Source organism: Plantactinospora sp. DSM 117369 (assembly GCF_053764795.1).
On the sequence record NZ_CM132446.1, the window covers coordinates 1,640,343 to 1,698,013 of the forward strand.

A 57,671-nucleotide genomic window follows, 5' to 3' on the forward strand; every position below is an offset into this window, starting at 1 on the left:
CTACGCCCGCCAGCGTGGCAGCGCCGCCGCCCTTGTCACGGCCGTGGCGGTGGCCATGCTGGTCGCTGCGGTGTTTCTGGGCGCGTCCATCGCGGTCTACCGGTGGGTCATCCCGCTGAATGGTACGGCCGGATGGTCGAGTGTGCTGGTCAGTGGCGCCGGGTTGGCGACCTGCGGTGCGGCGGTCGGCCACCTGGTCGGGCCCAAGCTCGTGCGCCGTCGGCTGCCGGATCCGCACGGCTACCTCGTCGGCGGGATCGTCGCCGTGCTGGGCATCCTGCTCGCGCCGATGACCGTACGGCTGGGCGCCGAGGGCAGCACCGTGCGGTACGACGTCAACGGCTACGGGGGAGTGGGGCCGTACTCGGCATCAGCCGGTGAGCCAGGAGAACTGACGTTGCCGGCGGCAGGCCGGTACGGGATCTATGCGGTGGGCTTCGCACCGCGGGATCCGGCCTGCCGGGTCACCGGCGCCGGCCTGCCTGCTCGATCGGCGGAGTTGCTCACGATCCCGCCCGGTGACTACGGCGGCGACGCTGCCTCCTACACCTGGGTCGCCGTCTTCGACGTTCCCGGACCCGGTGCCTACTCGCTGACCTGCCGCAGCTCGGACGAGCAGGCGTCATACACGGTCGGGTACGTCCCGCGGATCCGCGGGGCGGTGGCTGCGCTGATCCATTGGCCGGTGGTCGCGATCTGGTTCCTCGGCGCCGTTCCCGGGCTACTGATCGTCGCGGGCGCCGTCACCCGACGCGCCAGGCGGCCCTCCGGACCCGTGCTCGCCCGGCCACGCTGAGACCCGAGGAACACGCTGAGACCCGAGGAACACGCTGAGACCCGAGGAGCACGCTGAGACCCGAGGATCTCGACCCGAGCCCCGCGCGCCTGCCTCACCCTGGCCGCTGTCCGGAAATCCGCCGGACAGCGGCCGCCCGGTCGACGATGACGCCCATCGACATCCGCTGCGCGGGATCTCCCGCCGGTCGAAGGGAAGTCATGGTGAGAAGAAGATGGACGGCCGTCGCCGTTGCCGTCGCCGTTGCCGGCTCGGTGGTCGCCGGGAGCAACCCGGCTGCGGCCACGCCCGCGTCGTCGCCTGCGGACACCGGTGCCACGGCCGCCGGCGCCAACGTCAACGGGGTCTTCCAGCCCGACGAGCGCACCCCGGTCACCGACACCACCAGTTTCCCGGGCAGCGCGACCGTGCTGCTCACCTTCACCGGTGGGCAGTGCACCGGTTTCATGATCAGTGAGCGTACGGTGGCGACCGCCGGACATTGCGTGCACACCGGCGCCGGCGGCCAGTGGCGCAGCAACCTGATGGCCTATCCGGGCTACGACGGTGACCGGGCGCCGTACGGGTCGTGCCGGGCGCGCGCCGCCTTCGCCGCCAGCGGCTGGACCAGGAGTTCCGATCCGGGTCATGACTACGGTGCCGTACAGCTCGACTGCGCGATCGGGAACGCCACCGGCTGGTACCCGCTCGGCTGGACGAACGAGTCCGTGACCGGTGCCTGCACACGCAGCCAGGGATATCCGGCCGACCGGGGGTCGACCCAGTGGCGCAGCCAGGACCATATCCGCGCGGAGACGGCCAGCGTCCTGTACCACCAGCACGACACCAGCTCCGGGCAGGACGGTAGCCCGCTCTACACCGTCGACCCGGACGAATGGTGCCCGACCCGGCCGAAGCCGATTCCGCTGCCGGACCCGGACCCGGATCCGTGGACGGTGTTCGGGATCCACACCTCCGGCCCGTACGGTGGTGGGCCCGGCGCGGTCAACAACCTCGCCACCCGGATCACCCAGGCCGCGTACCGGGACCTGATGTCCTGGCGGTGACCCTGACCTCGCGCTGGTGGGCGGCACCGGGTGTGCTCAGGGCGGTGGCCCGTCCGGAGCGCACCCGGCGTCCGCCCGGATCTGGGCTTCGACCTCGGTACGCAGCCTGCTGCGGAGCTGTTCGGCGTCCGGGTGGCCGAGCCGGTCGAGGATGTCGAGGGCTTGCCGCCAGGCTGTCCGGGCCGGTTCGGCGGCGCCGGTGGCGTGCTGGGTGTCGCCGAGGTGGGTCAGGGTGGTGGCCTCGTGGTAGCGCTCGCCGGCCTCCCGCCAGAGCGCGAGCGCGTGCTCGTAGCAGTCGACGGCCTGCCGGTGGTCCCCGAGGTGGTGGTGCGCGGTGCCGAGGCTGTCCCAGGTGTGCGCCTGCCAGTACCGGTTGCCGACCCGCTGCTGTTCGACGAGGGCCTGCTGGCAGTAGCCGAGCGCCCGCCGGTGGTCGCCGAGCTGGATGTGGTACCAGCCGATGTTGTTGAGCGCGTTGGCCCGGCCGGCCGCATGGTCGACGGCGTCGAACAGGTCGAAGGCCCGCCGCGCGTGGTGCAGGGCCTGCGCGTAACACCCCTGGCGCTCGGCCAGGATGCCGAGATTGAGCTGGGTACGGGCGCTGCCGACCCGGTCGCCGAGCGCACCGTAGAGGTCCAGGGACTGCCTCAGGTGGTGGTGGGCCTCGTCGAACTCGCCCAGCCGCAGGCACGCTATCGCCCGGTTGCGGTGGGCGCGGGCCTGGCCGTTCCGGTCGCCCACCCGGGTGGCGGCGAGCAGCGCCAGGTGCTGTGCGGCGGACTGGTCCTGCCAGGCTCCCAGCCGGTCCAGGTAGGTGTTCATGGTCCAGGCGAGCTGCCACGCGTGCACGTCGAAGCCGGTGGCGACGGCCTGGGCGACCGCGGCGAGCAGCACCCGGTGCTCGACGGTGAGCCAGGTCCACGCCTCGGTGCCGTCGGCCAGGTCCGGCAGCACCGCACCGGGCTGTGCCGGTGGCAGGCTGATGTCGTCCCGGTGGCGGTGCACCAGCAGGTCCGCGGCGTGTGCGGTGTGCAGGTAGTGGTCGAAGAGCCGGCCCAGCGCGGCGCGGCGCTCCGGGTCGGAGTCGTCCGTGCCGGCCTGCTCGGCGGCGTAGGCCCGGAGCAGGTCGTGCAGGGCGTACCGGCCGGGGGTGTGCTCGGTGACCAGGTTCGCCCGGGCCAGCGTCGCCAGCGACCGCCGGACCTCCGGCACGGCCAGGCCGGCGAGGCTCGCCGCCGCCACCACCGACAGGTCCGGTCCGGGGTGCAGGCCGAGCAGCCGGAACAGGCGCGCGCTGGCCGGATCCAGGTTCCGCAGGGACCAGGAGAAGACCGTCCGGATGTCGGTGCCGGTCTCGGCCCCGGCGAACCCGTCCAGGCTGGCCCGGGTGTCGCCCAGTTCGTCGGCGAGCCGGGCCAGCCGGAAGTCCGGGTGGGTGGCCGCGCGGGCGGCGACGATGGCCAGCGCCAGCGGCAGCCCGGCCGCGGCGGCGACGATCCGATCGGTCGCCTCCGGCTCCCGGGCCACCCGATCCGGACCGAGCCGCCGGCCGAGCAACTCGCGCGCCTCCGGCCCGGGCAACGGGTCCAGGACCAGCGGGTACGCGCCCATCTCGGCCACGAGTGCCGGCATCTGGTTGCGACTGGTCACCACAACCAGGCAGCCCGGCGACCCGGGCAGCAGCGGGCGTACCTGGTCGGCGTCGTGGGCGTTGTCCAGCAGCACCAGCACCCGCTTGCCGGCGAGCAGGCTGCGGTAGAGCCCGGCCCGGGCGGCCAGCCCCACCGGGATCCGCTCCGCCGGTACGGCAAGGGCTTCCAGGAAGTCGCGCAACGCCTGTTCCGGGCCGGTCGCCGGCCCGGTGGGGTCGAAGCCGCGCAGATCGACGTAGAGCTGCCCGTCGGGAAACCGGTCGGCCACCTGGTGCGCCCAGCACACCGCGAGGGCGGTCTTGCCGATCCCGGCCGTCCCGCCGATGGCCGAGATCAACACCGCACCCGGCGGGCCGGCCGACTCGGCGAGCAGCTTGGTCAGCGCGGCGACCTCCGCCGCCCGCCCCGCGAAGTGCCGCAGCGCGGCCGGCAACTGCCGGGGCACCACCGGCAGGTCGGTGGTCAGCGGCTCCGTCCCGACCGGCCCCGCCGGCCGGTCGGGCGCCGCCGGTCCGGACGGAGCCGGTCGCGCCGACTGGTCGACGCGGGCGGCGTGGCGGCCGATCTCGGTGTACGCCGCGGCGCTGAGCCGGTCGGCCACCCGGGCGGTGTCCACGGCTCGCAGCAGCCGCCAGTGCGCGGCATCCCACCGGCGGAGGTCGGCCAGCTCCGCCGGGACCCGGGCACCGACCTGCTCGGCGTAGCCCAGACAGGCGTGCACGTACGCGAGGACGAACTCCCAGTCCGGCAGCGACTTGGCGTTCAGCTTGTCGCTGAGTGTGGTCCGGGCGAGCGGCTTTTCCAACCGGGCGGCGACCGCGACCAGGTTGTTCAACGACGGCGCACCGGCGAGTTGCCGGAGCCGTTTGAGTTCGGCGACGAACCGGAGCAGCGCCCCCCGACCGGTCTCCCGCATCCCGCACCTTCTCCCGGCGTACGGCACCTTCGCTCGGCGTACCGGCACCCCGACCGGGCGTCGCGGAAGGTGCACCCAGGATAGTCCGGGCCGCCAATCGCATCGATCATCGTCGTACCAGGCCGGTCCGGTAGGCGATGACGACGAGTTGGGTACGGTCCCGGGCGTGCAGCTTGGTCATGGCGCGCTGGATGTGGGTACGCACGGTCAGCGGGCTGACCACGAGCCGCTCGGCGATCTCGGCGTTCGAGCTGCCCTCGGCGGCCAGCACCAGCACCTCGCGCTCCCGGGGCGTGAGCGTCGCCAGCCGCGCGACGGATCCGGCGGGCGGGTCCGGCTCGGCGGTGCTGAGGAAGCGGCTGATCAGGGCCCGGGTCGCCGCGGCCGACAGCAGCGCCTCGCCGGCCGCGACCGTGCGGATCCCGTCGAGCAGCCCGTCGGCGGAGACGTCCTTGCCGAGGAAGCCGCTGGCGCCCGCGCGCAGGGCCCGGGCGACGTACTCCTCGGTCTCGAAGGTGGTGAGCACGAGCACCCGGGTGGCGGTGAGGGTCGGGTCGGCGCAGATGGCGGCGGTGGCGTCGAGGCCGTTGACCCGGGGCATCCGGATGTCCATCAGGACGAGGGTGGGGTGATGGGCCCGGGCCAGCGCCACCGCCTCCGCGCCGTCGGCGGCCTCGCCCACCACCGCCATGTCGGGGTTGGCCTCGATCAGCAACCGGAAGGTCGCCCGGAGCAGCGCCTGGTCGTCGGCGAGCAGGACCCGGATGGTCCCGGGTCGGTCCTCGACGGCGGTCACGACCGGATCGGCAGTTCGGCGGTGACGGTGAACCCGCCGGCGGAGCGCGGTCCGGCCCGGAACCGGCCGCCCGCCGAGTGGGCGCGCTCGCGCATGCCCACGATGCCGAAGCCCTCGCCCGGCGGCCCGGCGGCGGACCCGGTGGGTGCGGAGTCGTTGTTGACGGTGATGGTCAGCCGGTCCGAGCCGTAGGCCAGCCGTACCGAGGCGGTGCTGGTGGCGGCGTGTCTGGTCACGTTGGTGAGGGCCTCCTGCACGATCCGGTACGCGGTCAGGTCGACGCCCGGGGAGAGTTGCCGCGCTTCGCCCTCGACGGTCACCTCGACGTCGAGCCCGGCGGAGGCGAACGCGGCGGTGAGTTCCGGGAGCCGCCCGAGCCCGGGAGCGGGTTCCAGCGGGGAGTTCGGGTCGTCGGGCTGCCGCAGCAGGCCGACCGTGGCCTTCAGCTCGCGCAGCGCGGCGGAGGTGGTGCCGGTCAGCTCGGTGAGGATCCGGGGTACCTGCTCGGACCGGTCGCGCGCCAGGTAGGCGGCCGTGCCGGCCTGGGCGTTGGCCAGGGTCAGGTGGTGGGCGACGACGTCGTGCAGCTCGCGGGCGATGCGTACCCGCTCCTCGGCGACCCGGTGCCGGGCCTCCTCCTCGCGGCTCCGCTCGGCGTACTCCGCGCGGGCGGTGACGGCGGCCAGGTAGGCGTGCCGGAGCCGGGTGGCCTCGGCCAGCGCGACCGGCAGCAGCAGGAAGAGCAGCGGGTTGAGGACGGTCAGCAGCCAGGAGTAGCCGTAGTCGTCGCCGAGGAGTGCCGACACCACCACCGAGGCGGTGGCCGCGAGGTAGTAGCGCCGGGGGGTCCGGCCGGGGACCCGCACGGCCAGCTCGTGCAGCGCGACCATCAGCGGGGCGAGCAGCAACGGCGTGACCAGATAGCCGAACCCGCCGGCGGCGCTGGCACAGAGCGCCGTGACCAGCACCACGGCACGCGGGTGGCTGCGCCGCCAGAGCAGCGCCAGCGCGCCGGCCAGGACCAGCGGGACGGCGGAGCGCCAGCTCAGGTTGTCGGTGCCGGAGAGGTCGCTGTTCAGCGAGGTGGGACCGGCGGCCGCGCAGACCATCAGGGCGACCAGGGCGGCGTCGACGAGCCGGGGGTGCTCCCTGGCGTACTGGCTGATCGTCATGACAGGCTCCGGCCGGCGTGGTCTGGAGTTCCATGGTCGATGATGCCCGCACCGCGAGCCGACCCGGGTTGCCGCAGCTCAGCCCGGCGATGACTGCCGGCCGGCCACCGGTACCGGGTCGACGGTCGGGGTGCCGTCGGTGGTGTGCCGGTGGCGGCGCAGGGCCTCGCCTTCCAGGTCGAGGCGCGGCAGCAGCCGGTCCAGCCAGCGCGGCAGCGCCCAGGCCCGCTCGCCGAGCAGCGCGAGCAGCGCGGGCACCAGGGCCATCCGGACGACGAAGGCGTCGAAGAGTACGGCGGCGGCCAGGCTGAACCCGATCATCTTGATCATGGCCAGGTCGGCGCCGACGAACCCGGCGAAGACGGCGATCATGATCAGCGCGGCGGCCACCACCACCCGGGCGCTGTGCCGGAAGCCGGTGACCACCGCCTGGCGGGCGGGTTCCCCATGGCTGTGCGCCTCCCGCATCCGCGAGACCAGGAACACCTCGTAGTCCATGGCCAGGCCGAAGACGATCCCCACCAGCGTGATCGGCATCAGGCTGATGATCGGCCCGGTCTGTTCGAGGCCGATCAGGTCGGCACCCCAGCCCCACTGGAAGACCGCGACGACCGCGCCGATCGCGGCGAGGAGCGAGAGCAGGAACCCGAAGACGGCCTTCAGCGGTACCAGCAGCGAGCGGAAGATCACCACCAGCAGCAGGAAGGCCAGGCCGAGCACGATCGCCAGGTACGGGGCGAGCGCCCCCGGCACCTTCCGCGCGACGTCGATCTCCACCGCCGTGCTGCCGGTGACCAGGAACGTCGCGCCGGTGCCGGCCACGGTGCCCGGCCGCGCGGCGCGGATGCGTCCGAGCAGGTCCGCGGTCTGCTCGCTGGTCGGTGAGCTGGACGGAACGGCGGTGAACAGCGCGGTGTCGCCGGCCGGGTTGAACTGTGCCGGGGAGACCGACACCACGCCGGGGGTCGCGGCGATCGTCGCCCCGATGGTCCGCGCCGCCGCCTGCGGATCGGCCGCGTTCCGGGCGTCCACCACGATGACCAGCGGGCCGTTGACGCCCGGCCCGAAGCCGGCGGCCAGCGCGTCGTACGCCCGGCGTTCGGTGGTCGCGGTCGACCGGCTCTCGTCGCCGGGCATGCCCAGCCGCAGGTCCAGCGCCGGAACGGCGAGCAGTACGAGGCCGGCGACCGAGCCGAGCAGTACGGCCACGGGCCGGCGCAGCACGAACCGCGCCCACCGGGTGCCGAGATTGTCGGCCGGACCCGCCGAACCGGTGGCCCGACCCCGGCGGACCCGCCGGGCGAGTACGGCGTCCGGGCAGAAAGCCAGCAGCGCGGGGACCAGGGTCACCGCGATCAGCACCGCGACGATCACCGCTCCGGCGGCGCTCAGGCCCATCCTGGCCGCCGTCGGAATGCCGACCGCCGCGAGCCCGGCCAGCGCGATGACCACGGTCAGCCCGGCGACCACCACCGCCGAGCCGGCGGTGCCGACGGCCAGCCCGGCGGCCTCCGGTGGCGGGTGCCCCTCGGCGCGTTCCTCCCGATAGCGGGAGACCACGAAGAGGGCGTAGTCGATCCCGACCGCGAGCCCGAGCATGGCGGCCAGGGTGGTGCTGGCGGTGGAGAGCCCGAAGGACGCGCCGACGGCGAAGATCGCCAGCAGGCTGACGCCCACCCCGAGCACGGCGGTGAGCAGCGGCAGCCCCGCCGCCATCAGCGAGCCGAACGTGACCAGCAGGACCAGCGCGGCGAGCCCGATCCCCACCACCTCGCTCACCCCGCCGACCTCGGGCTCGCTGGCCAGCACCGGCCCGCCGACCTCCACCGTCAACCCGGCCGCCCGTGCCCGGTCCACCGCCTCCCGCAACTGCTGCCGGCTGGCGTCGGTCAGGCCGTCGGCCGGCGCCGAGTACGTGACGGTCGCGTACCCGGTGGATCCGTCCGCGCTCACCGCGCGGGCCCGGAACGGGTCGATGGCGGCGACGACCTGGCTGCCCCGGGACGCCTCGGCGACGAGCCGGTCGACGATCGCCCGGTTGCCGGCGTCGGTCAGCCGCTCCCCGGCCGGGGCGACCAAGACGACCCGGGCGCTCGCCTGCTCGGCGTTGCCGGGGAAGCGCTGCCGCATCAGCTCGAACGCGTCGCTCGCCTCGATCCCCGGCATCGTCCCGGAGTCCTCCGGCAGTTCCGCCGCCGTGCTGGACGCGAGCCCGACGCCGCCCAGTACCGCCACCCAGACCAGCAGGACGTACCAGCGACGGCGGAAGGCCAGCCGGCCGAGTCGGTAGAGAAAGGTAGCCACGGGACAGGGGCCTCCGGGATCGGGATCGGTTGCCCCTCAGAGTCGGCCCCGGGAACCGTCCCGTCGTCGTGCGGCTGCTGACACCTCGGCTACTGAAATCGCAGTACGCCGCGCCGGGGTGCCGGGGACGGTGGTCAGGCGGGGACGCCGAGCCCGGCCAACTCGCGGCGCAGGTTGTCCCGGGCCGGCCGTTCACCCCGGCGGGCCAGCTCCGGCGTGTGATAGAGCGCCGGAAGGGCGAGCAGGTTTCGCAGCACCGCCGCGCGGCCGGCCCGGAACGACGGGTCGGGGACGTGCGCGTACTCGGCCCGGATCGCGGCGGCGTAGCGGTCGTACTCGGCGGCGGGGGAGGCCAGGATCGCCAGGTCGGCGTCGCAGAGCAGGGCGCCGTCCCGGTCCTCCGGCGCGGCCCGGTGCCCGGCGGTGAGCAGCACCAGCCGGACCACCTCGGCCACCGCCTCCGCCGGTATGCCGAGCCCGGTCAGCAGGCCGGCGGCGAGTTCCGCGCTCGCCCGCTCGTTGGCGTCGCCGCCCGCCCGGGGGTCGTAGACCGCGTCGTGGCACCAGGCCGCCAGCCGGACCAGGTCGGGCCGGGCGGCCTGGCCGGCCGCCTCGTCCACCACCGCGAGGACGGCCGCCAGGTGCCGCACGTCGTGGTAGCGCCGGTGCGGCTCGCGCCAGCGCTGGAGCAATTCGGCACCGGCGGCGGTGGTGGTCGCCTCGTCCCGGGTCGCTCCGGCCGCCACGGCCGCCGTACGCCACCGGGTCAGCAGTCCGGTCACCCGCCGAGTCTGGCAAGCTGTACCCGGCGGCGGCAAGCACCCGCTGCCCACGGCGCCACCGCTACCGGGCGGCCAGGACTGGGTACGGATGCTCAGGTACGCGCGGCCGGGCCGGCCGACACTGCTGTGATGACCGAGACGTTGCGTCGGTACCCCGCTCCGTCCACACTCACGTCACCAGGTCTGACCCTCCGCGAACGCTGGCGCCGGGCACGCCTGTCGCTCGCCGGGCGGCTCCGGACAGCCGTGTTCCGGCTCGCCCTCCGGCACCCGGTCGGCTGGCGGTGGCTGGCCGGCCGGCACCACCCGGTCTTCGACCGGATCGCGGCGGCGAACGCGCGGGCGGTCTGCGCGCTCGCCGCGCTGGACGTCCCGGCGTACCGGGCCTTCCTGCGGGCCCGGCCGGACGGGGCACGGGTCCGCCGCCGGCTCGACGAGTTTCCGGAGACCGACAAGGAGAACTACGTCGTGCCGCACGACGCCGCCCGGCGCTGCTGGGGTGGCCGGCTGCCGGCCCGGGGCGTGGTGGTGGACGAGTCGGCCGGCTCGTCGGGCCGGCCGTTCAACTGGCCGCGCGGCGAGCGGGAACTGCGCGCGGTGCACCACGACATCGCCGGCTACACCAGCCTGGTCTTTCCGATGCGCCGGCCGTTCGTCATCAACGCCTACTCGATGGGCGCCTGGGCGACCGGGACCACCACCGGCGCCGCGATGTCCCGGATCGCGGTGGTGAAGAACACCGGCCCCGACCTCGGCAAGATCATCGATACGCTCCACGAGTTCGGGCCGGACTTCGACTACCTGGTGACCGCGTACCCGCCGTTCCTGAAGCACCTGCGGGACCGGCTCGACGCCGACGGCTTCCCCTGGTCGAGCTACCGCATTTCCGCCAGTTGCGGCGGCGAGGGGATGACCGAGGCGTTGCGGAGCTATCTGGAGGAGCGGTTCGCCCGGGTGCGGTCCGCGTACGGCGCCTCGGACCTGACCATCGGGATCGGCGCGGAGACCGCGTTCACGGTCTGGCTGCGGCGCCGGATGTGGACCGACTCCGGGTTCCGGGCGGCGGTGCTCGGCGGCGACGAGCAGCGGCTGCCGATGGTGTTCCAGTACAACCCGCTGGCCACCTATCTGGAGACCAACGAGCGGCGCGAACTGCTCTGCACGGTGACCAGCCTGGACGTGCTCCAGCCACGGCTGCGCTACAACGTCGGCGACGAGGCGGTGCTGCTGCCGTACCGGAGGATCCTCGACCTGGTCCGGGACGATCCGCAGTGCCGGGCCGAGTGCCGGGCGGCGGTGGCCGGCGAGCGGATGACCCTGCCGGTGCTGCTGCTCTTCGGCCGGCGCGACTCGACGGTCTCCTACCTCGGCGCCAACCTCTATCCGCAGGATGTCGAGTACGGCCTCTACGCGGGCAACCCGTACGCGGCCGAGATCAGCCGGTTCCGGCTGGCGCTGGCCGAGGACGCGGGGCTGGAGACCCGGCCGGTGGTGCACCTGGAGTTGCGCCGCCCGCTGGCCGGACCGGTCCGCGACGCCCTCGCCGGGGCGTGCCGGGACGGGGTGCGCCGGCACCTCGCCGCCGTCTCCCGGGACTTCGCCCAGTCGTTGACCGAGGACCCGACCGCCGGTGAGCTGCGGGTGGAACTGCACGAGCCGGGTACCGGCCCGTTCGCCGGAGAGCAGAAGATCAAGAACGTCTACCTGCTGGGAGGTTGAGGCATGCGTACCCGGGATTTCTCCCAGGCCCCGGCGCAGGCTCGGGCCGGCGCGATGTTCATCGGCGCGACCCGCTACCGGAGCCCGCTGGCGATCCTGCGGCTCTGGCCGGTCTGGCTCCGGATGGTCCGCGACCTCCGGCGGATGTCCGGATACCGCTGGCACACCGTCTACTGGGAGTTTCCGTTCACCCTCGGCACCATCGCGTTCTTCGCCGACCGGGACGCGATGCTGCGGTTCGCGCGGTCCCGGCACCACCGGAGGCTGATGATGTGGGTCACCGACGGCACCCGGAACGCGACCGCCGGCTACATCCGGCTCTACACCGCCGAGCCGGACGGCTACTCCAACGGCGCGTGGCGGGCCGAGTCCACCGAGATGGCGCACATCCCGACCTTCACCCCGCTCGGCACCGAGACGACCGGACCGGCGGTGCGGCGGTGACCAGCGCCGCGACGACCACGTTGGAACGCGTCGTCGACCGGCGCGGGCTGCGGGACTTCCTCGCGGTCTCCGACCGGGTGTACGCGGACGAGCCGCGCTTCGTGCCCCCGATCCGTGCCCAGGTCCGGCGCTGGTGGCGCGAGGGCGTGCCGATGTACCTGCTCCGGGACGCCGACACCGGTGCGGCGGTGGGCCGGACCACGTTGCACACCGACGCCGGCCTCGACGCCAAGCTCGGCCGGCGGTGCCAGCTCTTCGGGCTGACCGAGTTCACCGAGTCGGCGGCGGAGCCGCTCTTCGCGGCGATCACCGCGGCCGGCCGGGCCACCGGCGACCGGGAGGTGCTGTTCGGGCCGGTGGCGTTGCTGCCCAACGAGGCCGGCGGAGTCATCACCTCCGGGTACGCCGACCGCGGCTTCGTCGACAGCGCCTACAACCCGCCGAGGTACGTGACCGCCTACGAGTCGTACGGCTTCGCCCGGCGGTTCGAGTCGGACACCTGGATCTGCCCGGTGACCCCGACCCCGGCCGGCTCCGATCCGGTCGTCGACGATCCGGAACTGCGGGTGCACCGGGGCGACCTGCGGCGGCTGGACGAGCAGCTCGATCTGCTGCGCGAGCTGCTGAACGCCTCCTTCGCCCAGCTCGGCTACTACACCGAGATCTCGGCCGAGCAGTTGCGCCGGCAGACCGACGGGCTGGCGTACCTGCTGGACGAGTCGTTGCTGCTCTATCTGACCCGGGCCGACCGGCCGGTGGCCTTCGTGCTCTGCATCCCGGACATCAGCGAGTTCGTGATCCGGGTCCGGGGCAACCTCAACCTGGTCAACCAGCTCCGGCTGCTGGCGACCCGGCGGCGGTACCGGCGGGAGGCGGTACTGATCGTCAAGGGCGTGCTGCCGGAATACCAGGGGCGCGGCTACCAGCGGATGCTCTCCGCGCAACTGCACCGGAACCTGCACGCCGGGGGCTACACCACGCTGCGCAGCACGTACGTCGGGCGGGACAACCCGGCCTCGGCCGCGCAGTTCCGGGGGATGGGCGGCCGGCCACTGCACGGGTACACCTTCTACGAGAAGGCGTTGTAGGTGGACGTCGCGGCGTTCCGGGCGCTGGAGCCGCTCTGCTGGCGGGCGCCGAGTGCGCACAACACCCAGCCGTGGCGGCTCGACTACCGGGCCGCGGAGATCCGGGTGGGCTGGGATCCGGCGGACGCGCTGCCGGCGGCCGATCCGTCCGGCCGGGACCTGTGGCTGTCGCTCGGCGCGTTCGTCGAGACCTGCCTGGTCGTGGCGGCCGACGCCGGGCGGCGGGTCGGGTTCGTGCCGGACCACTGCGCCGGGGAGCGTCGGGTGGGCTGGCTGCGGGCGTCCGGGAGCCGTTACGACACCCCGTTCGGGGCGGCGGAGGTGCGCGGGCGGCGTACCCACCGGGGGCGCTTCTCGGCGGGTCCACCGGCCGAGGCGGTCGCGGCCGCCGACGCGGTGGCGCGGGCGGCCGGCGGAGCGGTCCGGATGGTGCCGGACGCCGACCTGCTGGCCCGACTGCTCCGGGTCGCCGACCGGCACCTGTACGCGGATCCGGCGGTCGTCGCCGAGCTGCGGTCCTGGCTGCGGCTCACCCCGGGACACCCGGGCTACCGCGCCGACGGGCTTTCCGACCGCTGCCTGGGGCTGTCCCGGGGCGAGGCGACCGGACTGCGGGCGGCCCTGGCGGCGTACCCGGTGCTGCGCCGGCTCGGGTTGCCCCGGCTGCTCGCCGCGGCCGCCGGCAACCCGCTCGCGCTCGGCGGCGCGGTGCTGGTCCTCGTCGGACCGTCCGGAGCGGACGACGCGGGCCTGGTCGGGTTCGGGCGGGTGCTGATGCGGGTCTGGCTGACCCTGCACGCCGCCGGCCTGGCGGCGCATCCGTTGAGCCAGCTCATCGACGCGCCCGCGACCCGCGACGCGCTGGGTTCGGTGCTGGACGCGCCACCGGATCGGCTGCTGCACGTCGCCCGGGTCGGCCGACCGGCCGGTACGGCGCCGCGCTCCGCCCGCCGGACCGGCGGTGCCGGGCACGCCGGCGACTGACCGGCCGGCTGTCGATACAGTGGTGAGCCATGGACGGGGCGTGGCCTGCCGGGCTGGCCGTCGTGCTGGCAGTCGTGGCGGTGCTCGGCATCGTGCTGCTCCGCAGGCGGTTCGTGGTGGTGACCGTGCGCGGCCCCAGCATGGAGCCGGCGCTGCGGGAGGGTGACCGGGTCCTGGTCCGCCGCCGCCGCGCCGCGCAGCTCCGCACCGGCGACCTGGTCGTCTTCGCCGAGGCGCCGGAGCCGCCGGTCCGGCGGGCGGGAACACCCGGGTCGACTCCGCCCCCGGACCCGAGGCGGGCGTCGGCCCCGAGCCGGCCACCGGGCCAGGTGCGCCCGTCCGACGGATGGCTGATCAAGCGGGCCGTCGCGGTCGCGGGCGACCCCGTGCCGCACGGTGCCGGGCCGGCGCTGGCCACCCTGGACGACGAGGTCGTTCCCCCGGACCGGCTGGTCGCGATCGGCGACAACGCGGCGTCGAGCTACGACTCCCGGCACTACGGCTACGTCACCGCCGACCGGCTGCTCGGCGTCGTGCTCCGCCGGATCTGAGCCGGCCTCCCCGCCTGGTCGGATCCGAGTCGCCGCCAGCCTGGTCGGATCCGAGTCGCCGCCGCCAGCCCCAGCCGCACTATGCGGAAGCTGTATGGCCGGTGTACCGCCGGTGCCTAGCGTGGGGCCCGACCGTTCCGGAAGGGAGTGCAGGATGAAGAGGTTCGTCCGCCGGGTCGCCGACAGGATGGTGACGATGGCCGTGCCGAAGGTCGAGGCACAGGCCCAACCCTGCTGGTGGAGCAGCTACTGCTACTGCCGCTCCAGCTATCTCTACTACGAGCGGTGCTGCGCACAGGGCACCGGCTACACCTGTAGCTGCCAGGCGCGTACCGGACCCACCGGCTGTCCGTAGCCCACACCTCGGCGGTGCCGGCCCCGTACCGGCACCGCCGAGCCGGTACCGGACCGAGGGAGGTGGCAGGCGGTGGCGTACCTGGGAATCGGCTGCGGGGTGCTGCTGGCTGTGGTCTTCGGCTGGTCGGCGGCGAGCAGGCTGCGTTCCCGGCACGCGTTCCGCGAGTTCGCAGGCTCCCTCGCCCCGCTGGTACGCCGTACCGGGGCGGTGGCGGTGCTGCTCACCGTCGTCGAGGCACTGGTGCCGCCGTTGCTGCTGGTGGCACCGGCCTGGGGCTTCGGGCTGGCCGCCGGGCTGCTCGCCGTACTGGCCGCAGGGGTGCTGCTGGCCGTCCGGCGCCGGCTGGACGTACGCTGCCGCTGCTTCGGCAACGGCACGGCGCGGCTCGGCGTGCGGCACGTCGTACGCAATCTGTTGCTGTTCCTGGTCGCCGGGACGGGCCTGTTAGCGGCGCTGTCGGCCGGTGCGGCCCCGCCCGTCGGCGGACCCGGCGTGCTGCTCTCGGTGGGCGCCGCCGCCATCGTGGCGACCTTCGTCGTCCACCTCGACGACCTCGTCGAGCTGTGGGCGTGACCGACACAGGGGGAGATCCGTCGTGCCCTACCTCGTCGTGGCGATCGTCCTGATCGGACTCGTCGCTGGAGCGAACCTGATTTTCACCTACGGCGTCATCCGGCGGCTGCGCGAGCACACCGCCCGGCTGGACGCGATGGGCGCCGGGCGCCCCGAGTACGACCTCATCCTGGCGGCGGGTGCCGAACCGGGGCCGTTCGCGCCGGTGCGGACCACCACGGGTGAGGCGCTCGGCCCGGACGACCTGGCCGGCGGCACCCTGGTCGGGTTCTTCTCGCCGGACTGTGCCCCCTGCCGCGAGCAGGCGCCCCGGTTCGCCGAGCGCGCGGCGGCGGGCGGCCGGGAGCGGGTCCTCGCCGTCGCCGTCGGCACACCCGAGGCCACCGGGGAACTGGTGGCCCTGCTCGAACCGGTCGCCCGGGTGGTGGTCGAGGTCGAGGAGGGTCCGCTGCACCGGGCGTTCGCGGTCCAGGGCTATCCGGCGATGTGCGTGCTGGACGGCGACGGCCGGGTCAAGGCCGCTGGCTCCGCGGTCGACCGGCTGCCCGAACTGCCGGCGGTATGACCCGGACCGCCGACCCGGAGGCGTGGCAGGCGGCACCCACGGCGACGCGCCTCGGCGCGGGTACCGCCGGGCGGTATCTGGTCGACGCCCTCGGGCTGGCCTGGCGGGCGGCGCCGGCCGCGACGGTGGCCAAACTGCTGCTCGCGCTCCTGGCCGGCGGCGGGCCGGTGGCGCTGGCCTGGCTCACCAAGCTGGTGGTGGACCGGCTGGCGGCCGGCCAGCCCGGCCGGCAGCTCGGCGACGTGCTGGCGCTGGCCGCCGCGCTGGGGGTGGTCGGCGCGGCGGTGGCGGCCCAGCCACACCTGGCCGGGTACGTCGACGGCGTCAGTGGGCGGGCGCTCCGGCTGCTGGTGACCGGTCGCCTCTACACGGCGGTGAACGGGTTCGCCGGGCTGGCCCGGTTGGAGAATCCCCGCTTCCGGGACCGGCTGCAACTGGCCGAGGGCGCCGGGCGGCTCGGGCCGGCCCAGTGCGTCAGCGGCGGGCTCGGCGTCGCGCAGGGCGTCCTGACCCTGCTCGGCTTCGTCGGCTCCCTGCTGGCCGTCGCCCCGGCGATGGTGCTGGTGGTCGTGGTGGCGGCCGCGCCGACCACCTGGGTGGAGATCCGGCTCAGCCGGCAGCGCGCCGCGCTCGCCTGGCGGCTCGGGCACGCGCAGCGGCGCGAGCTGTTCTACGCCCGGCTGCTGACCAGCCTCGAAGCGGCCAAGGAAATCCGGCTCTTCGGACTCGGTGACTTCTTCAACACCCGCTTGCTGCGGGAACTGCGGCACGTCAACCGCGAACAGGACACGATGGACCGCCGCGAGATGCTCGGCCAGGCGGGGCTGGCGCTGCTGGCGGCGGCGGTGGCGGCCGGGGGACTGGCCTGGGCGGTCGCGCTCGCGGCCGGCGGCCGGCTCGGCGTCGGCGACGTCACCCTCTTCGTGGCCGCGGTGGCCGGGGTGCAGGCGGCGCTCGGCGGCATGGTGGCGCAGGGCGCGGCGACGCACCATGCGCTGCTGCTCTTCGACCACTACCGGGCGGTGGTGGCCGCGCCGCCCGACCTGCCGGAGCCGGCCCGGCCGGGAGTGGGTCCGGGGCCGCTGGAACGCGACGTCGAGCTGCGCGACGTCTGGTTCCGGTACGCCGACGGCCAGCCGTGGGTGCTGCGCGGAGTGGACCTGGTCATCCCGGCCGGCTGCGCGGTGGGACTGGTCGGGCTCAACGGGGCCGGCAAGAGCACACTGGTCAAGCTGCTGTGCCGGTTCTACGACCCGGTCCGGGGCAGCGTCCGCTGGGACGGCACCGACCTGCGCGAGTACGACGTGCGTGGGCTGCGCGAACGGCTCGGCGTGGTGTTCCAGGACTTCATGGGGTACGACCTCTCGGCGGCGGAGAACATCGGCGTCGGCGACCTGGGCCGGCTCGACGACCGGGCGGCGGTGATGGGTGCGGCCCGGCTCGCCGGCTGCCACGAGACCCTCGCCGCGCTGCCTGCCGGATACGACACCCTGCTGTCCCGGATCTTCCTCGACGAGGCGGACTCGGCGGACCCACGGGCCGGTGTCGCGCTCTCCGGCGGGCAGTGGCAGCGGGTGGCGGTCGCCCGTTCCCTGCTGCGGGACCAGCGGGACCTGCTGATCCTGGACGAGCCGACGGCCGGGCTGGACGCCGAGGCCGAGCACGAGGTGCACCGGCGACTGCGCACGCTCCGGCGGGGGCGTACCAGCCTGCTGATCTCGCACCGGCTCTCCGCCGTCCGGGACGCGGACCTCATCGTGGTGCTGGAGGACGGTCGGATCGTCGAACAGGGCTCGCACGAGTCACTGATCTCCCGCGACGGCCGGTACGCCCGGCTCTTCCGGCTCCAGGCCAGCGGCTACCAGGTACCGGTGTCGACCGTGGACGAGCCGGTGCCCGGGGTGCGTGGTGGCGGAGCCGGCTGAGCGGTCAACCGACGGCGAGGTCGACGGCCGCGGCCGGGGTGTCGGCGCCCTGGATGCCGGGTACGGGTCGACCGGCCGAGTCCACCACCGTCCAGCCGCCGAGCGCGACGACCGGAACGCCGCCGCGTACCGCCGCCGCGGCCTCGCACAGGGTGCCCCAGGAGCCGCCGACCACGATCACCGCGTCGGCCGACCAGCCCAGCAACCCGGTGCGGGACTGCCCGAACTCCATCGGGACCACCACGCCGTGCTCGGCCCGGGCACCGGCGGCAACCGCCTCCACCAGCCCGTCCTCCCCGCCGCAGAGCACCGCCGCACCGCGCCGGGCCAACAGCCGCCCCAACTGTCCGGCCTGGGCGAGTTCGGCGTCGGTGCGCGGGCCGGGGCCGCAGACCGCCACCTGCACCGGTCGACCGGTGCCGTCGCCGTTGCCCCGGCCGGGTCGACGGGCCGGCGGGGCCTGGGGACGGAGTAGGCCGGCCCGGAGCAGGCCGGGATCCCGGCGCAGGATCGCCGCGTGCAACCGGGCGAGTTCGCGGTCCGGGTCGAGGCCGAGCGACTCCCGCAACTCCGCGCAGGCGCCGGAGTACGAGGCGAGGGCTCCGGCGACGTCGCCGAGCCGGTAGAGCGCGAGCATGAGCTGCCGGCGCGGATGCTCCCGCAACGGAAAGGCCGCGATGTGCTGGCGCAGGTCGGCGACGAGCCCCGGCCCACCACCGTGTCCGGCCCGGAGCAGGTCCAGCCGTACCTCGAAGTAGTCCTCCGCGACCCCGGTGCGGCGCTCCTCCAGCACCGTGGCCGCGGCAGCCAGCACCGGGCCGGTACGCAGACCGGCCAGCGGCGGGCCGCGCCACAGCCGCAGCGCCTCCGCGTACGCGGACTCGGCCAGCAGGAGTTCACCCTCCGCGTGCCGGCGGCGCGCCTGCGCGCAGAGCTGGTCGAACTCCACGAGGTCGACCACCTCGCATCCGAGGTGCAGCCGGTAACCACCCGGCTCGGTCGCGAGCTGCTGTCCGTTCCGGAACACCGACCGGCGCAGTTCGGTCGCGTAGGTGCGCAGGTTGGGGATGGCCGAGCGGGGCGGCCTGCCGTCCCACAGCTCGTCGAGCATCCGGTGCCACGGCACGAGCTGCCCGGCGTGCAGCACCAGCATGGCCAGCAGCGCCCGGGGTTTGTGGGCCGTGAGCGGGACCGGACGCAGACCGTCGAGAAGCTCGAACGAACCCAGAAGCCGGAACTCGAATGCCATGCTCGCCCCCGTGACGATCTGCACTCCCTTGCCGGACAGCGTCGATGCTGTTGCGGTCAAGTTACCGAAAAACTTCCGGAAATATCAAGGGCAGCCGATCTATCCGGGGCCGATCTCCACCACCCGGGCCCAGCCCGGCGGCGCATCCGGGACGTAGTCGGGATCGTTCTCCCGCCAGGACCGGGCCGCGCTCGGCCGGGGAAACAGCCCCACCACCGTCCGGCACGCCGGCCGGGTGGCCGGCCACGGGGTCTGGCCGTCGGTGAGTACCACCACGACGTCCGGAGCGGGCCGGGTCCGCAGCGCCGCCGTGAATCCGGTCCGCAGGTCCGTCCCGCCGCCGCCGAGCAGCGGAATCCCCTCGGCCCGGCACAGCCGGTGCACGGTCCCGGCCGCCGCGTCACACGGCAGCACGCTGACCAGGTCACGCCGGCCGCCCACGGCGCGACCGATCGCGGCGACCTCCAGGAGCGCACTGCCCAGTTCGGCGTCGCTGACCGAGCCGGAGGTGTCGATCACCACGGAGACCCGGGGCGGTCTGCGGCGCAGGCTCGGCAGGATCACCCCGGGCAGGCTGGCGGAGCGCCGCGCCGGCCGGCCGTACGTGTAGTCGTCGCCCGCGCCGGGGCCGTTGGCCGCCGAGCGGATGGCCGCGCCGAGCAGGTCCCGCCACGGCTGCGGCGGATGGAACGCCTCCTCCGCCCACCGCCGCCAGCCCTTCGGTGCCGTACCCGGCCGGGCGGCGATGCCCTGCGCGACCCGGAACCGGACGGCGTCCCGCTCCTCGGCGGTGAGCCCGTGCGCGCCGCCGGGTCCCAGGTCCCACTCCCGGTCCAGCCCGTCGGCACCACTGCCGCAGTCCAGCCAGACGAAGTCCTGGGTGTGCGGGCCGAGCCGGAACTGCCGCAGGTAGTCCTCCATCAACTCGCCCGGGGAAAGGCCGAGCAGCCCCGGATCGACGGCGCCGTCGGGTCGGGCCAGCCCGTCCCCGTACACGTCGTCGTTGATCTCGCAGTCCGCCGCGATGTTCATCCGCAGCCGTTCTCCCGGCCCGACCAGCCCGCGCCGCACGGCGACCCGGTCGCCGCGGCCGTGGTGGTCGCGCAGCAGGTGGGAGACCTCGTGCACCCACACCCCGGCCAGTTCCTCCACCGGGGTCCGGTCCACGAACGCGGGCGAGACGTAACACCGCCAGTGCCGGTCCACGGCCATCGTCGGCACCCGCCGCGACTCCACGGCGTGCAGCGCGAAGAGCGCCGTCGCCAGGTAGGGCCGGACCCGGGCCGCGTGCAGCCGGGCGGTGAAGAGCTTCTCGGTGTCGAGGGCACCGGTCGGGCGGGTCATCGGCCGGCCCCGGCGGTGGCGGCGATCCGGGTCGCCGCCTGGTCCGCCCGCCGGGCCAACGAGACCACCCCGGCGAGCCGGTCGATCGATTCCGGCAGGTCCCAGTCGGGCTGGCGGAGCGCGGCGAGCGTGGTCGCGGGTACCACCACCAGGTCCGGGGCGCCGGTCTCCAGTGCCCGGACCAGCAGTTTCCAGGCCGCGTCCCAGCGGGACCGGTCGGGGAGCTTCCGGACCGCCTCGACCACCCCGTCGAGTACGGCCTGCCGCAGGTCGCCCCGCTCCGGCAGGTCCGCCCGGGCCGGGTCGGCCAGCAGCGACTCGGGGTCCGGCAGGTCCAGCCGGTCCAGGCTGGCCAGCAACTCCAGCCCCGGGCCGTCGCCGACGGTGCCCCGGACCAGCATGGAGAGCACCTCCCGGGAGGTGTCGGCCGCGGTGGCGAAGGCGACCAGCCGCAGCGTCATGTCCCAACTGCGCGGTGACGGCCAGGGGCCACCCCGGCGGGCCTCGTTGTCCGGCAGCCGGTGCACGAGCCCGGGGCGGGCGGTCAGGAACCCGCACACCGCGCGCCGGGCGAACGCCACCGCCTCGGGCAGCCGCTCCGGGGCGAGTCGGGGCAGCACGGCCGTGGACCAGGTCCCGCCCAGCCCCCGGACCACGACCTGGTGGTCGTACGTCCACTGGAGATGTACGAAGCGGTTGGCCAGCGGCGGGCTCAGCTCCCAGCCGTCGGCCGCCGAGGAGCGTGGGTTGGCGGCGGCCACGATCCGCACTCCGGGCGGCAGCCGCAGCGCCCCGACCCGCCGTTCCAGCACCACCCGGAGCAGCGCGGCCTGCACGGCCGGCGGTGCGGTGGAGAGCTCGTCCAGGAAGAGCAGACCCCGGCCGGCCCGTACCAGGCGGACGGCCCAGTCCGGCGGGGCCATCGGCACACCCTGTACCGCCGGATCGTCACCGATCACCGGCAGCCCGGCGAAGTCCGACGGCTCGTGCACGCTGGCGATCACCGTGGTCAGTGGCAGGTCGAGAGCGGAGGCGAGCTGGTTCAGTACGGCCGTCTTGCCGATTCCCGGCTCTCCCCAGAGCAGCACCGGCAGGTCGGCGGCCACGGCCAGGGTCAGCGCCTCCAGTTGCGGGTCGGGCCGCGGCTCGGTCGCGGTGTCGCCCAGCAGGGCGAGCAGTTCGGCGGCGACGTCGAGCTGGCCCACCCGGGACGATTCGGCCGGGACACCGGGAGCGGCAGCCGGAGCGGGGGGTGGGGACGCGGAGCGGGCGGGGGAGGCGGGCGCGACGACAGAGGAGGGGGCGGACGGCACGGAGATACGCATGTGAGATCACCTTGAGGTCGAGTCGGGCCGGCAGGGGCCGGTCGGCACCTGGGCCGGGAAGGGAGGGGACGGGGCGCGCGGGTCAGCGGGCGGTCGCGTGCCGCGGATGTGCCCGGGAGGAGGTACGCGGAAGTCGGGCGGCCCGCCGGGACAGGTCACGGGGGCGCCCGCCGAGCCCGCTGGCCGGGTGCGGGGCGGATCCGCCCAGCCCGGCCCGGTACAGCCCGTGCGAGACCCGGCGGAGCGCCGCCGCCTCCAGCTCGTCCCGCAGCGCGCCGGCGCGGAGCAGCGCGTCCGGTCCGAGCAGCCGCTCGACGGCGGCCACGGCTCCGTCGGTATCACCGTGGTCCAGCCGGGCCCGGATGTCGCCGAGGTTCTCCGGCTGGCGGTGTGCCCCGTCGATGGCCTGCAGACAGGGCAGCGGCGTGCCGGTCAGCGCGGCCAGCAACTCCTCGCGGCGGATCTCGGCGGGATCGTGGTCCAGCGCGACGAGTGTGCCGCCGACCAGGCCGATGCGATGCCGGGCGCCGCGGCACTCGACGTACCGGGGGGCGGAGTCGCCGAGCAGGGCCGCCGGGGTCTCGGCGACCGGACGGTCCGGGCTGAGCGCCGAGGCGACCAGCGGGTGTAGTTGGTCGGGCCGGATCAGCCCGGCCCGGAGCAGCGCCAGGTCGGGCAGTACCCAGGTCGCGGCGTCCGGCAGCACCGGCAACCCGGCGGGGTGACTCCGGGCCGGCACCGTCCGGATCCGTAATCCGGTGGGTCCGCCGCCCGGATCCGGCAGCAGGTCCAGCAGCAGCCGGTGCCGGGAGCCGAGCCGGACGGTGACGGTGCCGCCGCTGCTGCCCTCCGCGCGGAGCAGCAGCTCCGCCTCGGCGGCCCAGCACGGCACCGCGCAGTCGAAGCCGTCCGGCAGGTCCCGTTCCGCGTCGAGCCGGCCGGTGCCGGGTTGCCACTCTGCACCGGACCGGGCCCGCAGCTCTCCGGCCCGGCGTACGTCCCAGAGGTGGCGGTGCAGGTCGAGCCGGAACCGCCGGTCCGGGCGGGGATGCGGATGTGGCCCGTCCCGTTCGGCCGGCCGTGCCGGGTCCCACAGCGCGAGGCTGATCCGCTGCCCGGCGTCCGCCCAGGCCGGCGCGGTCCGGGCCACCAGGTGCGGGCTGCCGGCGTCGGTCCCGGGGTACCGGGCCAGCGCAATGGTCAGGCCCGGTCGCAGCAACCCGTCCGGAGCCACCCGGGGCAGATGCCAGCGCAGCAGGTCAGGGGCGAGATGGCAGAGGTCGGCCCGGAGCTGGGCCGCCAGTTCGCGGCCGTAGCTGCGTGCCACCGAACGCAGTCGCAGGTCCACGTCGACGCGTGCGGCGGCGCAGGCTCCGGCCCAGTCGCCGAGAGCACGGCGGGCGGTAGCCAACTCGATCATGGAGGGCGGCACGGCGAACTCGCGCACGCGCTGCCAGAAGGAAAGCCGGGAGTCTCTGTCCACAGTCGATGGGTGCATCAGCACTCACCTTGCGTGGACTGGACCCCCAATCTGCGGAGAGAGGTGTTCATCGCCGAGCAGAATACCGCCTCCGGCAGCGGCGGGCCAGACAGGCGGCCGGTTCGGTGCTCGGCCGGATGGAGGCGGCGGGTCAGGGGCGGTCGTCGTTGAGGACACTGCTGCACCGCCGGAACGCGGACTGCTCCAGCGCTCGGTCGCGTTCCCCACCGGACACCATGCCGACCTCGACCTGCCGATTCCGCCGGAGGCCGTGCCGACGCTCGTCGCGCTCTACGGCGGCGCGCTCTTTAACAGGGGACATCGACCCGCTTGACGTCGCACCCTCGCCGGTCGACGATCGGAGTCCGGGCAACAACGTGCAACTATCGGCGAGAGGCAGAGGGATGCGGCTAACGTTCTTGGGCAAGGAGTCGACAGGCGGACAGTCCCCGACGCTGTATGCGACCGACCGCGACAGCTACGTGGTCCAGGGGTGGCGGGTGGCGGATGCCGAACTCCTCCCATGTGAAGAAACGCAAGACACGACCGTCGTTGAAGTGCCGCCGACCCTGATGGGGCACCTCGCAAAGAACGGTCTCGACGGGAGAGTGACCCACGTGGTGGCACCGATCGTGCGCGTCACCGCGAGTGGCAACTACATCATCCAGGGCACTCGGGTCGTCGACAGCGCGGCACTCGCCCAGATGGACATTCCTGCGCACGAAACCTGTGTCGAGGTGTCCGCCCCGAAGATGCGGAGCCTGGTGACGGAATGAGGTCGATCACCGGGGCCGAGTTCGAGTCGCTGTTCCAGCTCGCCACGCGCGCCTGGCACCTGGAACTGCGCGACACCTATCGCGTCGTCGAGGAGGACGAGCCCTTCACGAAGTGGCTCCAGGGCATTCCCGACGACTACGCGTGGCGGGAGGGCTGGTTGTCCTTCGTGCACGGAGTCACGGACAACGGCACGCAGATCCAACGACTGAGGATCGTGACAGAGCCGCTGTCCGACTACATGCGCTGGGCACTGGAGATGGACCCGGCGAACATCACCGCCGGGGAGGAGATCCGGTACCTCCCTCGGCAGGCTGCAACCGGGACAAGCCTGCCCGCCGAGGACTGCTGGCTGTTCGACGACGACAAACTCCTGCTCAGCCTCTTCCAGCCTGACGGGCGGGGCGCCGGCTACGCGGAAGCTGACGATCCGGAACTGCTGACGACCTACCGTGCTGTACGCGACCAGCTTTGGCCACAGGCGACCCCGTACGCCCAGTACCGCCTCGTTTCGCGGTGAGCACGCTCGCCCGTCAGGCCCGCGAGGCACTGGGTGTCAAGCTCAGGGACATCCGGGCCGACGCTGGCCTGACGGGCAGAGCGCTTGCCGCCGCTGCCGGATGGCACTACACAAAGGTTTCCAAGCTGGAGCATGGGGTCATCAACGCTTCCGAAGCCGACGTGACCACTTGGTGCCGGCTCTGCGACGCCCCCGACCAGTTACCCGACCTGGTAGCCGCTGTCCGCTCCATCGATACGCTGATCGTCGAGTGGCGTCGCCAACTCCGATCCGGCACCAAGCGTCGTCAGAAGGAGAGCGTTCGCTTCGAGGCCGAGACGACGCACTTTCGTGTCTTCGAGCCGATGTTCGTCCCCGGCCTTCTACAGACTGCGGAGTACGCCGCAGCCGTACTTTCCAGCTTCGTCGAATTCCACGGACTCCCTCCCGACGTCGACGCCGGCGTTGAGGCGCGGCTAGAGCGACAACAGATTCTCTACCGAGGCGACCGCCGCTTTCACATGGTCATCTGCGAGTCGGCGCTGACGCTGGGGGTCGCCCCGACAGAGGTCTTGGTCGGTCAACTCGACCGCCTGCTCGCCGCGTCGACGCTGCCGCGCGTTCACCTGGGCATCATTCCGACGCGCGCTACCCACCTGTTCCTGCCAATAAACAACTTCTGGATCCTCGACAACAGCGCTGTGCTGGTCGAGACCATATCGGCAGAAATCAAGCTCACTCAGCCACGCGAAATCGCGGTCTACGCGAAGGCATTCGAGAGATTCGCGTCGTCTGCGGTCTACGGACGCGACGCCCGCAGCTTGATCACGACGGCGCTCCGGGAGTTCGACGCCACGAGTTGAAGCAACATCGTGCAACATCCTCCCCTCCAACCCGGCTCGCCTTCTACTGTCGCCGGTGTGCATCAGCGCGGTGATCGTCCTATCACCGTCCGTGCCGCACATGACCTCATCCGAGAATCGCACCTCTAGGGGCATCTCATGGTCGACGTAGGAAACGAGCCTGGGGCAGCCCAAAGGCGCCGATCGGCGCTCAGGCTCGTCAGCCCCGATCCGAGGCCGTTGCCCGCAGGACCCGGCGACGTCGAGTTCCCGCCACCGCCCGGCGACGCGGTGCCCGGCTTCGGGTGCATCAAGCTGCAACCCTCCGAGCGCGGCGTGATTGCGGACTACTTGCTCGCGATTCACCGAGCCGACAGCACCCGATTCACGTTGCGGCTGGCATGGCTTCCCCTGGCCCGAAGTCCATACGGGCACTGCGCCTGGTGCCGCAACCCGTGGCCGTGCGCCGCCGTCCAGTGGGCTCGTGCTGCCACTACCCAGGCGCTAACCGCGCAACGGAGCAACCCGCTCGGCGGCCCGCCGCCTACTCCCAACTGGGCCGGGCCGACCGTCATCGATTGGAGCGCCGCCGCCGAGCTGGTCAGCCGGGGGCAGCGGCGCCGCATGAACGGAGGCGACGAGTGACCCGCCCACGCCCAGGCGCGCTCCTGACCCTTGCAGGATCCGTCATGTTCGCCCACTGCGTCCAGGTCTACCTGCGACACGTGCCCGGCCCGGCCGGAATGTGCGGGTGTGGCTGGCCAGGCTGCCAATCTCGCGCCAACGCCATCGCCGTCATCCGGGCCGCCGGAGTTGACCCGATGACAGTGACTCCCGCAGATACCGTGCCGCGACTGCGGCCCGAGCCGCAGGTCCAGACCGCGCAGGATCGGGCTGGGACGACCTCGACCGCGCGAAGAGGGCAGAGGCCACCCATGACAGCAGACATTGACACGATGCCCGCTGCGGCCTCGATGTCCGGAGAAGGCCGGTGGGATGCGACCAGGGGTCAGGCACTCCACCCGCCGACACCAGCGAACAGCGGACCCGGCCGGTGACCGGCGACCCGCCCCGGCCGCCGTCGGGCATGGTGGCCAGCAGTGATCCCTACCTGCTCCGCGAACTACTCTGGTGCGGACCCTGCAACGTGTGGATGACAGCGACCCGGGCGGCCGGCGACCGGAGACGACGCACCTACAAATGCGCGATGGGCTGCCGCACCGCCGCGCTGCTCGCGGAAGACGTCGAGTTGAAGGTGTGGGAAGCCTGCCGACAGCGCGCCGCCACTAACGCCATCCAACCCGCCTACCAGAAGTCGGTGCTCGAAATGCTGCTCACCAGGGTTATCGTCGGAGCCAACACCGACGACCTGACCTTTATCTGGCGCAACTGACCCCCGTCGGCGAGCGTTCCTCGCCGCGACGGCGGGCGGACCCAGACCCGCGCGTCCGGAGGTTCCCCCCGGTGATCCCCGGGCGCGCGGCCAGCGGCGGCCGTCACGACCGAGCGCCTCGTCGTGACGGCCACCCACGGCGGGCGCGTCATCTTCCCTCAGGTCCTTCGCGACGCGCCAGGCGAGATCACCCCCGAGCTGACCCGGGAGCTGGCCGGCGCGATCGTCCGGGCCGCGCTGGGCGACGGCTGAACCCGCCGACGAACGGCCAGGTCAGCCGGCAGCCGGGGCAGGACCCGGCTCGGCCGATCCGGGTGGCCGGTTGGCGGCCAGGAACTCGGCCAGTACCTGGGTGTGGGTGGCGAAGGCCAGCTCCGCCGGCTCGGTGAGCACCAGCCACTCGGTGGACTCCTCGGTCGGGGCGGAGGCGGGCAGCGACTCGGCCGGCCGCGCCGGCAGTACACCGAAGATCAGGATCGTGCCACCCGCCGGCACGCTGTGCACCGCGTACAGTCTCGCGGTCTCGGCGTCGGCGACCAGGCCGGTCTCCTCGCGGAGTTCCCGGACCAGCGCGTCGCGCCAGTCCTCGCCGTAGTCGATGAAGCCGCCGGGCAGCGCCAGCAGCCCCCGGCCCGGCTCGATGTCGCGGCGCTGCACCACCACGCCGATGCCGTCGGCGGTCAGCACCGGCAGGATCGCCAGTGCCACCGGGGACGGGTTGCGCCAGCTGGTCTGGCCGCAGTGGGCGCAGACCCGGGGCCAGGCAGGCGCCGCATAGGCGGTGCCGCAGTACGAGCAGTGCGAGTGCAGGACACCGGTCACGGCGAGCAGGCTACCGGCCGAGGCGGTCGGCGACGACGGGCGCCAGCGGCGGAGGGGCCGGGCAGCGGATATCGTGCGGGCAACGATCGCAAGGGACGAGGTGTTTCTCCGGTGGGTTGGCTCCGGCCCGTCGCCGACCGGCTGCGCCAGGGCTGGCTGCCGGTGGTCGAGGCGACGCTGGCCGCGACCGTCTCCTGGGCGATCGCGGCGGCGGTGCTCGGCCACCCGCAGCCGTTCTTCGCCCCGGCGGCGGCGCTGATCGTGCTGGGCCAGGCCCGGGGCCAGCGGATGCGCCGGGCCGTGGAGGTGGTGCTCGGGGTCGCCGCCGGGGTACTCGTCGCCGACCTCGTGGTGCAGGCGCTCGGCCGGACCACCTGGACGGTACTCACCGTCGTGCTGCTGACCGTCGGGCTCGCCACGGCGATCGGTGCCAGCAACGTCACCGTGGTGCAGGCCACGGTCTCCGCCCTCTATCTGGTGACGGTGCCGCCGTCGACCGACGCGCTGGTGCCGTTCCGGTTCGTCGATGCGCTGATCGGCGGGGTGGTGGCACTGGCCGCGAGCCAGCTGGCCAGCGCCCGGCAGCCGCTCGCCCCGCTGCTGGCCGAGTCGCGCCAGACCTTCGCCGCGCTGGCGGAGCTGCTCACCGAGATCAGCGAGGCGCTCGACCGCCGCGACGAGCCGGCGGCGCTGGCCGCGCTCGACCGGGCCCGCGGGCTGGACGCCGCGGTGGACCGGCTCCAGACGGCGGTACTGGCCGCCGGGGAGGCGCTGCGGCTGCACGTACGGCGGCGCCGGCACATCGGGCGGGTACACGCGCTCAACGCGTCGAGCCGGCAGGTCGACTACGCCGTACGCAACCTGCGGGTGCTGGCCCGGGCGGGGGTGGCGCTGACCCGGCTGCCGGTGGCCAGCCCGGCGGAGCTGGGCGAGGCGCTGCGGTCGCTCGCCGAGGCGATGCGCTGTGCCGGCGAGGCGCTCGCCGCCGACCTGAGCGGGCAGGACGAGGCGGCCGACCGGTACGCCGAGCAGACCGACGCCGCCGCCCTGGACGCGGTACGCACCGCGGGGCGGCTGCTCACCCGGAACCCGGCGCTGCCGATCATCATGATCGTGGGTCAGATCCGGGCGACCGCGATCGATCTGCTCCGCGGTGTGGGCGCGGACGACGTCGCGGTGCTGGGCCGGGTCGACGAGGCCCTCGGGTTGCCGCCGTTGTGAACAGGACGGCTTGCCGCCGCTGTGAACGGAACGGTTGCCGCCGTTGTGAACGGAACGGGGTGCCGCCGCTGTGCGCGCAACGGCTATCCGGCGGGCGGGTGGCGGCGCAGCGCCAGCAGTGCCACGTCGTCGACGGGCTGTTCGACGCCGAGCGCGGCCATGACGGTCGCGCAGGCCGCCTCGGCCGGTCCGGGCCGGACCGCCGCCCGCAGCCGCTCCACCCCGATGTCGATGAGTTCGCCCCGACGTTCGACGAGCCCGTCCGTGTAGCAGACCAGCAGGGCGCCCGGCGGGAAGTCGACGGCGATGCTGCGGCGGGGCCTCGGACGCCCGGTGCCGAGCGGCAGGTCGACGGGGAGCGACATGGTGTCCGTCGGCTGGCCGGTCCGGGCCAGCATCGGCGGCAGGTGTCCGGCGAGCGAGACGCGCAGGCGAGTCCGATCCGGGCTGACCAGCGCGTAGAGCACCGTGGCCAGCTTGCCCGCCTCGAAGTGCTGGATCTTACGGTCGAGTCGGGTCAGCGCGTCGGCGGGATCGTCGCACTCCAGGGCGTAGGCGCGCAGCGCGCTGCGTAGCCGTCCCATCACCACCGCTGCGGGAAGGCCGTGCCCGGATACGTCGCCGACCACGATGCCGAGCCAGCCGGAGGGGAGGGTGAAGACGTCGTACCAGTCGCCGCCGACCCCGGTGTGGTGGCCGGGCACATACCGGGCGGCCATGTCGACGCCGGGCGCCTCCGGTAGCCGGGTGGGCAGCAGGCTGCGTTGCAGGGCGAGCGCGGCGGTCCGGTCGATGGTGCCCAGCCGGGCCTGGCTGGCCAGGCTCGCGCGGTCGGCGACGAGTTGCAGCAGCTGGATGTCGTCGGCGCCGAACCGACGCCGGGCGAGGGTCCCGACGTGCAGCACGCCGACCAGTTCGGAGCCGGCGAGCATGGGTACGCCGAGCATCGACCGGATGCCCTTGTCGTGCAGGATCGGGTTGACCACCTCGGCCGGGGTGACCCGGTCGAGCACCACCGGACGTTTCTCCTGGGCGACCCGGCCGGCGAGCCCCCGGCCGAGGGCGATCCGGAAACCCTGCGGGACCTCTTCCTCCAGTCCCTTCGCGGCGGTGGCCACGAGCTGCTGGGCGTGCTGGTCGAGCAGCAGGATCGAGGCCGTGTCGACCCCGAGAAGTGCGCAGACCCGGGTGAGCAGTTCGTCGAGCAGGTCCTCCACGTCGAGCCGGGACAGCGTGGAGTCGGTCACCGCCTCGATCCGGCGCAGCCGTTCGTCCGCTCCGGAGTCGTCCGCCTCGATCACCGGGAAAGCCTAGCCCCTGCCGTGTCCGGCGGGACCCTGGTCGACGGGCGGTTCGGCACGGGTCTGTCGCGGGGCAGGCAGACGCCGGCTATAACCGGAGAAAAGCCGCGATCGGCGGCAAGTGGGCGTACGGATACCGGGGCACTAGGATCTGCGGGCGCGACCCCGGTCGCGGGTGCCCGACCAGCCGTACGAGGAGATCCAGATGATCTTTATCACCGCGAAGTTCCGAGTGCTGCCGGAGTACGCCGACAGGTGGCCCGAGATCGCCGGCGAGTTCACCCGGGCGACCCGTGCCGAACCCGGTTGCCTGTGGTTCGAGTGGTCGCGCAGCATCGACGACCCGACCGTGTACGTCCTGGTCGAGGCGTTCCGGGACGGTGACGCGGGTGCCGCGCACGTGCAGTCGGAGCACTTCCGGCAGGCGCAGGCAACCCTGCCGCCGCACCTCGTCGAGACGCCGAAGATCGTCAACACCACGATCCCGCAGGACGGCTGGTCGATCCTCGGCGAGATGACCGTACCCGAGCGGAGCTGAACCTCCGACCCGGCCGGGACGGCGCGACCGGCGCCACCCCGGCCCGGGCCGACCGGCGCGGCGGTCGGCCGCGCGGCCCGCTCTCCTCCTCGACCAGGTCCCGGCGGTAGCCGTGGTAGCTGGTCCCCGGCCATCGTGACTTCTCGGCGCGGCCGGTCGGTGAACCGAACCGACCCGGCTGGCGGGCGGTTAGGGTTGCGGGGGATATGTCCGTCGCGGCATGTCGAGAGGAGACGAGCGGACGTCATGCGGCTTGGCCTACAGATTCCCAACCTGACCTGGCCGAACGGGCCGGCGGGGCTCGGCGCCGACCTGGCCGCCGTGGCCCGTACGGCCGACCGGGTCGGGTTCGACTATCTCGCCCTGATGGACCACTTCTTCCAGATCCAGACCGTGGGCCCGCCCGAGGCGGAGATGCTGGAGGCGTACACCACGCTGGGCTTCCTCGCCGGGCACACCGAGCGGGCCACCCTGCTGACCCTGATCACCGGGGTGCACCACCGGCCGCCGGGACTGCTCGCCAAGATCGTGACGACCCTGGACGTCCTCTCCGGCGGGCGGGCCATGCTCGGCATCGGCGCCGGCTGGAACTCCGAGGAGTCCCGGGGGCTCGGCTTCCCGTTCCCGCCGGTCGCCGAGCGCTTCGAGCTGCTTGAGGAGACCCTGCGGTACCTGCTCCAGATGTGGTCCGACGACGACGGGCCGTTCCCTGGCCGGCACATCCGGGCCGAGCGGCTGCTGAACTCCCCGCAGCCGCTGACCCGTCCCCATCCGCCGATCATGATCGGCGGTGGTGGCGAGAAGAAGACCCTGCGGCTGGTCGCCAAGTACGCCCAGGCGTGCAACCTGTTCAACACCCCGGAACTGGAGCGCAAACTGGCCGTCCTGCGCGAGCACTGCGAGCGGGAGGGCCGCGACTACGCCGAGATCACCAAGACCGTCTACCAGTTCATGGACATCGGGGAGAACGGCGAGAAGACCGGCCAGCTCCTCGACGAGCTGCGCCGGCTGCACGACCTCGGCTTCGACGTGGCGATCGGCGCCGTGCCGCAACTGCCCCGGCTGGACCTACTGGAACGGATCGGCGCCGACGTCATCCCGGTGGTACGCCAGTTCTGAACCCCGCCGACCCAACCGGTCGACCGGGCGGGCCGGCGGGGGGTGGTCAGCGGGTCGGGCGGGCGTCGAACTCCCGTTGCAGCGCGTCGAGGTCGTCGTCGATCTCCGCTCCGGCGACCCCGTCCGGCAGGTCGTCCTCCAGCCGCCGCAGCGGCCGGTACGCCAGCCCCGCCGCGCTCCAGAGCATCAGCAGCGCGCCGGTGCAGACCAGCAGTACCGCGATGGCCCGGCCGGCGCCGTCCGGCACCAGCGGATCGACGACCCGTTCCGCGATCGCCGGCGCGGTGACGAAGCCCAGCGGCATCATCGCCGCGGCCAACATCTGATTGACCGCCAGCACCCGCCCCTGGAGGTCCTGCACCACCTTCACCTGGATGATCGAGATCCAGTGCGCGTTCAGGATCGACAGCGACGCCCAGTAGAGGAACAGCCCGGCCGCGACCAGCGCCGGCTCGGGGCGTACGCCCATCAGCACCGTGCCGAGGCCGACCGGGATGGTGAAGCCGACCATGCCGACCGCCAGCCGCCGGGTACCGCCCCAGACCACCATGGCCAGTGCGCCCACCGCCGCCCCGAGCCCGCCGATCCCGGTGACCAGGCCCAGGGTGGCCGGTGAGCCGAAGTCGAGCACCAGCGGGGTGACCAGGACCATCGCCACCGCCAGCAGGTAGTTCACCGGTACGTAGAAGACGATCATGACGATCATCGGGCGGCGCCGGGCGATGAACCGCCAGCCTCCGGCGAGCGCCCGGCCGAAGGTCTCCTCCCGGCGCCGGAACAGCCGGTCCGGGAAGCGGACCACCAGCAGCGTGCCGACCGCGACCAGGAAGCAGGCCACGTCCAGCGCGACCACACCGGGCAGGCCGAGCGCGGTGATCAGCACGCCACCGGCGAGCGGGCCGAGCAGCGTGCCGACCCCGGTGCCGAGGTTGGCCAGCGCGTTCGCCTGTGGCAGGTACGGCTTCGGCACCAGTTGCGCGGTCGCGGCCAGGTACGCCGGCCGCTGCACCGCCGTGGCGAGCGAGCCGACCGTGACCGCCAGCATCACCTGCCAGATCCGCAGCTCGCCGAGCCAGAGTTGCAGCGCCAGCGCGCCCATCGCGACGGCACCGGCCAGGTCGGCGCCGAGCATCACCCGCCGCCGGTCGAAGCGGTCGGTGACCGCGCCGCCGATCGGCGCGGCGAAGACCGCCGGGACCAGCGCCAGCATGGTGATCATCGCGAAGTCGAGCAGCCGGCCGGTCTGCTGGTAGACCCAGACCCCCAGCGCGAACGCGCTGAGCTGGCTGCCCACCATCGAGACGAACTGCCCGCCAGCGAGCAGTCCGAACGCCCGCAGGTTGCGCCGGGTCTCCGCCCGGGCCAGCAACTCCGTCCCGCCGGCCGCCGGCAACCTGCCTGCGCTCCAGGCGCGCAGCCGCGCGGCGACCAGCTCGCCCAGCCCGGTCGCCTGGTGCTTCAGGAAGTAGTGCCCGGCCCGGGGGATGGTGGCCAGCTCGACGCGCTCGGCGAAGGCACCCCACTCGCGGTACCGCTCGGCGTACAGCTCGGTGCTGCGGTCCCGTTCGCCCACCACGGCGAGGACCGGGGCGCGCAGCCGGGGTGCGTCCGGCTCGCCGAGCCGATCACTGAACCACGCCTCGGCGTCCCGGGCGTCGTGCCGCAGCGCCCGCAGCATGGTGGCGGTGTCGGCGGCCGCCTCCGGGGTGTCCGCGACGTCCTCCAGCCCGCCCATCACGGTGAGGAAGTTCCGGTACGCCCGGTCGGAGAGCCACCGGTCGGTCGGGAAGAGCCGGCCGATCCACCGGGACAGCCGGCCGGGCAGCCGGGCCATCGGGAAGCTCGCCCCGAGCACCAGCCCGACCACCTCCCGGCCGTCCCGTTCCAGCCGCTCGGCGAGCGCCAGTGCGGCGGCGGTGCCGACACAGTGGCCGTAGACCAGCAGCGGGCCGGGGACCGCGTCGAGTTCGGCGGCGCACCGGCGTACCAGGTCGGGGAGCGGGAGCAGCGGCTCGTCCGGGCGGGCCGGGTCGTGGCCGGGCAGCTCGACCGCGTACACCTGGGTGCCGGGGTGGGCGGCGGCGAGCGCCTCGGCGAAGGGCTGCAACGCGGCCGCCGAGCCGCCGCCGTACGGGACGCAGACCGCGGTCAGCGTTGTCGCAGTGCCCGGCGGCGGCCCGGCGAGCCGGTGCAGCAGCCCCGCCTCGGCGCCGCCGTCCAGCCCGTCCAGGTACGCCCCGAGCAGCGCGACCGTCCGGTGGGTGAACAGGTCGATCACCCGCAGCCGGGGGTCGATCGCCCGGGCGGCCCGGACCGCCGTGAACGAGTCGCCGCCGAGGGCGAAGAAGTCGTCGTCGGCACCGACCCGCTCGGCACCGAGCAGCTCGGTCCAGACGGCGGCGATCCGCTGCTGGGTGTCGCCGGTCAACGGGGTGTGCCCGGCCGCGACCGGGGCCGGCAGTGCGACCCGGTCCACCTTGCCGTTCGGGTTCAGCGGCAGCGCGTCGAGCACCACGTACGCGGTCGGGATCAGGTGGTCGGGAAGCTGCCCGTGCAGCGCGGTACGGACCGCCGCGACGTCGAGTTCCGCGTCCGGGTGCCGGACCAGCCAGGCCGCGAGCTGCCGCCGCGGCTCCTCGCCGACCGGCAGCACGTACGCGTCGGCGACCCCGGGCACGGCCCGGCAGGCGGCGGCCACCTCGCCGGGCTCCACCCGGTAACCCCGGATCTTCACCTGGTCGTCGACCCGGCCCAGGAAGTCCACCGTGCCGTCATGGCGGATCCGCACCCGGTCGCCGGTCCGGTAACAGCGTTCGCGGCCGTGCACCGGGTCGGGGACGAACGACGCCGCGGTCGCCTCCGGACGGTGCAGGTAGCCCCGGGCCACCCCGGGGCCGCCGACGACCAGTTCGCCGGGTACCCCGGCCGGCAGCGGACGTCCGGCCCGGTCCACCACGTACAGCCGGGCGCCGGCCAGCGGCCGGCCGAGCGGCAGGTTGCCGTCCCGCCGGGACTCCGGCACCTCGTCGGGGTCGCAGGCGAGCACGGCGACGGTGGTCTCGGTCGGACCGTAGTGGCTCTGCACCGCGAGGTCCGGCCGGGCCGCCCGGACCCGCGCCACCAGCTCCCACGGGCACGCCTCGCCGGCCAGCACCAGCAGCCGGCCGGGCAGCACCCCGGCCAGGTCACCGTGCGCGTCCAGCAGGCGGAGCTGACTGGGTACCAGCTTGAGCACATCCACCCGGTGCCGGCCGAGGTAGCCGGCGAGCGCGGCCGGATCCAGCGAGGTCTCCCGGTCCACCAGGTGCAGCGTGCCGCCGGTGACCAGCGCGCCGAGCAGGCAGGTCAGCCCGAGATCCGCGGCGGCGGTGGAGACGAGCGCGAAGGACGCCCCGCCGCTCGCCGCCGGGCCGAGCCGGTCGAGTACCGCCCGCAGGTAGTGCACGATCGACCGGTGCGGCACCGCGACGCCCTTCGGGGTGCCGGTGGAGCCCGAGGTGAAGATGACGTAGGCGAGCCGGTCCGCCTCGTCCGTCGCGCCCGCCGTCCCGTCCACCGGTCCGGCCGGCTCCGCCGTCAGGGCCGGGCCGGGGGGCGTGGCCGGATCCGGCGCGGGGTCGGGATCGGCGACGGCGCCGTCGACGAGTACCACCGGCAGCAGCCCGGCCCCGGCGGCGCTGCCGGAATCGTCGGCGAGCCTGGCCGCCAGCTCGGGCTGGGTGACCACGACCCGCCCGCGCACGGCGGCCAGCATGGTCCGCACCCGGGCCGCCGGATAGCCGGGATCCAGCGGGAGGTACGCCGCGCCGGCCCGCAGCGCGCCGAGCAGCCCGACCACCAGATCGGTACTCCGCTCGACCCAGACCGCCACCGGCTCGTCCGCGCCCACCCCGGCGGTCCGGAGCCGGCGGGCCAGCAGCTCCGCCCGGCGGTCCAGCTCGGCGTAGCTCAGCACGCCGTCCGGCCCCACCACGGCGGGTGCCGCCGGGCGCTCCGCGATCCGCCGCTCGACCAGCGCGGTGAGGGTGGTCGCGTCGTCGGTCCAGGTCGGCGCGGGCCCGGTGAGCAGCGGTCCCGGCACCGGTGCCAGCGGAAGTGCCGGTACCGGCCGGTCGAGGTCGGCGACCAGCCCGCCGAGCAGCGTGGTGAACCAGTCGACCAGGGCCTGCACCGTACTCCGGTCGAAGAGCGCACTGCGGTAGCCGAGCCAGCCGGGCAGCGGGCGCCCCGGCCCCGGGTCGACGACGTTGAGGCTCAGGTCGAGCTTTGCCGTCGGCGTGTCCAGCTCCACCGCCTCGGTGCGCAGGCCGGGCAGCCGGACCGCGCCGAGCGGGTCGTCGTAGACGTTCACCAGGGTCTGGAACAGCGGATGGGCGCCGGCCACCCGTTCCGGACGGACCTCGGTGAGCAGCTCCTCCAGCGACACGTCGGCGTGCTCGATGGCGTCCAGCACCGCCGTACGGGTCCGGGCCAGCAGCTCCCGTCCGGTCGGCTCGCCGGACAGCTCCGCCCGGACCGGCACCGTACGCACGAAGCACCCCACCACCGGCTCGGTCTCCGGGTGCCGCCGACCGGCGGAGATCATGCCGACCGCGAGGTCGTCGGTGCCGGCGAGCCGGGCCAGCAGCGCCTGCCAGGCGGCGAGCAGCACCATGAACGGGGTACTGCCGGTCTCGGCCGCGGCCCGGCGTACCCGGTCGGCGAACTCGGCGGGCAGCTCGACCGGTACCCGGTCGCCGGCCGACTCGGCCACCGCCGGACGGTGCCGGTCGGCCGGCAGCGGGAGTACGGCCGGCAGCCCGGCGAGCCGCTCCCGCCACCAGTCGAGGGTGGCGGCGGACCGGGCCGGGTCGGCGCGCCGCCGTTCCCAGTCGACCACGTCGGCGTACTGCAACGGTGCCGGTGGCACGGCCGGAGCGGCACCGGTCCGTACGGCGTAGCAGGCGGCCAGGTCGGTGACGATCAGGCGCAGCGACCAGGCGTCGACCGCGATGTGGTGGAAGGTGAGCGCGAGCAGGTGGTCGTCGTCGGCGAGCCGGTAGAGCACGGCACGGGTCGGCAGATCCCGGTCCAGCGCGAACGGCTCGGCGGCGGATCGGGCCAACCGGTCCCGGACGACCTCCTCCGGGCACTCCTGCGTGGACAGGTCCACCACCTCGACCCGGAGTTCGCCCGCCGGCCGCGGTACGCAGACCGGCACACCGTCGGAGGACTCGACGACGCTGCGCAGCACCGCGTGCCGGCCGACCAGGTCGACGACCGCCCCGCGCAGCGCCTCCGGGTCGAGCGGGCCGCGCAGCCGCAACCCGGTCGGGACGTTGTAGGCGGGGCTCTCCGGCTCGTACTGGGCGGCGAACCACATCCCGGTCTGGCTGCCGGAAAGCGGCACCGGCGCGTCCGGGTCCGGCCGGCGTGGGATAGCGGGCGCGGTCCCGGCCTGGCGGGCCCGGGCGAGCCGCTGTGCCAGCCGGTTCCGCAGCTCCTCGGCGTTGCCGGCGGCCGGCCGGGCCTCCACCCCGGTCACCGCCGCCACCCCTCGGCCACCGGGCCGGCCCCGTTCGGCGACGGCGTCGCGGGTGCCGGCACGGCCCGGGACGGCGGCGCCGCCCCGGCACCTCCGGCCGGCTCCCCGGGATGCGCCGGCTCCACCGGACGCGCCGGCTCCACCGGCTCCGACGGGTCGAGGTCGGCCTGGTCGTCGAGGGCGGCCAGGTCGGCGAGGACCAGCTCCTCGACCCGGGCGGCGTAGTCGGCCAGCCGGGGATGCTGGAACAGCAGCGGTACCGCGATGTCGCAGCCGAGCTGCTCCCGGAGCCGGCCGGTGAGCCGGGTGGCCGCGAGCGAGTGCCCGCCGACGGCGAAGAAGTCGTCGTCCCGACCGACCTCCGGGCGGTCCAGCACGACCGCCCAGAGTTCGGCGACGAACTTCTCCATCTCGGTGCGCGGGGGTGCCGGCGGTGCGGTCGGTCCGGCCGGGGCCGGCAGGGCGGCCCGGTCCACCTTGCCGGCCGTGGTCAGCGGCAACCGGTCCAGTACCGTCCAGCGCGGCGGGACCATGTAGCCGGGCAGCCGACTCCGGGCGTGCCCGGCCACCGACTCCGGATCGAGGCCCGGGTCGCCGACCAGGTAGGCCGCGAGGTAGGCGTCCGGCCCGCCCGGCTCGACGATCGTCACCGCCGCGTCGGCGACCGCCGGGTGGCTCCGGAGCACGGTCTCGATCTCCTCCAGCTCGATCCGGTAACCGCGCAGCTTGACCTGGGTGTCCCGCCGGCCGAGGTAGTCGAGTACGCCGTCCGGCCGCCATCGGGCCAGGTCACCGGTGCGGTACCGGCGGCCGCCCGGTGCGTACGGGTCGGTGTCGAAGGCCGCCGCGCTCAGGTCCGGCCGGTTGCGGTAGCCCCGGGCCACCCCGGCGCCGCCGATCCACAGTTCCCCCACCACGCCGGGCGGGGCGAGCCGGCCCGCCCGGTCGAGCACGTAGAGCCGGGCGCCCCGGATCGGCCCGCCGATCGGCACCGGGCCGGCGATCCCGGGCGGGATCGGATGGCAGGTCACCAGGACGGTCGCCTCGGTCGGCCCGTACCCGTCGAAGAGCTGGCCGACCACCTTGGTCAGCTCGTCGGCGAGGCCCGCGTCCAGCGGCTCCCCACCGCTGATCACCCGGACCTCCGGGCCGCCGCGCCAGCCCGCCGCCAGCATCAGCCGCAACGTCGACGGGGTGACCAGCATCGCCGTCACCCCGGTCGCCTCGACCCGGGCGGCCAGGGCCGGACCGTCGACGGCGGTGTCCCGGCCGACCACGACGGTCCGGGCCCCGACCATCAGGGCCAGCCACAGCTCGAAACAGGAGAGGTCGAAGGAGAGCGGGGCGACGGCCAGGAAGACGTCGGCCGGGCCGTACCCGGGATCGTCGCGCATCGCCGCCAGATAGCCGGCCAGGTTGCCGTGGGTGACCTCCACGCCCTTCGGCCGCCCGGTGGAGCCGGAGGTGTAGAGCACGTACGCCAGCGAGTCGGCGGTCGGCATCGGCGGCAGCGGGACCCCGGCGGCGGCCGGTACGGCGGTCACGTCGACCAGCCGGACTCCGGGCAGCCCGGCGACCGCGGCGGTGGTGGCCGGGGTGACCAGGACGAGTCGTACCCCGCCCTCGGTCGCCTGGTGCCGGAGCCGGTCGACCGGCTGGTCCGGCTCCAGCGGCAGGTACGCGCTGCCGGCCCGGAGTACGCCGAGCAGCGTCGCCGGCAGCAGGTGGTCCCGGGGCAGGCAGACCCCGACCGGCGCGTCCGGCCCGGCACCGAGCGCGACCAGGTGCGCGGCGACCCGCTCGGCGTGCGCGGCGAGGCCGGCGTAGTCGAGGGTGCCCGCCGGGCCGACCACCGCGACCGCCTCCGGGGTGGCGGCCGCCCGCGCGAAGATCGCCGGCAGTACGGTCGGCGGGGTCTGGGCCGGCACCGGGCCACCGTCGCCGACCCGCAGCAACCAGCTCCGTTCCGCGTCGTCGAGCAGCGGCAGTGTCGAGACCGGCCGGTCCGGCTCGGCGACCGCCGCGCCGAGCAGCCGGAGCAGCCGGTCCGCCATCCGTTCCCCGTCGGCGGCCTCGAACCGGTCGGTGTCGTACTCGACGTGCAGTTCGGGGCCGTCCGCGCCGGCGTTGACGTAGACGGTCAGCTCGTTCTGCGCGGCGGCGGTGTCCAGCTCGCCGAGCAGGCGTACCGTGCCGCCGTCCTCGGTCACCTCCATCGGCAGGTCCTCCGGCTGCACCGAGAGCACCACCGGGGTGAGTCCGGCACCGAGCGGGCGTACCACGCCGGTGAGCCGGGGCAGGTCGCCGACGGCCACGTCCCGGTGCGCCAGCACCTGCGCGGTGTTCGCCGCCACCCGGGCGGCCAGGCCGGCGAAGGAGGGGTCGTCGGCGCAGTCGACCCGGACCGGGAGCACATCCATCAGCGCGCCGATCAGCCGGTCCAGCCCGGGCCGGTCGCGGTTGGCGGCGGCGACGCCGAGCAGGGTGTCCGGCCGCCCGGTGAGCCCGTCCAGGAGCACGACCAGGGCGGCGGCCCACATCGCGTACGGGGTCAGCCCGTCCCGCTCGCCCAGCGCCGCGATCCCGGCCCGCAGCCCGGAGTCGATCGGCCGGACCACCCGGCGCCCGGCGTGCCGGCTCGGTCCCCGCCGTGGCTTACCCGGCAGGTCGTACGGCGGAACGACACCGTCGAGTGTGGATTCCCAGAACCTCTCGACGGCCGGTCCGGCGCCCGATCGGGCCCGTTCGTCCGCGACCGCCACGTCGGAGACCTGCACCGGCAGCGGCGGGAGTGCGGCAACGGGATCGGTGCCGGCCCGGACCGCCGCCAGGGCGACCGCCAGGTCCCGCATCAGCACACCGATCGACACGCCGTCGAACCCGGTGTGGTCGACCGCGATCGCGAGTTCGGCCCGGTCCGGCCCGGTCCAGAGCACGCCGACCCGGATCATCGGCACGTCGCCGGCCAGCTCGAACGGCTGGGCCGCGAAGCCGGCGGCCAGCCGGCGCCGCTCGTCGTCCGGGCGTGGGTCGCCTCGGCGCCCCGGCGCCGCCGAACCGGTGGGCCCGTCGCCGGTGGACGGATCGTCCGCCGTGCCGGCTCGGCCGGTGGCGCCGTCCCGGTCCGTCAGTTCGGTCACCGGCACCGGGACGGGCGGCGACACCACGGCGTACGGGCCGTCGTCGCCGTCGAGGATCCGGGTGCGCAGCGACTCGTGCCGGACCACCAGGGCGGCCAGCGCGGCCCGAAGCTGCTCCACATCGACCAGCCCGGTGACCGCCAACCGGAGTCCCACGGTGGAGGCCCACGGCGTGCCGGTCACCTGGCGCAGCATCCAGAAGACCCGCTGCATGTCGGTGAGCGGATGCCGGTCGCGGTGCTCCCGGACCGGCACCGGCCGGGCCCGGTCCGGAGCCAGTTCCCGGGCCAGCTCGGCCACGGTCGGCGCGCCGAGGAACCGGCCGAGCGGCACCGCGACCCCGTGCTCGTCGGCGACCCGGGCCAGCAGCCGGGCGGCGGCCAGCGAGTGCCCGCCCAGCTCGGTGAAGCGGTCGTGCCGGCCGACCCGGGACACCCCCAGCACCCCGGCCACCAGCCGGGCCAGCCCGGCCTCGGTGTCGCCCTGCGGCGCGACGTACGCCTCGTCGTCGGCGCGGGCGAACTCGACCTCGGGCAGGGCGGCCCGGTCCACCTTGCCGGTCGGCCCGAGCGGCAGCCGGTCCAGCACCGCGATCCGGGACGGGACCATGAAACCGGGGAGCCGCTCGCGCAGGTACCCGGTCAGTTCCGGCTCGGTCACCGGCGCGGACGGCTCGACGTAGCCCACCAGCCGGCGGGTCCCGTACGGGTCGACCGGGGCCAGCACCACGGCGGAGCGTACGTCGGGGTGGCCGGCCAGCGCCGCCTGCACCTCGCCCGGCTCGACCCGGAATCCGCGTACCTTCACCTGGTCGTCCCGCCGGCCGACGAACGCGTACCGGTCGTCGTGGTGCCGGATCAGGTCGCCGGTGCGGTAGTGCCGCCGGCCGTCCCGCTCGACGTAGCGTTGGGCGGTCAGCTCGGGCCGGTGGAGGTAGCCGGTGCCGACCCCCGGGCCGGCGATCCACAGCTCCCCGGACTCGCCGTCGGCGACCGGGCGGCCGTCGTCGTCCCGGATCGACAGCACCGCCCCGGCGATCGGCCGACCCAGGCAGGGTTCGCCGCCCGGCGGTACCTCGTCGGCGAGTACCGCGGTGGTGGTCTCGGTCGGCCCGTAGATGTTGACCACCCGGCGCAGCCCCGGGTTGGCGTACGCCCGGGCGCAGAGCGCCGAGGTCAGCACCTCGCCGCCGAAGGTGACGGTCCGGACCCCGGCCGGCAGCGCGCGGCCGAGCAGGACGGAGAGTGCGGACGGCGGCCCGCAGAGCATCGTCACCTCGTCCCGGGCCGGCAGGTCGGGCAGTGCGAAAACGGTCTCGGCCAGGATGACCGTGCCGCCGGTGACCAGCGGCGCGAAGATCTCCAGCACCGAGAAGTCGAAGCAGACCGAGGCGCCGGCCAGGCTGCCCCGCAGCTCGTCCGGGCCGTACGCGCTGGCGGCCCAGCGCAGGAACGCCATGGTGTTGCGGTGGGCCAGCGGCACTCCCTTGGGCCGCCCGGTGGAGCCGGAGGTGTAGAGCACGTACGCCAGATCGTCGGGTCCGCCCCCGACCCGGCGCCGGACCGGCTCGGCGGGCAGTTCGGCGACGTCGAGTAGGCCGACGCCGGCCGTTGCCGCCAGGGCGGTGCTCGACTCGTCGCAGACCACCAGGCGCAGCCGGGCGTCCTCGGTGATCAGCCGGAGCCGGTCGGCGGGATAGCCGGGATCGAGCGGCACGTACGCCGCGCCGGACTTGAGTACGCCGAGCAGCGCCGGGACCAGCCAGGCGGTCCGGGGCAGGCAGACGCCGACCAGATCGCCCCGGCCGACGCCCCGGGCACGCAACGCCGAGGCGACCCGCTCGGCGCGGATGTCGAGATCGGTGTAACTGAACCGATCCCGGTTCACGACGAGGGCGGTCGCCGTGGGCGACCGCCCTACCTGTGTTTCGAACGCCTCGTGGATGAGTCCGGCGGGTGCCTGCTCGGCCTGGAGCGACAACGGCGTCCCCTTTCGTTCGCCAGCAACGGTTCACGTCTGTGGCGGTGACGGATGCCTCGCCGTGGTGGTGACCACGCCGGCCGATCTTTACACAACTGGACCAGCGCCGAGTGGCCGTGCGACAACGCTGGGCAACCGGCAGCAAACCGGGAAAGTGCGGCGTCGCCGTACCGGAGACGGGTTATCGCCATTCATTCGGCTATCGGTCGCATTGGCGCCCCGCCCGGTGCGCCAATGCCTCGGCGTCTACCGTGGCCCGCCGTCAACCGTCGCGCGGACCCGGGCCGCGGTCCGAGGGCCGGCCGGTCTGATGCCGACGGCGGGCAGGATCGCCTGGTCCACGATGGCGGCGAGCACCTCGTCGCCCGGCAGGTGGTCGTTGTCGGTGCTGTACTTGAGCACCAGCGCCTCGCCGATGTCCATCACCACCGGGGTGAGCAGCGCGGGATCGACCTCGCCCCGGGTGGCGTAGTGCCGCAGGACGGTACTGGTGAAGGTGCCACCCCGGGCGTCGAAGACCCGGGTGTACAACGCCGCCACCAGGTCCGGGTGGCGGTGCCGCTCCATGATGATCGCCACCACGGCGGTGGCGGCCGGGGTGGTCATCCAGGCGACGAGCTGGCGCAGTGCCCGGATCAGGTCGCCGCGCAGGTCGTCCGCGCCGGGGGACGGTACCTCCTGCGGGTGCGCCTCGTGCAGCGCGTCGAGCAGCAGTTCGCGCGGAGAGGACCAGCGCCGGTACAGCGACGTCTTGGCGGTGGCGGCCTCCTTGGCGATGCCTTCCATGGTGAGCCCGCCGACGCCGACCTCGGCCACCTGGCGGAGCACCGCGGCGTGGATGGCCCGGACCAGTTCGTCGCCGCGCCGCCGGGTCCGCCGCTCCGGCTCCGGGCCGGCTTCCTTCTCGCGCATGCTGCCTCTCCATTAAGAAACGCTTGCGTATCTTATCTGTCGTAGGTTAGATACGTATCCGTAGCTAATCGTCGCAGTCGACTCGGCGATTCTGCCGTCCGCCGGCCGATCCCGGCCTGTCGCGACCTGCCCTGCCCACATTCCTGGACCAACGGGGGGAACCATGTCCAGCCTCTCCGGCCCCACCGACCTCGGCGCCCCGCCCCGGACATCCGGGCCGCCGGCCGTTCGATCCCTCGCCCCCGACCTCGCCCGGGGGGCGATGCTGCTGCTCATCGCGCTGGCCCACGCCCACATGTACCTCTACGGCCACGAGACCCTGTTCCGGGGCTACCGCACCGACGGCGGCACCCTCGACCGGGTGGTCGCCGGGCTCCAGGTGCTCCTGGTGGACGGCCGGGCGCTGCCGATGTTCGCCGCGCTCTTCGGCTACGGGATGGTCCGGCTGGCCGACCGGCGCGCCGCGTCCGGCGCCGACTGGCCGGAGGTACGCGGCCTGCTCCGCCGACGCAGCCGCTGGCTGATCGTGTTCGGCTTCGTACACGCGCTGCTGCTCTTCTTCGGCGACATCCTCGCCACCTACGGCCTGCTCGGGCTGGTGCTGGTCGGCATGCTCCGGGCCCGGGACCGTACCCTGCTGTGGGTCGCCGGGCTCTGGACACTGGTCTTCGTCGCGGTCTCCGTCGTGCCGCCGTTCGGGATCATCGAGAACGGTTCGACACCGCTGCCAACCGGTTACGACTCCCCACTCGCCGCGATCGGCCCCCGGGTCGGGACCTGGGCGGTACTCGCCCCGATGCTGGCGCTGGACGTGGTCACCCCGATGCTGCTCGGCATCTGGGCCGCCCGGCGCCGGCTGCTCGACGAGCCCGGCCGGCACCGGCGACTGCTGGCCCGGGTCGCGCTGGGCGGGATCGGCCTCGCAGTGCTCGGCGGTACCCCGCTGGCGCTGATCGACGCGCGGGTCTGGACGGACTGGAGCGCCGCCAGCGCCGTACCGGCGTACGTCCTGCACAGCCTGACCGGCATCGGCGCCGGCCTCGGCTACGCCGCGCTGGCCGGCCTGGTCGCGCACCGGCTCGGCACCGCACCGGGCCGGCGCGGTACCCCCGGCCCGGTGGTCACCGCGCTCGCCGCCTGCGGGCAGCGCTCGCTCACCTGCTACCTGCTCCAGTCGGTGGCGTTCGTGGCGCTCTTCTCGCCCTGGACCGGCGGGCTCGGCGGGCGGCTCGGTGACGCGGCTGCCTCGGCGGTGGCCCTCGGCGTCTGGCTCGGCACGGTGCTGCTCGCCGAACTGATGCGCCGGGCTGGGCGGCGCGGCCCGGCCGAGGTGCTGCTCCGCCGGCTCAGTTACCGGCACACCCCGCTGGCCGCCGCCGGCCAGACCGGGCCGGCGACCGGGCGGTAGCGCCGAGCCGGGTGAACCGGGCCGACTACTATCGTGCTCTCAGCGGCCTGTCGCTGGAGCGGGCGCCCGACGGCCAGGTGTCGGGCTCCCGGGCGTCCAGCTCGTGGAGGCCCGACCAGATGATCGAGGAAGGGGCCCCGGTGGCGGCCATAGAACGTACTCTTGTCCTGCTCAAGCCCGACGCGGTCGCGCGGGGGCTGACCGGACGCCTGGTGCAGCGCTTCGAGGACGCCGGCCTGAAGATCGTCGGCATCAAGATGAAGCAGATGGACGCGGACTTCACCCGCCGGCACTACTTCGACCTGGAGGAGCGGTTCGGCAAGGGCGTCTACGACGCCACCGCCACCTACATGCAGCAGGGGCCGGTGGTGGCGCTGCTGCTGGAGGGTGTCGAGGCGGTGGCGAACGTCCGCCGCATGATCGGCCCGACCTTCCCCGGGCAGGCGGCGCCGGGCACCATCCGGGGCGACTTCGCGCACATGTCGAAGGCGTACGCCGAGGCGACCGGCAAGGCCATCGCCAACCTGGTGCACGCCTCCGGCAGCGTCGACGAGGCGAAGTACGAGTCCGAGCTCTGGTTCGGCGCCGACGAGCAGTTCGACTATTCGGGCCTCGCCGAGCGGTACGTCTTCTGACCTGCTCGGTCAGCACCCTCCGCCGGGGCGGCCCGGCGGAGGGTGGGCCCGGGTGTGGCTGGCGGGACGTCCGGCCACGGCGGGGGTGCGACTCGTCCGCGCCGTGGCGGACGAGTGCACGACGGGGCCCGGGAACCGTCCCGGGTGGCGGCTCAGCCGGTGGCGGCCGGCGACATCGCCCGGTGGCTGCGCATCGCGTGTTCGAGCACGGCGATCAGCACCTCCTTGCCGGACTCCCGACTCCGGGCGTCGCAGAGCATGACCGGTACGCCCGGGTCGAGGCTCAGCGCCTGGGTCACCTCCTGGAGCTGGTACTGCCGGGCGCCCTCGAAGCAGTTGACCGCCACGATGAACGGCGTGCCGTGCTTCTCGAAGTAGTCGACCGACGGGAAGCAGTCGGCGAGCCGGCGGGTGTCGGCGAGCACCACCGCGCCGAGCGCGCCGAGCGCCAGCTCGTCCCAGACGAACCAGAACCGGTCCTGCCCGGGTGTGCCGAAGAGATAGAGCACCAGGTCGTCGTTGATGCTGATCCGGCCGAAGTCCATCGCCACCGTGGTGGTGGTCTTGGCCTCCACCCCGGAGAGGTCGTCGACGCTGACGCCCTCCTCGGTGAGGAGTTCCTCCGTCCGGAGTGGACGGGTCTCGCTGACGGCGCCGACCAGGGTGGTCTTGCCGACGCCGAAGCCTCCCGCGATCAGGATCTTGACGGCGGTCGGCATCGGTTCGCCGGGCGTCGGAGTCCGGTCGGCACCGTCAGAGTGCGCGTAGCCCATTTATCACCTGTTCAAAGATGCTGTCATCGGTCAGGACCGGTGCCGGCCGTGGCTCGAACACCCGGACGAGCTGTCGTTCGAGCAGATCACCGAGCAGCACCCGGATGGTGCCGAGCGGCAGGTCCAGGTGCGCCGCGACCTCGGCGACCGAGAGCCGCCGCCGGCAGAGCGCGACGATCGCCAGGTGTTCCGGCCCGAGCCCGATGTCCTGGGCGGAGACCGTCCGTACCGTGCTCACCTGTGAGATCAGGTCGAACTTACCGGTCACCGGTCGGGCTCGACCCCGGGTCACCGCATAGGGCCGGACCACCGGGCCGGCGTGCTCGTCGACCCAGTGGATTTCCGGAGGCTCCTCGTACTCGGTCATGGCCGGGAGTCACTGCCGTCGGACCGGCGCGTCGGGTGCCCGGCTGCTCGACGCGAGGTACTTGCCGGCCCGGGTGACCAGCATCGCCATCTCGTACGCGATCAGGCCGACGTCCGCGTCCTCGGACGCGAGTACGGCCAGACAGGCGCCGTGCCCGGCCGCGGTGACGAAGAGGAACGCAGAGCGCATCTCGATGATGGTCTGCTGCACGGGCCCGCCGCCGAACCGCTTGCCGGCACCCCGGGCCAGGCTCTGCACGCCGGAGGCCACCGCGGCCAGGTGCTCCGCGTCGTCCCGGTCCAGCTCCCGGGACGAGGCCATGAGCAGCCCGTCGACGGAGAGCAGGATGGCGTGCTGGGTCTGTTTCACCCGACTGACCAGGTCGTCGAGCAACCAGGTCAGGTCGAGGTTCGACGCTGTCTTCTGCACGGGTTCGTCCCTCTCTCTACCGGTGATATCGCCATCTCGGACACGGTGCGCGGTCAGCCCTCGGGCGGAGCCGATCCGGTGCCGTCGTCCAGCGGGCGCGCGGCGTCGGACCGTCCGCGCCGGGTGCCCGATTGATAGGAACTCATCATCCGGCGGATCTGTTCAGGAGTACGGGGGGCGTGGTCCTCCGCCGGCTCCGGTTCGGTCCGGTCGTCGCCGTCGCGCAGCGGCGCGGCGAGGTTCGCCTGCCGGACCCGGACCGGCAGCCCGGACGGAGTCAGCGAGGCCGATCCGCTCGCCGGACCCGGCCCGGCCTCCGGCGAGGGAGAGCCCGCCGGCCGGGACGATCCGGTCCCGGCCGGCGGGGCGCCCGTACCCGGCCGGGCGTCCGGCGACGCCACATCGGACGGCCCGGTCGCCTGCCGTGGGGACCGGGAGGCAAGTCCGGACCGCGCCGTCGGCTCCGCCGGTCCCGGGAGCGCCGCCGGCCCGCCAGATTTCGGGAGCATCGTCGACCCGGCCGACCCGGGGAAGGCCGTCGCGTCCGGCTCCGCCGCGCCGACCTCGGGCCGGGTCGGGGCACGGTCGGGCCGGAGGGCCGGAAGGTCCGGCGACGGCGGTGCGAGGCCCGGGGCCGGTGGCGCCAGGTCGGGCTTCGGCGGTGCGCCCGCCGGCCGCCCCGGTGTGTCGAGCGGGCTCCCGGCCACGGGCCACTCGACAGCCCGGCGCGACTGCTGCGCCGGATCCGGCTCCAGGCCCCGGTCCGGGCGTTGTCCCGGCTCCGGCCCGGGCGGGAGTACCGACTCCCGCTCCGCCAGGCGACCGATCTCCCGCCCCGGCGGTCGCCGTACGCTGCCGCCGATCGCGCTCGCCGCGAGTCGCTCGACCGGCATCGAGCCGGTGGTCGGCTCGCCCTCGGCGCCCCGGTCGGTGATCAGGTTCAGCGGGAGGAGCACCACCGCTGTGGTGCCGCCGTACGGCGACTCCTTGAGCCGGACCCGTACGCCGTGCCGCTCGGTGAGCCGGCTGACCACGTACAGGCCGAGCTGGGCGGCGCCGCCGGTGAGGGTGAACTCGTGCTGGGTGGCGATCCGCTCGTTGGCGGCGGCCCGATCCTCGTTGCTCATGCCGAGCCCGCGGTCCTCGATCTCCACGGCGTAGCCGTTGGCGACCAGTTGACCGCTGACCTGCACCCCGGTGTGCGGGGGAGAGAAGGAGAGCGCGTTCTCGACCAGTTCCGCGATCAGGTGGATCACGTCGCCGACCGCCCGGCCGGCGAGGTCCACCGCGCCGACCGGTAGCACGGTGACCCGGGCGTAGTCCTCGACCTCGGCCACCGCGCCCCGCAGTACGTCGATCATCGGGACGTTCCGCCGCCAGGCCCGGCCCGGGGTCGAACCGGAGAGCACGATCAGGTTCTCCGCGTTGCGCCGCATCCGGGTGGCGAGGTGGTCCACCCGGAACAGGTCCTCCAGCTCCTCCGGGTCGTTCTCCCGGCGCTCCATCGCGTCCAGCAGGGTGAGCTGCCGGTGGATCAGCGCCTGGGTACGCCGGGCCAGGCTGAGGAAGATGTCCCGTACGCTGCGGCGCAGCTCGGCCTGTTCGACCGCGGTCCGTACGGCGGTCTCCTGGGCGACGTTGAACGCCTGGGCCACCTGCCCGATCTCGTCCGGGCCGGCCTCCAGCGGCGGTGCCTCCGTGCCGACGTCGACCCTTTCGCCCCGGCCCAGCCGGCCGACCAGGTCGGGCAGCCGCTCGTTGGCGAGCTTGAGGGCCGCCTCGCGGAGCCGTTCGAGCTGGCGCACCATCGACCGTGCGGTGTTCACCGAGATGACGACGGCGACCAGGCCGAGGATGGCCATGATCAGCATCCGTACGATGGTCCCGATGGCGCCGGGCGTGGCGGCCTTGACCACCTCGTCGCCGCCGGCGATCTGCAACCGGAGCAGCTCCTGCAACCCGGGGTCGATGGTGTCGCGCCATTCGCCCGCCGGAACCGCCGGGCGGCCGTTCGGCCGTCCGTTCAGGACGATCCGGTCCTCGGCCGCGCGCAGCCGGGCGAGCGGTCCCTGCTGGAGTGCCTGGCGGTAGCGGTCCTGGTCGGCCCGGGGCAGGTCGGCCATCGCCTCGTCTGCGATCAGCCGCCCGGTGCCGATGAGCTGGATCACCCGGGCGTGCTCGGCCGGGCTGATCCGGTTGGCGGCGTACGCCCCGGCCAGCAGCGCGTCGGTCTGGGAGGCCAGCTCCCGCGCCTTGGTGAACCGGATCAGGTTCTCGACCCGGCGGTCGATGTCGCCGGCGTCGAGGTTGCCCAGCGAGCCGTACATCCGGAAGATCGTGTCGATCGCCTCGGTGAACGCCTGCGCGGCGGCCAGCCGGTCGATGCGGCGGGCGTCGATCGCCTCCCGGACGGCGGCCAGCCCGTCGAGCTTGGCCAGTGCCTCGTCGACCCGTCGCTCCAGTTCCGGCCGCGCCGCCAGCTTCGTGAACCAGGTCTGCGTCTCGGCACGGAAGATCGCCACGTCCGCGCGTACCTTGCGGCGCTCGGTCTCCAGCGGCTCCCGGGCCGGTGCCTCCGGTGCACCGAGGTAGCTCAGCGAGATCCGCCGCTCGTTCTGCAGGTTCAGGATCAGCGGTTCGCTCGGGGCGTACACCTGGGCCTCGAGAGTCTGCACCCAGACCAGGTTCAACCCGTCGCGGAGGGTGACCCATGCGCCGAATGCCCAGAGCGCGGTCAGGGTGACCAGCAGGGCGACAACCTTGGTACGCAGGCGCGAAGCACGAAAGCCCATTACACCGTCCCGTGCCGGTCGAAGGCCGAATGATCGACTACTCGCCATGTTCTGGCGTCGCGGGCGCCCTGGGTCGCATCCACGATCTTTGAGTACCCGGCGCACGCTAGCAGCGCCCGGTGTGATGCCTCAACCCCCGGTTTGAACGAAGATCGCCTTTTTGGCCCCTCCCGGGCGGTTGGCCTGCTGATCAGAGGCTGACCGTGGCTCTGCCCGTCCGGGTGTGTCCACTCCGGCCGGTCCCGCCGCCGGGATCGCCCCCGGCATCGGCAGGGGGCCGGATCCCATTGATAATCTTCGTTGAGATTGGGTTGACCGGGCGGGCCTGTCGGGGCCGGAAATGGATCGGGGGCGGGTGCATGCTCGACCAGCGGCTGCATCACCATCTGGTGACCTGGCTGGGCCAGTGGCCGGCCGGTGGGTCGCTGGACGTGGTCGGCTCCGAGCGCCGGATCCAACCGGGCTGGGACGGTGAGCCGCATCCGGTCGTCGGGGTCGGCAGCCCGCTCGGGGTCGTACTCTCGGTGCCGCCGGCCCGGGCCGCCGCCGTACGCGCGCTCGGCGCCCGGCCGATCGCGGCGCTGCTGGCCGAGTTGCCCGCCGTGCTGGGCCTGCCCGGCTGGGCGGGCTACCGGGCGGTGTTCCGCTACACGCTTGCCCCGGCACCGCTGGCGGAGCGTGGCGAGTGGGTCGACGCCGCGGATCCGGTGGTGCCGCCGTGGCTGCGGCCGTTCGGCGGCGAGGTGCTGGTGGTGCGGGACTCCGATGGCGGCTACCTCGCCGGGGTGGGCATCAAGCGGCACGACGGCTACGGGCACGAGATCGCCGTCGGCACCGAGCCGGCGGGCCGGGGCCGGGGCCTGGCCCGCGGGCTGGTGGCGCAGGCGGCCCGGCGGGTGCTGGACGAGGGCGCGGTGCCGACGTACCTGCACGATCCGGGCAACCTCGCGTCGGCCCGGGTCGCCGAGGCCGCCGGGTTCGACGACCGTGGCTGGTCCGGCTACGGACTGGAAAGGGCGGTCCAGCCGACGGCCTCGTGACCCGGGTCTGTCTGATCAGGACGGTGGAGTTCAGCCGCAGACCTTGCCCACCCCGACTCCGCCGGAGACCGTGCCCGGCACACTGGCCGGCGGGTCCACGGTGTACGGATAGAACCCGCGCGGCTCGACCACGGTGCCGGCGGTCTGCGGGGTACCCGAGTTGACGTAGACGTTGTTGCGCTCCACCACCCGGCCGGGGCCGCTCTTGTCGTATCCGACGTAGATCGGGTGCGCCACGTTCTCGAAGTAGTTGCCCTCGACCATCAGGCCGGCGTCCTCTGTGGAGGCGATGCCGTAGAGCGCGTTGTTCCGGTAGTAGTTGTTGAACACGTGCACCGGGTCGGCGAACCGCACCCGGGGATGCCGCTGGTCCGTACCGTCGAAGAAGTTGTGGTGGTACGTCACCCGCAGTTTCCCGACGTCGGCGGTGTACGTGTCGGAGTGGCCGACCAGTGACGACTTGCTGTGGTTGTGGAACCTGTTCCAGGAGACCGTCACGTAGTCCGACTCCCGCTTGATGTCGAGCAGGCCGTCGTATCCGTCGGAGAGGTCGTTGTGGTCGATCCAGACGTGGTGGGCCTTGTTGGTGACGCTGATCGAGTCGTCCTCGGCGCCGGTGAACCGGATGTTCCGGATGATCACATTGTTGCCGGGCCGGGTGGTGGAGCCCATCTGGAGGCCGCCGCCGGTGATCTCGGCGGTGCTGCCGACACCGAGGATGCTCTTGTTCGCCACCACGGTCACCATGTCGTCGAGCTGGATCCGGCCGGAGATCCGGATGATGTGCGGCCCGGGACGCCCGGCGTAGTCCTCCAGCGCGGCGGCGCTGGTCACGGTCACCGTCGGTCCGCCCGCGCCACCGGTGGTGCCGTTGAAGCCGAGGGCGTTGACCGAGGCGAACCCGATCGGGGCGTCCGTACACAGGATCGTCGCGTTGCCCGCCGGACCGGTCCGGTCGAACGGTCCGGCCTGGGCCGGCCCGGCGGCGCCGGGCGAGGCCAGCGCGAGTACCCCGACCAGCCCGGCGGCGAGCCTGGACCGGTACCCGGCGGCTGGACGCCGACGGGTGGCGGGATGGGACGGGAGGGTGGGCGGCCGGTGGGCGGCCCACCGGGAGGTGGGTCCGGGGCGCGGGTCGCCGAGGCGTCGAGGTGTCATCTGCGATCTCGGTTTCTCGATACGCGTCGCCACCCGGGCGACGCGGGCGTGGCGGAGACGGGTGGGGGAGTGCGCGGTGCGCTCGGGGTGGTGGTGCCTCCGCCCGGGTGGCCGGACGGGCCGGGCGGAGGCGGGAAAGCGCTTTCCTGATCCTCACCATAGATCCCCCACCGACGTTCGTCAATGAAGCCCGGCATCGGTCAGTAACCGGGAGGTCCCGCCGGATCGCCGTCATCCGCGGACCGTGGACCCGCGCCGGGTCCACGGTCCGCGTCCTCTCCCAGGCCGAGGTCCAGTGGTGACGCCGCTCGCGGTGCTGGTAACGCTACGTATCCACTCCGGATACGACAACCCTGCGGCGGCCTCGTCCGAACTGGCCGTTCGGCGGATTTGACCTGGTATGGAGCACCGCATCCGGTGGCCCGTAGTTGTCAGGCTGGGATCCGCCGGCGGCCCGGTCAGGGACAGGTCACGGGATGCCGGCGTGAAGCGCCGCATCCGCAGCGCGGCCAGGCAGGTGCTGGTGTCGCAGGCGATCGTGTGGACGCACGCTTGGTGGTGCGCAGCCCAGCCATGGCGGAAACCTCGGCGGCCTCCAGATCACGTCACGCTCAACTCCACCAGTTCTTCGTGGGCTGGTCGGCCGCTGCCGCAGCGCACGCCTGGGCGAAAGCTGCCCGATCGGGTGATGGCAGCTTCGCCGCCTCGTGCGAGGCGACCTGGAGCTGACCCAGGGCACCGTCGGTGACGCCGCCGCAGTAGATGTAGTTCATCCCCGCGCCGAACTCCTCGACGAAGAACACCACCAGAGGACCTGGCGCCTGCGCCAGCGCTGCGATCCGGTCGGTGTGGTCGCGCAGCGTCGGGTCGAACAGTGCAGCGCACACCAACTGGTGGCTGTACCGGTCAAGCTCGACCGTGGTGTTCGTGATCTGGCCCCGCGCACCGACCCCCAGCCGGCCGCCCTGCGGGTCGCGGAAGAACATCGACATCCGGAACACCACGCACGGCTTCGGCGGGTGCCATTCCCACCGCATCGCCTCCAGCACCACTCGCTCCGACCACGTGTTGTACTCGTACTGGCCGACCTTGAGGAAGACGGCTGGCTTCACCGCCTGCCCGCACCGCACCAGCTCGATCGACGGGACCCAGAGATCCCAGTCGGGGTGTCGGGCATTCACGAGGTCGACGGCGTACATCAGGTCAGGCGTATCGGGCCGGCCGAGAATCCATTCCATCCTGCCAGTCAACCGCACCTTGCCCGGGACGGGGCGCCGCGAATCCACCACCACTGAGCCGCCGGCCGCCCGCCGGGCGAAGTGGTCCGGCGTGGCCCGTGCGCGACGGCCGGCCCGGGCGCCGCCCCAGCCCTCCGCCGCCCGGGGCCCGCCTCGGCGACCACGAGGACGTACCGCAGGAGCGGGCGCGCTGAGGCCGGCGGCCCGCACCGCGGGTAGCTCACGATCCCGGCCTGGGGCCCCACGACCTGGCAACCACGACCCCTGTGGACCACCCGCTCCGGCATCACCGGGGAAACCCGTCGGGTGATGACCCCGACGAGACTCCGCGATCGAGGAGGGAAGGGTGTGGGTGTGGGGGTTATCGGGGGCGGGTCAGGTGGAGGACTTCGGCGGCGGCCCGGCCGTTGGCGTGGCTGGCGCCGTACGTGGTGACGAAGGCGCGTACGCCCGCCGGGCGCCAGCCGGAGGGCCAGCCCATCTCGACCACGGTCACCGGATGGCTGCCGGCCAGCGCCTCGACCAGTTCCGGCCCGCCCGGCAGGCGGTGCAGGTGCCGGCCGACCAGCACGATCGGCCGCCCGGCGGCACGTTCCCGGAGCGTCTCCGCGTCGGTCTCGGCGGCGACGACCCGGAGCTGTTCGGTGCCGTTCAGGTGTGGCCCGAGCCCCCACGGCACCCGCCCCTCGGCGATCGTGGAGGCGCTGAAGAGCTGCACCACCAGTGGTGCGGTGAGCCCGTCGAGGCTGCCCTCGACCCGGACGGCGCGCCGCGCGGCGGCGTACCCGAGGTCTGTTCCGGCGGCCCGGACCGGCGCGGCGGCCCGGGTCCACGCGGCGAGCGCGGCGGTCCGCTCGGCGGCCTGCTCGACCCGGGCGAGGTCGAGGCGGCCGTCGCGGAGCGCGGCGACGATCTCGGCGACCACCAGCTCGACCAGCTCGGCGTCGACCTGCGCGCCGATGCAGAGCAGGTCCGCACCGGCGGCCAGCGCCCGGACGGCGCCCGGCCCGACACCGCCGGCGGCCACCGCCGCGCCCTTCATCTCCAGCGCGTCGGTCAGCACCACGCCGGTGAAGCCGTATTCGCCCCGGAGCAGGTCGGCCAGGACGGCGGAGCTGAACGTGGCCGGGTCGTCGCCGGTGAGCCCGGGTACCCGGATGTGCGCGGTCATGATCGCCCTGGCGCCCGCGTCGATCACCGCCGCGAAGGGCGGCAGGTCGCGGGCCCGGAGCAGCTCCACCGGTACGTCCACGGTGGGCAGTTCGAGGTGGGAGTCGGCGACCGTGGCGCCGTGCCCGGGAAAGTGCTTGGCGCAGGCGGCCACCCCGGCGGACTGCAGCCCGGTGACCGCGGCGGCGGCGTGCGCGGCGACCCGGGCCGGGTCGGCGCCGAACGCCCGGGTGCCGATGATCGGGTTGTCGTCGGCGGTGTTGACGTCGACGGTCGGCGCGAGGTTGAGGTTGACCCCGACCGCCACCAGGTCGTTGCCGATCGCGTGGTAGACCCGCTCGGTCAGCCCGACGTCGTGCACCGCGCCGAGCGCGGCGTTGCCCGGGTACGGGCTGCCGGTCGCGTGCGCCAGCCGGGTGACGTCGCCGCCCTCCTCGTCGATCGCGATCAGTACGTCCGGGCGGGCCTCCCGCAGCGCGGCGGTGGTGGCGGCGACCTGGTCGGGGTGCGCGATGTTCCGGCCGAACAGGGTGTGCCCGGCCAGCCCCTCGGTGAGCAGGTCGAGCGCCCAGCCGGGCGGGCTGGTGCCGGGGAAGGCGGCGAGCAGCGTACCCAGCGCCAGCCGGCGGATTCCTGGATCGGTCGGCACGTTCCTCCCCCTTCGGCCCTTTTCCCGGCTCCGAGTGTCGCACCGGGGTGGACCATCTCGCGGCCAAGCGCTACCGGATCGGCTTAACACTCCGGCCGCACCGGACCATTACGCTACGGCTACTCCCACGAAGGTTAGCCTAGCTATTAGGAAAGCTTCTTAAACAAGAGGGACACTGCATGGCGAGCACCCGGCTACCTGGTACACCCCGCCTGCTCCGCGCGCTCAACGACCGGGCGGCGCTGGAGCTGCTGCTCGCGCGCGGGCCGCTCACCCGTGCGCAGCTCGGCGAGCTGACCGGGTTGTCCAAGGTCACCGCGTCCCAACTCGTGGAACGCCTGGAGGAGCGCGGACTGGTCAGCCGGGTCGGCGAGCAGGCCGGCGGACGCGGCCCGAACGCGCAGCTCTACGCCGTACGGCCGGGCACCGCGCACGTGGTCGGCGTCGACGTGGAACAGGACCGGGTGGTGGCGGCCTGTGCCGACATCACCGGCGAGGTGATCGGCCGGGTCGAGCAGTCCACCCGGGACACCGACGACCCGGTGGGCGTGGTGCACAACGCGGTGGTGCAGGCGGCGAGCGACGCCGGGGCCCAGTTGTCGACCGTACGCCGGGTGGTGCTCGGCACGCCCGGCCTGGTCGACCCGGCCACCGGGGACATCACCTTCGCGTTCAACCTGCCCCGCTGGCACCGGGGCCTGCTCGCCGCGCTCCGCGAGGACCTGGACACCCCGGTGGTCTTCGAGAACGACGTCAACCTGGCCGCGGTCGCCGAGGCGGAGTCCGGTGCGGCGCGCGGGGTGGACGATTTCGTGTTGGTCTGGCTCGGTGTCGGCGTCGGCCTGGCCATCGTGCTGAACGGCCGGCTGCACCACGGCAGCACCGGCGCGGCCGGCGAGATCGGCTACCTTCCGGTGCCCGGCGCGCCCATCCCCCGGGACGCCTCCCGGCGGGCGAAGCCGGCGTTCGGCCAGCTCGCCGGCTCCGACGCGGTCCGCGCGGTGGCCCGCGAGCACGGTTTCCGGGCCGGCTCGGCGGCGGACGCGATCCGGGCCGCCATCGCGGCCGGTACCGAGGGCGGGCCGGTGCTCGACGAGGTCGCCCGGCGCCTGGCGCTCGGGGTGGCCAGCAGTTGCGTGGTGCTCGACCCGCCGCTGGTGGTGCTGGCCGGCGAGGTCGGCCAGGCCGGCGGCACCGCGCTGGCCGAGCGGGTGCAGCACGAGGTCGCCGCGATCACCCTGGTCACGCCCCGGGTGGTGCCGACCGAGCTGACCGACGAGCCGGTGCTGCGCGGTGCCCTCCGGGTGGCGCTCGACGCCGTCCGCGACGAGGTGTTCGGCTCCACGCTCGGCTGATCCGCCGCACCCGAGGGTGTCGTCCCGGGGGACCCGTCGGGCGGTCATGTAGATATTTTTCATTACCTGTCGGTTGGGTGCAAGGTCTCGACATAGACAGATGTGAGGCTATACGGTACGGCCACCCGGCGTCCCGACTCCCGGGACGTCTCTGCTCCGCAGAGGAGTGACGGTGACCGAACGGAACCCCCAGTCGCGTCCGAGCCACCTGCTCGGCGCCACCCTGATCGCGTCCCTCACCATCGGCCTCACCGGTCAGCCCGCGCTGGCCGGACCATCCGCTCCGGTCGACCTGCCGGCCGCACCCGCCCCGGCCACGGTGACCGGACCGCTGGCCGCCGCCTTCGCGACGGCGGCGACCAGGTACGACGTGCCCCGTGACCTGCTGGTGGCGCTCGGTTACGCCGAGACGCACCTCGACGGGCACGCCGGGGCACCCAGCGCCTCCGGCGGGTACGGCGTCATGCACCTGACCAGCAACCCCAAGCTGCACACCCTGGACGAGGCGGTCGCGCTGACCGGCCTGGGCCGGGAGACCCTGCGCACCGACCCCGCCGCCAACGTCACCGGCGCGGCGGCGGTGCTGCGGTCGTACGCCGACGCCGCCGGGCTCACCGCCGCGCAGCGCCGCGACGTGAACCGCTGGTACGGCCAGGTCGTCCGGTACGGCGGCGCCAGCACCCCGGCCGTCGCCCGGCTCTACGCCGACACCGTCTACGAGCTGCTCGGCACCGGCATCGACGCCACCACCGCCGGCGGGCCGGTACGGGTGCCCGCCCGCACGGTCGCCCCGGACCGGGGAGCCCTGCGCGACGTGGCCCCGCTCGGCAGCCCCGGCGGGATGGGCATCATGAGCACCGACTACGGGCCGGCGGCCTGGGCACCGGCGCACTCGGCCAACTACACCGTCGCCAACCGCGAGTCGACGTATCCGATCAACTACGTGGTGATCCACGTGACCCAGGGCTCGTACGCCGGCTCGATAAGCTGGTTCCAGAACCCGGCCGCGCAGGTCAGCGCCCACTACACGATCCGCTCCTCGGACGGCGCGGTGACCCAGTCGGTGCGGGAGAAGGACGTCGCCTGGCACGCCGGCAACTGGACCTACAACACCCAGTCGATCGGCATCGAGCACGAGGGCTACGTCACCCAGCCCTCCTGGTTCACCGACGCGATGTACCGCTCCTCGGCCGCGCTGACCCGGCACCTCTGCGACCGGTACGGCATCCCGAAGGAGCGGTCCCGGATCATCGGGCACAACCAGGTCCCCGGCGCCACCCACACCGACCCGGGACCGCACTGGAACTGGACCTACTACATGCAACTCGTCACCGGCTCGACCCCGCCGCCCGGCGGCTGGTCGCAGACGGTGGACAACTCCACCGCCGGCCGGTTCACCGCCAGTGCCAACTGGGGCACCTCGGCGTACTCGTCGCAGAAGCAGGGCGCGGACTACCGGTTCGCGGACCCGGTCGAGTCGAGCGACCCGGCCTGGTACAAGGTGGCGATCCCGGAGACCGGCA

The 57,671-nt window shown here is 73.9% G+C and carries 45 protein-coding genes (2 of these 45 cut by a window edge); 24 read left to right on the top strand and 21 right to left on the bottom strand.

The window, feature by feature from the left end; translation table 11 throughout:
- On the top strand, positions 1 to 796 hold the 3' portion of the coding sequence (locus ACSMXO_RS07455) for a hypothetical protein (protein ID WP_455417162.1). It extends 209 nt beyond the left edge of the window; the window shows 796 of its 1,005 coding nt (coding positions 210-1,005); the start codon falls outside the window, past its left edge; the stop codon is at positions 794 to 796.
- A gap of 200 nt (positions 797 to 996) precedes the next feature.
- Positions 997 to 1,842, top strand: coding sequence for a trypsin-like serine peptidase (locus tag ACSMXO_RS07460; protein ID WP_455417163.1), 846 nt, complete (start codon positions 997 to 999; stop codon positions 1,840 to 1,842).
- 36 nt (positions 1,843 to 1,878) lie between these two features.
- Here the strand turns inward: ACSMXO_RS07460 and ACSMXO_RS07465 are convergent, their stop codons facing one another.
- From ACSMXO_RS07465 to ACSMXO_RS07485, 5 genes are all read right to left on the bottom strand, one after another.
- Entirely contained in the window at positions 1,879 to 4,410 is a 2,532-nt protein-coding gene (locus tag ACSMXO_RS07465; RefSeq protein WP_455417164.1) for an ATP-binding protein, read from the bottom strand.
- A gap of 106 nt (positions 4,411 to 4,516) precedes the next feature.
- Positions 4,517 to 5,206 carry a response regulator gene (locus tag ACSMXO_RS07470; RefSeq protein WP_455417165.1) on the bottom strand — a complete coding sequence of 230 codons (690 nt, stop codon included), beginning with the start codon at positions 5,204 to 5,206 and terminating at the stop codon, positions 4,517 to 4,519.
- On the bottom strand, positions 5,203 to 6,378 hold the full coding sequence (locus ACSMXO_RS07475; RefSeq protein ID WP_455417166.1) for a sensor histidine kinase: 1,176 nt from the start codon (positions 6,376 to 6,378) through the stop codon (positions 5,203 to 5,205). The genes ACSMXO_RS07470 and ACSMXO_RS07475 overlap by 4 nt, the downstream gene beginning before the upstream one ends.
- 78 nt (positions 6,379 to 6,456) lie before the next feature.
- Positions 6,457 to 8,682, bottom strand: a complete 2,226-nt coding sequence (locus ACSMXO_RS07480) for an MMPL family transporter (protein WP_455417167.1) — start codon at positions 8,680 to 8,682, stop codon at positions 6,457 to 6,459.
- A gap of 134 nt (positions 8,683 to 8,816) precedes the next feature.
- The gene (locus ACSMXO_RS07485) at positions 8,817 to 9,464 is read right to left on the bottom strand and encodes an HD domain-containing protein (protein ID WP_346256096.1); all 648 of its coding nucleotides are present in this window, start codon (positions 9,462 to 9,464) and stop codon (positions 8,817 to 8,819) included.
- A gap of 129 nt (positions 9,465 to 9,593) precedes the next feature.
- On the opposite strand from ACSMXO_RS07485, the gene ACSMXO_RS07490 reads away from it, so the two are divergent.
- The 9 genes from ACSMXO_RS07490 (at position 9,594) to ACSMXO_RS07530 (ending at position 17,671) form a co-directional block, all read left to right on the top strand.
- Positions 9,594 to 11,183, top strand: coding sequence for a phenylacetate--CoA ligase family protein (locus ACSMXO_RS07490; RefSeq protein ID WP_455417168.1), 1,590 nt, complete (start codon positions 9,594 to 9,596; stop codon positions 11,181 to 11,183).
- 3 nt (positions 11,184 to 11,186) lie between these two features.
- Positions 11,187 to 11,627 carry a DUF4188 domain-containing protein gene (locus tag ACSMXO_RS07495; protein ID WP_346256098.1) on the top strand — a complete coding sequence of 147 codons (441 nt, stop codon included), beginning with the start codon at positions 11,187 to 11,189 and terminating at the stop codon, positions 11,625 to 11,627.
- Positions 11,624 to 12,715: a GNAT family N-acetyltransferase gene (locus ACSMXO_RS07500; RefSeq protein ID WP_455417169.1), complete on the top strand. Its 1,092-nt coding sequence runs from the start codon at positions 11,624 to 11,626 to the stop codon at positions 12,713 to 12,715. The genes ACSMXO_RS07495 and ACSMXO_RS07500 overlap by 4 nt, the downstream gene beginning before the upstream one ends.
- Positions 12,716 to 13,699: a nitroreductase gene (locus tag ACSMXO_RS07505; RefSeq protein WP_455417170.1), complete on the top strand. Its 984-nt coding sequence runs from the start codon at positions 12,716 to 12,718 to the stop codon at positions 13,697 to 13,699. It abuts the gene before it with no gap.
- Between the two features lie 29 nt (positions 13,700 to 13,728).
- Positions 13,729 to 14,250: a S26 family signal peptidase gene (locus ACSMXO_RS07510; protein ID WP_455417171.1), complete on the top strand. Its 522-nt coding sequence runs from the start codon at positions 13,729 to 13,731 to the stop codon at positions 14,248 to 14,250.
- A gap of 154 nt (positions 14,251 to 14,404) precedes the next feature.
- Positions 14,405 to 14,605 (top strand): hypothetical protein, encoded by a 201-nt coding sequence (locus tag ACSMXO_RS07515; RefSeq protein ID WP_346256102.1) that lies wholly within the window; start codon positions 14,405 to 14,407, stop codon positions 14,603 to 14,605.
- Positions 14,606 to 14,677: 72 nt separating this feature from the next.
- The gene (locus tag ACSMXO_RS07520) at positions 14,678 to 15,181 is read left to right on the top strand and encodes a MauE/DoxX family redox-associated membrane protein (protein WP_346256103.1); all 504 of its coding nucleotides are present in this window, start codon (positions 14,678 to 14,680) and stop codon (positions 15,179 to 15,181) included.
- Positions 15,182 to 15,203: 22 nt separating this feature from the next.
- On the top strand, positions 15,204 to 15,746 hold the full coding sequence (locus ACSMXO_RS07525; RefSeq protein ID WP_455417172.1) for a TlpA family protein disulfide reductase: 543 nt from the start codon (positions 15,204 to 15,206) through the stop codon (positions 15,744 to 15,746).
- On the top strand, positions 15,743 to 17,671 hold the full coding sequence (locus tag ACSMXO_RS07530; protein WP_455417173.1) for an ABC transporter ATP-binding protein: 1,929 nt from the start codon (positions 15,743 to 15,745) through the stop codon (positions 17,669 to 17,671). The genes ACSMXO_RS07525 and ACSMXO_RS07530 overlap by 4 nt, the downstream gene beginning before the upstream one ends.
- Positions 17,672 to 17,675: 4 nt before the next feature.
- On the opposite strand, the gene ACSMXO_RS07535 is transcribed toward ACSMXO_RS07530, so the two are convergent.
- The 4 genes from ACSMXO_RS07535 to ACSMXO_RS07550 all read right to left on the bottom strand — a co-directional run bounded on the left by ACSMXO_RS07535 (position 17,676) and on the right by ACSMXO_RS07550 (position 23,087).
- Positions 17,676 to 18,920 (bottom strand): BTAD domain-containing putative transcriptional regulator, encoded by a 1,245-nt coding sequence (locus tag ACSMXO_RS07535; protein ID WP_455417174.1) that lies wholly within the window; start codon positions 18,918 to 18,920, stop codon positions 17,676 to 17,678.
- Between the two features lie 99 nt (positions 18,921 to 19,019).
- On the bottom strand, positions 19,020 to 20,264 hold the full coding sequence (locus ACSMXO_RS07540) for a vWA domain-containing protein (RefSeq protein WP_455417175.1): 1,245 nt from the start codon (positions 20,262 to 20,264) through the stop codon (positions 19,020 to 19,022).
- Complete coding sequence (locus ACSMXO_RS07545) at positions 20,261 to 21,589, bottom strand: AAA family ATPase (RefSeq protein ID WP_455417176.1); 1,329 nt, start codon at positions 21,587 to 21,589, stop codon at positions 20,261 to 20,263. Before ACSMXO_RS07545 ends, ACSMXO_RS07540 begins: the two co-directional genes overlap by 4 nt.
- Positions 21,590 to 21,671: 82 nt before the next feature.
- Positions 21,672 to 23,087, bottom strand: coding sequence for a hypothetical protein (locus tag ACSMXO_RS07550; RefSeq protein WP_346256109.1), 1,416 nt, complete (start codon positions 23,085 to 23,087; stop codon positions 21,672 to 21,674).
- 401 nt (positions 23,088 to 23,488) lie between these two features.
- On the opposite strand from ACSMXO_RS07550, the gene ACSMXO_RS07555 reads away from it, so the two are divergent.
- The 5 genes from ACSMXO_RS07555 (at position 23,489) to ACSMXO_RS07575 (ending at position 26,829) form a co-directional block, all read left to right on the top strand.
- Entirely contained in the window at positions 23,489 to 23,845 is a 357-nt protein-coding gene (locus ACSMXO_RS07555) for a hypothetical protein (RefSeq protein ID WP_455417177.1), read from the top strand.
- The gene (locus ACSMXO_RS07560) at positions 23,842 to 24,363 is read left to right on the top strand and encodes a DUF6879 family protein (RefSeq protein ID WP_455417178.1); all 522 of its coding nucleotides are present in this window, start codon (positions 23,842 to 23,844) and stop codon (positions 24,361 to 24,363) included. The genes ACSMXO_RS07555 and ACSMXO_RS07560 overlap by 4 nt, the downstream gene beginning before the upstream one ends.
- Complete coding sequence (locus tag ACSMXO_RS07565; protein WP_455417179.1) at positions 24,360 to 25,205, top strand: helix-turn-helix domain-containing protein; 846 nt, start codon at positions 24,360 to 24,362, stop codon at positions 25,203 to 25,205. Before ACSMXO_RS07560 ends, ACSMXO_RS07565 begins: the two co-directional genes overlap by 4 nt.
- A 1,033-nt stretch (positions 25,206 to 26,238) precedes the next feature.
- Positions 26,239 to 26,577, top strand: a complete 339-nt coding sequence (locus ACSMXO_RS07570) for a zinc ribbon domain-containing protein (RefSeq protein WP_455417180.1) — start codon at positions 26,239 to 26,241, stop codon at positions 26,575 to 26,577.
- Positions 26,578 to 26,700: 123 nt separating this feature from the next.
- The gene (locus ACSMXO_RS07575; protein ID WP_455417181.1) at positions 26,701 to 26,829 is read left to right on the top strand and encodes a hypothetical protein; all 129 of its coding nucleotides are present in this window, start codon (positions 26,701 to 26,703) and stop codon (positions 26,827 to 26,829) included.
- A 21-nt stretch (positions 26,830 to 26,850) separates the two neighbouring features.
- Here the strand turns inward: ACSMXO_RS07575 and ACSMXO_RS07580 are convergent, their stop codons facing one another.
- Positions 26,851 to 27,399, bottom strand: coding sequence for an NUDIX domain-containing protein (locus ACSMXO_RS07580; RefSeq protein WP_455417182.1), 549 nt, complete (start codon positions 27,397 to 27,399; stop codon positions 26,851 to 26,853).
- Between the two features lie 111 nt (positions 27,400 to 27,510).
- Here ACSMXO_RS07580 and ACSMXO_RS07585 point away from each other — a divergent pair, with 111 nt between their 5' ends.
- Positions 27,511 to 28,620, top strand: a complete 1,110-nt coding sequence (locus tag ACSMXO_RS07585) for an FUSC family protein (protein ID WP_455417183.1) — start codon at positions 27,511 to 27,513, stop codon at positions 28,618 to 28,620.
- Between the two features lie 83 nt (positions 28,621 to 28,703).
- Here ACSMXO_RS07585 and ACSMXO_RS07590 read toward each other — a convergent pair whose 3' ends face one another.
- Complete coding sequence (locus tag ACSMXO_RS07590; protein WP_455417184.1) at positions 28,704 to 29,921, bottom strand: PP2C family protein-serine/threonine phosphatase; 1,218 nt, start codon at positions 29,919 to 29,921, stop codon at positions 28,704 to 28,706.
- A 205-nt stretch (positions 29,922 to 30,126) separates the two neighbouring features.
- Between ACSMXO_RS07590 and ACSMXO_RS07595 the strand changes: the two genes are divergently transcribed.
- Complete coding sequence (locus ACSMXO_RS07595) at positions 30,127 to 30,459, top strand: putative quinol monooxygenase (RefSeq protein WP_455417185.1); 333 nt, start codon at positions 30,127 to 30,129, stop codon at positions 30,457 to 30,459.
- Positions 30,460 to 30,705: 246 nt separating this feature from the next.
- Complete coding sequence (locus ACSMXO_RS07600; RefSeq protein WP_455417186.1) at positions 30,706 to 31,578, top strand: LLM class F420-dependent oxidoreductase; 873 nt, start codon at positions 30,706 to 30,708, stop codon at positions 31,576 to 31,578.
- A 46-nt stretch (positions 31,579 to 31,624) separates the two neighbouring features.
- Here the strand turns inward: ACSMXO_RS07600 and ACSMXO_RS07605 are convergent, their stop codons facing one another.
- From ACSMXO_RS07605 to ACSMXO_RS07615, 3 genes are all read right to left on the bottom strand, one after another.
- A complete protein-coding gene (locus ACSMXO_RS07605) occupies positions 31,625 to 37,102 on the bottom strand; it encodes a non-ribosomal peptide synthetase/MFS transporter (RefSeq protein ID WP_455417187.1) in 5,478 nt (1,825 codons plus the stop codon).
- Complete coding sequence (locus ACSMXO_RS07610; protein ID WP_455417188.1) at positions 37,099 to 42,222, bottom strand: amino acid adenylation domain-containing protein; 5,124 nt, start codon at positions 42,220 to 42,222, stop codon at positions 37,099 to 37,101. The genes ACSMXO_RS07605 and ACSMXO_RS07610 overlap by 4 nt, the downstream gene beginning before the upstream one ends.
- A 246-nt stretch (positions 42,223 to 42,468) precedes the next feature.
- The gene (locus ACSMXO_RS07615; RefSeq protein ID WP_346256117.1) at positions 42,469 to 43,134 is read right to left on the bottom strand and encodes a TetR/AcrR family transcriptional regulator; all 666 of its coding nucleotides are present in this window, start codon (positions 43,132 to 43,134) and stop codon (positions 42,469 to 42,471) included.
- 163 nt (positions 43,135 to 43,297) lie between these two features.
- Between ACSMXO_RS07615 and ACSMXO_RS07620 the strand changes: the two genes are divergently transcribed.
- Entirely contained in the window at positions 43,298 to 44,542 is a 1,245-nt protein-coding gene (locus tag ACSMXO_RS07620; RefSeq protein ID WP_455417189.1) for a DUF418 domain-containing protein, read from the top strand.
- A 119-nt stretch (positions 44,543 to 44,661) separates the two neighbouring features.
- Complete coding sequence (locus ACSMXO_RS07625) at positions 44,662 to 45,177, top strand: nucleoside-diphosphate kinase (RefSeq protein ID WP_346256119.1); 516 nt, start codon at positions 44,662 to 44,664, stop codon at positions 45,175 to 45,177.
- Positions 45,178 to 45,329: 152 nt separating this feature from the next.
- Here the strand turns inward: ACSMXO_RS07625 and ACSMXO_RS07630 are convergent, their stop codons facing one another.
- Genes ACSMXO_RS07630 through ACSMXO_RS07645 form a run of 4 tightly spaced genes read right to left on the bottom strand, consistent with a single transcriptional unit; the run spans position 45,330 to position 49,538 of the window.
- On the bottom strand, positions 45,330 to 45,950 hold the full coding sequence (locus ACSMXO_RS07630; protein WP_455417190.1) for a GTP-binding protein: 621 nt from the start codon (positions 45,948 to 45,950) through the stop codon (positions 45,330 to 45,332).
- A complete protein-coding gene (locus tag ACSMXO_RS07635; RefSeq protein WP_346256121.1) occupies positions 45,931 to 46,317 on the bottom strand; it encodes a DUF742 domain-containing protein in 387 nt (128 codons plus the stop codon). Before ACSMXO_RS07635 ends, ACSMXO_RS07630 begins: the two co-directional genes overlap by 20 nt.
- Before the next feature lie 9 nt (positions 46,318 to 46,326).
- Positions 46,327 to 46,746: a roadblock/LC7 domain-containing protein gene (locus ACSMXO_RS07640; RefSeq protein WP_346256122.1), complete on the bottom strand. Its 420-nt coding sequence runs from the start codon at positions 46,744 to 46,746 to the stop codon at positions 46,327 to 46,329.
- Between the two features lie 53 nt (positions 46,747 to 46,799).
- Complete coding sequence (locus ACSMXO_RS07645) at positions 46,800 to 49,538, bottom strand: nitrate- and nitrite sensing domain-containing protein (RefSeq protein WP_455417191.1); 2,739 nt, start codon at positions 49,536 to 49,538, stop codon at positions 46,800 to 46,802.
- Between the two features lie 359 nt (positions 49,539 to 49,897).
- Here ACSMXO_RS07645 and ACSMXO_RS07650 point away from each other — a divergent pair, with 359 nt between their 5' ends.
- A complete protein-coding gene (locus ACSMXO_RS07650) occupies positions 49,898 to 50,578 on the top strand; it encodes a GNAT family N-acetyltransferase (protein WP_455417192.1) in 681 nt (226 codons plus the stop codon).
- Positions 50,579 to 50,608: 30 nt separating this feature from the next.
- Here ACSMXO_RS07650 and ACSMXO_RS07655 read toward each other — a convergent pair whose 3' ends face one another.
- The 3 genes from ACSMXO_RS07655 to ACSMXO_RS07665 all read right to left on the bottom strand — a co-directional run bounded on the left by ACSMXO_RS07655 (position 50,609) and on the right by ACSMXO_RS07665 (position 54,793).
- A complete protein-coding gene (locus ACSMXO_RS07655; RefSeq protein ID WP_455417193.1) occupies positions 50,609 to 51,736 on the bottom strand; it encodes a pectate lyase family protein in 1,128 nt (375 codons plus the stop codon).
- 611 nt (positions 51,737 to 52,347) lie between these two features.
- Positions 52,348 to 52,974, bottom strand: coding sequence for a hypothetical protein (locus tag ACSMXO_RS07660; RefSeq protein WP_455417194.1), 627 nt, complete (start codon positions 52,972 to 52,974; stop codon positions 52,348 to 52,350).
- 361 nt (positions 52,975 to 53,335) lie between these two features.
- Positions 53,336 to 54,793 (bottom strand): glycoside hydrolase family 3 protein, encoded by a 1,458-nt coding sequence (locus tag ACSMXO_RS07665; RefSeq protein ID WP_455417195.1) that lies wholly within the window; start codon positions 54,791 to 54,793, stop codon positions 53,336 to 53,338.
- A 179-nt stretch (positions 54,794 to 54,972) separates the two neighbouring features.
- On the opposite strand from ACSMXO_RS07665, the gene ACSMXO_RS07670 reads away from it, so the two are divergent.
- A complete protein-coding gene (locus ACSMXO_RS07670) occupies positions 54,973 to 56,148 on the top strand; it encodes an ROK family transcriptional regulator (protein ID WP_107258288.1) in 1,176 nt (391 codons plus the stop codon).
- Positions 56,149 to 56,989: 841 nt separating this feature from the next.
- Positions 56,990 to 57,671 carry the 5' portion of a golvesin C-terminal-like domain-containing protein gene (locus tag ACSMXO_RS07675; protein ID WP_346256278.1) on the top strand. It continues 242 nt past the right edge of the window, so the window shows 682 of its 924 coding nt (coding positions 1-682); the start codon lies at positions 56,990 to 56,992; the stop codon falls past the right edge of the window.

Excerpts from the sequence above, each read along its gene's own strand:
- ACSMXO_RS07460 (WP_455417163.1), top strand. The coding sequence starts at position 997 with ATGGTGAGAAGAAGATGGACGGCCGTCGCCGTTGCCGTCGCCGTTGCC.
- ACSMXO_RS07465 (WP_455417164.1), bottom strand. The coding sequence starts at position 4,410 with ATGCGGGAGACCGGTCGGGGGGCGCTGCTCCGGTTCGTCGCCGAACTC.
- ACSMXO_RS07475 (WP_455417166.1), bottom strand. The coding sequence starts at position 6,378 with ATGACGATCAGCCAGTACGCCAGGGAGCACCCCCGGCTCGTCGACGCC.
- ACSMXO_RS07490 (WP_455417168.1), top strand. The coding sequence starts at position 9,594 with ATGACCGAGACGTTGCGTCGGTACCCCGCTCCGTCCACACTCACGTCA.
- ACSMXO_RS07495 (WP_346256098.1), top strand. The coding sequence starts at position 11,187 with ATGCGTACCCGGGATTTCTCCCAGGCCCCGGCGCAGGCTCGGGCCGGC.
- ACSMXO_RS07510 (WP_455417171.1), top strand. The coding sequence starts at position 13,729 with ATGGACGGGGCGTGGCCTGCCGGGCTGGCCGTCGTGCTGGCAGTCGTG.
- ACSMXO_RS07515 (WP_346256102.1), top strand. The coding sequence starts at position 14,405 with ATGAAGAGGTTCGTCCGCCGGGTCGCCGACAGGATGGTGACGATGGCC.
- ACSMXO_RS07530 (WP_455417173.1), top strand. The coding sequence starts at position 15,743 with ATGACCCGGACCGCCGACCCGGAGGCGTGGCAGGCGGCACCCACGGCG.
- ACSMXO_RS07535 (WP_455417174.1), bottom strand. The coding sequence starts at position 18,920 with ATGGCATTCGAGTTCCGGCTTCTGGGTTCGTTCGAGCTTCTCGACGGT.
- ACSMXO_RS07540 (WP_455417175.1), bottom strand. The coding sequence starts at position 20,264 with ATGACCCGCCCGACCGGTGCCCTCGACACCGAGAAGCTCTTCACCGCC.
- ACSMXO_RS07545 (WP_455417176.1), bottom strand. The coding sequence starts at position 21,589 with ATGCGTATCTCCGTGCCGTCCGCCCCCTCCTCTGTCGTCGCGCCCGCC.
- ACSMXO_RS07550 (WP_346256109.1), bottom strand. The coding sequence starts at position 23,087 with ATGCACCCATCGACTGTGGACAGAGACTCCCGGCTTTCCTTCTGGCAG.
- ACSMXO_RS07560 (WP_455417178.1), top strand. The coding sequence starts at position 23,842 with ATGAGGTCGATCACCGGGGCCGAGTTCGAGTCGCTGTTCCAGCTCGCC.
- ACSMXO_RS07595 (WP_455417185.1), top strand. The coding sequence starts at position 30,127 with ATGATCTTTATCACCGCGAAGTTCCGAGTGCTGCCGGAGTACGCCGAC.
- ACSMXO_RS07600 (WP_455417186.1), top strand. The coding sequence starts at position 30,706 with ATGCGGCTTGGCCTACAGATTCCCAACCTGACCTGGCCGAACGGGCCG.
- ACSMXO_RS07615 (WP_346256117.1), bottom strand. The coding sequence starts at position 43,134 with ATGCGCGAGAAGGAAGCCGGCCCGGAGCCGGAGCGGCGGACCCGGCGG.
- ACSMXO_RS07620 (WP_455417189.1), top strand. The coding sequence starts at position 43,298 with ATGTCCAGCCTCTCCGGCCCCACCGACCTCGGCGCCCCGCCCCGGACA.
- ACSMXO_RS07625 (WP_346256119.1), top strand. The coding sequence starts at position 44,662 with ATGATCGAGGAAGGGGCCCCGGTGGCGGCCATAGAACGTACTCTTGTC.
- ACSMXO_RS07630 (WP_455417190.1), bottom strand. The coding sequence starts at position 45,950 with ATGGGCTACGCGCACTCTGACGGTGCCGACCGGACTCCGACGCCCGGC.
- ACSMXO_RS07635 (WP_346256121.1), bottom strand. The coding sequence starts at position 46,317 with ATGACCGAGTACGAGGAGCCTCCGGAAATCCACTGGGTCGACGAGCAC.
- ACSMXO_RS07645 (WP_455417191.1), bottom strand. The coding sequence starts at position 49,538 with ATGGGCTTTCGTGCTTCGCGCCTGCGTACCAAGGTTGTCGCCCTGCTG.
- ACSMXO_RS07650 (WP_455417192.1), top strand. The coding sequence starts at position 49,898 with ATGCTCGACCAGCGGCTGCATCACCATCTGGTGACCTGGCTGGGCCAG.
- ACSMXO_RS07655 (WP_455417193.1), bottom strand. The coding sequence starts at position 51,736 with ATGACACCTCGACGCCTCGGCGACCCGCGCCCCGGACCCACCTCCCGG.
- ACSMXO_RS07660 (WP_455417194.1), bottom strand. The coding sequence starts at position 52,974 with ATGGAATGGATTCTCGGCCGGCCCGATACGCCTGACCTGATGTACGCC.
- ACSMXO_RS07670 (WP_107258288.1), top strand. The coding sequence starts at position 54,973 with ATGGCGAGCACCCGGCTACCTGGTACACCCCGCCTGCTCCGCGCGCTC.